This is a genomic window from Halocatena salina, assembly GCF_023115355.1.
Taxonomy (GTDB): Archaea; Halobacteriota; Halobacteria; order Halobacteriales; family Haloarculaceae; genus Halocatena; species Halocatena salina.
The window spans coordinates 1313993-1369191 of record NZ_CP096019.1 but is presented as its reverse complement, the minus strand read 5'-3'; the positions used below and the strand labels follow the sequence as shown (position 1 = coordinate 1369191).

General features: G+C 59.3%; 60 protein-coding genes and 2 tRNA genes (1 of these 62 cut by a window edge). 27 read left to right on the top strand and 35 right to left on the bottom strand.

Annotated elements, in window-relative coordinates; all coding sequences use genetic code 11:
• The 6 genes from MW046_RS07020 to MW046_RS07000 form a co-directional block, all read right to left on the bottom strand.
• A protein-coding gene (locus MW046_RS07020) for an esterase/lipase family protein (protein WP_247992424.1) crosses the window boundary here: on the bottom strand, window positions 1-715 show its 5' portion. 20 nt of this gene lie to the left of the window's left edge; the window shows 715 of its 735 coding nt (coding positions 1-715); the start codon lies at window positions 713-715; the stop codon falls past the left edge of the window.
• Between the two features lie 135 nt (window positions 716-850).
• Window positions 851-990: transfer RNA gene (locus MW046_RS07015), tRNA-Met, on the bottom strand.
• Between the two features lie 55 nt (window positions 991-1045).
• Window positions 1046-1402: a DUF5830 family protein gene (locus MW046_RS07010; protein WP_247992423.1), complete on the bottom strand. Its 357-nt coding sequence runs from the start codon at window positions 1400-1402 to the stop codon at window positions 1046-1048.
• 50 nt (window positions 1403-1452) lie between these two features.
• Window positions 1453-2652, bottom strand: coding sequence for a cytochrome P450 (locus MW046_RS07005; protein ID WP_247992422.1), 1200 nt, complete (start codon window positions 2650-2652; stop codon window positions 1453-1455).
• A gap of 86 nt (window positions 2653-2738) precedes the next feature.
• Complete coding sequence (locus tag MW046_RS19525) at window positions 2739-2852, bottom strand: HVO_2523 family zinc finger protein (protein WP_303645422.1); 114 nt, start codon at window positions 2850-2852, stop codon at window positions 2739-2741.
• Window positions 2853-2938: 86 nt separating this feature from the next.
• On the bottom strand, window positions 2939-6004 hold the full coding sequence (locus tag MW046_RS07000) for an adenosylcobalamin-dependent ribonucleoside-diphosphate reductase (RefSeq protein ID WP_247992421.1): 3066 nt from the start codon (window positions 6002-6004) through the stop codon (window positions 2939-2941).
• A gap of 530 nt (window positions 6005-6534) precedes the next feature.
• Here MW046_RS07000 and MW046_RS06995 point away from each other — a divergent pair.
• Complete coding sequence (locus tag MW046_RS06995) at window positions 6535-6747, top strand: DUF8029 family protein (protein WP_247992420.1); 213 nt, start codon at window positions 6535-6537, stop codon at window positions 6745-6747.
• Window positions 6748-6757: 10 nt separating this feature from the next.
• On the opposite strand, the gene map is transcribed toward MW046_RS06995, so the two are convergent.
• From map to MW046_RS06975, 4 genes are all read right to left on the bottom strand, one after another.
• Entirely contained in the window at window positions 6758-7654 is an 897-nt protein-coding gene (gene map / locus MW046_RS06990) for a type II methionyl aminopeptidase (RefSeq protein ID WP_247992419.1), read from the bottom strand.
• 63 nt (window positions 7655-7717) lie between these two features.
• The gene (locus tag MW046_RS06985; protein WP_247992418.1) at window positions 7718-8953 is read right to left on the bottom strand and encodes an MFS transporter; all 1236 of its coding nucleotides are present in this window, start codon (window positions 8951-8953) and stop codon (window positions 7718-7720) included.
• A gap of 258 nt (window positions 8954-9211) precedes the next feature.
• Window positions 9212-10066 carry an isoaspartyl peptidase/L-asparaginase gene (locus MW046_RS06980; RefSeq protein ID WP_247992417.1) on the bottom strand — a complete coding sequence of 285 codons (855 nt, stop codon included), beginning with the start codon at window positions 10064-10066 and terminating at the stop codon, window positions 9212-9214.
• Window positions 10067-10131: 65 nt separating this feature from the next.
• Window positions 10132-11163 carry a DUF7972 family membrane protein gene (locus MW046_RS06975; RefSeq protein WP_247992416.1) on the bottom strand — a complete coding sequence of 344 codons (1032 nt, stop codon included), beginning with the start codon at window positions 11161-11163 and terminating at the stop codon, window positions 10132-10134.
• Window positions 11164-11289: 126 nt separating this feature from the next.
• Here MW046_RS06975 and MW046_RS06970 point away from each other — a divergent pair, with 126 nt between their 5' ends.
• Both MW046_RS06970 and MW046_RS06965 read left to right on the top strand, forming a co-directional pair.
• Window positions 11290-12195 (top strand): NAD(P)H-binding protein, encoded by a 906-nt coding sequence (locus MW046_RS06970; protein ID WP_247992415.1) that lies wholly within the window; start codon window positions 11290-11292, stop codon window positions 12193-12195.
• Entirely contained in the window at window positions 12195-12920 is a 726-nt protein-coding gene (locus MW046_RS06965; protein ID WP_247992414.1) for a DUF7530 family protein, read from the top strand. Before MW046_RS06970 ends, MW046_RS06965 begins: the two co-directional genes overlap by 1 nt.
• Here the strand turns inward: MW046_RS06965 and MW046_RS06960 are convergent.
• Window positions 12907-13080, bottom strand: coding sequence for a DUF5786 family protein (locus MW046_RS06960; protein ID WP_247992413.1), 174 nt, complete (start codon window positions 13078-13080; stop codon window positions 12907-12909). The two genes, MW046_RS06965 and MW046_RS06960, sit on opposite strands and share 14 nt — an antisense overlap.
• 175 nt (window positions 13081-13255) lie before the next feature.
• On the opposite strand from MW046_RS06960, the gene MW046_RS06955 reads away from it, so the two are divergent.
• The 4 genes from MW046_RS06955 (at window position 13256) to MW046_RS06940 (ending at window position 16679) form a co-directional block, all read left to right on the top strand.
• Window positions 13256-14260, top strand: a complete 1005-nt coding sequence (locus MW046_RS06955; RefSeq protein WP_247992412.1) for a DUF5784 family protein — start codon at window positions 13256-13258, stop codon at window positions 14258-14260.
• Window positions 14261-14350: 90 nt separating this feature from the next.
• Entirely contained in the window at window positions 14351-15262 is a 912-nt protein-coding gene (locus tag MW046_RS06950) for an ABC transporter permease (protein ID WP_247992411.1), read from the top strand.
• Window positions 15259-16011 (top strand): ABC transporter ATP-binding protein, encoded by a 753-nt coding sequence (locus MW046_RS06945; RefSeq protein ID WP_247992410.1) that lies wholly within the window; start codon window positions 15259-15261, stop codon window positions 16009-16011. The genes MW046_RS06950 and MW046_RS06945 overlap by 4 nt, the downstream gene beginning before the upstream one ends.
• Window positions 16008-16679, top strand: coding sequence for a DUF8130 domain-containing protein (locus MW046_RS06940; RefSeq protein ID WP_247992409.1), 672 nt, complete (start codon window positions 16008-16010; stop codon window positions 16677-16679). Before MW046_RS06945 ends, MW046_RS06940 begins: the two co-directional genes overlap by 4 nt.
• 5 nt (window positions 16680-16684) lie before the next feature.
• Here the strand turns inward: MW046_RS06940 and MW046_RS06935 are convergent, their stop codons facing one another.
• A complete protein-coding gene (locus MW046_RS06935) occupies window positions 16685-16972 on the bottom strand; it encodes a DUF5789 family protein (protein WP_247992408.1) in 288 nt (95 codons plus the stop codon).
• 118 nt (window positions 16973-17090) lie between these two features.
• Here MW046_RS06935 and MW046_RS06930 point away from each other — a divergent pair, with 118 nt between their 5' ends.
• The 3 genes from MW046_RS06930 to MW046_RS06920 all read left to right on the top strand — a co-directional run bounded on the left by MW046_RS06930 (window position 17091) and on the right by MW046_RS06920 (window position 19684).
• A complete protein-coding gene (locus tag MW046_RS06930; RefSeq protein WP_247992407.1) occupies window positions 17091-17873 on the top strand; it encodes a PHP domain-containing protein in 783 nt (260 codons plus the stop codon).
• Window positions 17874-17944: 71 nt separating this feature from the next.
• Entirely contained in the window at window positions 17945-19066 is a 1122-nt protein-coding gene (locus MW046_RS06925) for a pyridoxal phosphate-dependent aminotransferase (protein ID WP_247992406.1), read from the top strand.
• A gap of 339 nt (window positions 19067-19405) precedes the next feature.
• Window positions 19406-19684 carry a hypothetical protein gene (locus tag MW046_RS06920; protein WP_247992405.1) on the top strand — a complete coding sequence of 93 codons (279 nt, stop codon included), beginning with the start codon at window positions 19406-19408 and terminating at the stop codon, window positions 19682-19684.
• A gap of 140 nt (window positions 19685-19824) precedes the next feature.
• On the opposite strand, the gene MW046_RS06915 is transcribed toward MW046_RS06920, so the two are convergent.
• Window positions 19825-20076, bottom strand: a complete 252-nt coding sequence (locus MW046_RS06915; protein WP_247992404.1) for a hypothetical protein — start codon at window positions 20074-20076, stop codon at window positions 19825-19827.
• Window positions 20077-20309: 233 nt separating this feature from the next.
• On the opposite strand from MW046_RS06915, the gene MW046_RS06910 reads away from it, so the two are divergent.
• The gene (locus tag MW046_RS06910; protein WP_247992403.1) at window positions 20310-21164 is read left to right on the top strand and encodes a UbiA family prenyltransferase; all 855 of its coding nucleotides are present in this window, start codon (window positions 20310-20312) and stop codon (window positions 21162-21164) included.
• 17 nt (window positions 21165-21181) lie between these two features.
• On the opposite strand, the gene MW046_RS06905 is transcribed toward MW046_RS06910, so the two are convergent.
• On the bottom strand, window positions 21182-22042 hold the full coding sequence (locus MW046_RS06905; protein ID WP_247992402.1) for a polyprenyl synthetase family protein: 861 nt from the start codon (window positions 22040-22042) through the stop codon (window positions 21182-21184).
• Between the two features lie 177 nt (window positions 22043-22219).
• Here MW046_RS06905 and MW046_RS06900 point away from each other — a divergent pair, with 177 nt between their 5' ends.
• Window positions 22220-23224: an ROK family protein gene (locus MW046_RS06900; protein ID WP_247992401.1), complete on the top strand. Its 1005-nt coding sequence runs from the start codon at window positions 22220-22222 to the stop codon at window positions 23222-23224.
• A 6-nt stretch (window positions 23225-23230) separates the two neighbouring features.
• Here MW046_RS06900 and MW046_RS06895 read toward each other — a convergent pair whose 3' ends face one another.
• The 3 genes from MW046_RS06895 to MW046_RS06885 all read right to left on the bottom strand — a co-directional run bounded on the left by MW046_RS06895 (window position 23231) and on the right by MW046_RS06885 (window position 24994).
• Window positions 23231-24265 carry an enolase-like domain-containing protein gene (locus MW046_RS06895; RefSeq protein WP_247992400.1) on the bottom strand — a complete coding sequence of 345 codons (1035 nt, stop codon included), beginning with the start codon at window positions 24263-24265 and terminating at the stop codon, window positions 23231-23233.
• Window positions 24266-24354: 89 nt separating this feature from the next.
• Window positions 24355-24439 (bottom strand) — tRNA-Ser (locus MW046_RS06890).
• Between the two features lie 90 nt (window positions 24440-24529).
• Window positions 24530-24994, bottom strand: coding sequence for a hypothetical protein (locus tag MW046_RS06885; RefSeq protein WP_247992399.1), 465 nt, complete (start codon window positions 24992-24994; stop codon window positions 24530-24532).
• Window positions 24995-25279: 285 nt separating this feature from the next.
• Between MW046_RS06885 and MW046_RS06880 the strand changes: the two genes are divergently transcribed.
• Entirely contained in the window at window positions 25280-27151 is a 1872-nt protein-coding gene (locus MW046_RS06880; RefSeq protein ID WP_247992398.1) for a cation:proton antiporter domain-containing protein, read from the top strand.
• A 36-nt stretch (window positions 27152-27187) separates the two neighbouring features.
• Here MW046_RS06880 and MW046_RS06875 read toward each other — a convergent pair whose 3' ends face one another.
• From MW046_RS06875 to MW046_RS06865, 3 genes are all read right to left on the bottom strand, one after another.
• The gene (locus MW046_RS06875; RefSeq protein ID WP_247992397.1) at window positions 27188-28312 is read right to left on the bottom strand and encodes an ABC transporter substrate-binding protein; all 1125 of its coding nucleotides are present in this window, start codon (window positions 28310-28312) and stop codon (window positions 27188-27190) included.
• 105 nt (window positions 28313-28417) lie between these two features.
• Window positions 28418-29830 carry a helix-turn-helix transcriptional regulator gene (locus tag MW046_RS06870; RefSeq protein WP_247992396.1) on the bottom strand — a complete coding sequence of 471 codons (1413 nt, stop codon included), beginning with the start codon at window positions 29828-29830 and terminating at the stop codon, window positions 28418-28420.
• A 191-nt stretch (window positions 29831-30021) separates the two neighbouring features.
• Window positions 30022-30684 (bottom strand): metallophosphoesterase family protein, encoded by a 663-nt coding sequence (locus MW046_RS06865; RefSeq protein ID WP_247992395.1) that lies wholly within the window; start codon window positions 30682-30684, stop codon window positions 30022-30024.
• Window positions 30685-30768: 84 nt separating this feature from the next.
• On the opposite strand from MW046_RS06865, the gene MW046_RS06860 reads away from it, so the two are divergent.
• The 5 genes from MW046_RS06860 to MW046_RS06840 are packed head-to-tail and all read left to right on the top strand — an operon-like array spanning window position 30769 to window position 35785.
• Window positions 30769-31713 carry a DUF4129 domain-containing protein gene (locus MW046_RS06860; RefSeq protein ID WP_247992394.1) on the top strand — a complete coding sequence of 315 codons (945 nt, stop codon included), beginning with the start codon at window positions 30769-30771 and terminating at the stop codon, window positions 31711-31713.
• On the top strand, window positions 31710-32291 hold the full coding sequence (locus tag MW046_RS06855; RefSeq protein ID WP_247992393.1) for a DUF7269 family protein: 582 nt from the start codon (window positions 31710-31712) through the stop codon (window positions 32289-32291). Before MW046_RS06860 ends, MW046_RS06855 begins: the two co-directional genes overlap by 4 nt.
• Complete coding sequence (locus MW046_RS06850) at window positions 32281-33597, top strand: DUF58 domain-containing protein (protein ID WP_247992392.1); 1317 nt, start codon at window positions 32281-32283, stop codon at window positions 33595-33597. The genes MW046_RS06855 and MW046_RS06850 overlap by 11 nt, the downstream gene beginning before the upstream one ends.
• Complete coding sequence (locus tag MW046_RS06845; RefSeq protein ID WP_247992391.1) at window positions 33594-34091, top strand: DUF7519 family protein; 498 nt, start codon at window positions 33594-33596, stop codon at window positions 34089-34091. Before MW046_RS06850 ends, MW046_RS06845 begins: the two co-directional genes overlap by 4 nt.
• A gap of 50 nt (window positions 34092-34141) precedes the next feature.
• Window positions 34142-35785, top strand: coding sequence for a potassium channel family protein (locus MW046_RS06840; protein ID WP_247992390.1), 1644 nt, complete (start codon window positions 34142-34144; stop codon window positions 35783-35785).
• A 54-nt stretch (window positions 35786-35839) separates the two neighbouring features.
• Here MW046_RS06840 and MW046_RS06835 read toward each other — a convergent pair whose 3' ends face one another.
• Entirely contained in the window at window positions 35840-35986 is a 147-nt protein-coding gene (locus MW046_RS06835; RefSeq protein WP_247992389.1) for a hypothetical protein, read from the bottom strand.
• Between the two features lie 50 nt (window positions 35987-36036).
• On the opposite strand from MW046_RS06835, the gene MW046_RS06830 reads away from it, so the two are divergent.
• Complete coding sequence (locus tag MW046_RS06830) at window positions 36037-36222, top strand: hypothetical protein (protein WP_247992388.1); 186 nt, start codon at window positions 36037-36039, stop codon at window positions 36220-36222.
• Here the strand turns inward: MW046_RS06830 and MW046_RS06825 are convergent.
• Complete coding sequence (locus MW046_RS06825) at window positions 36209-36871, bottom strand: helix-turn-helix domain-containing protein (RefSeq protein ID WP_247992387.1); 663 nt, start codon at window positions 36869-36871, stop codon at window positions 36209-36211. The genes MW046_RS06830 and MW046_RS06825 overlap by 14 nt on opposite strands.
• A 98-nt stretch (window positions 36872-36969) precedes the next feature.
• On the opposite strand from MW046_RS06825, the gene MW046_RS06820 reads away from it, so the two are divergent.
• Both MW046_RS06820 and glmM read left to right on the top strand, forming a co-directional pair.
• Window positions 36970-37884 (top strand): glycosyltransferase family 2 protein, encoded by a 915-nt coding sequence (locus MW046_RS06820; protein WP_368411311.1) that lies wholly within the window; start codon window positions 36970-36972, stop codon window positions 37882-37884.
• A gap of 137 nt (window positions 37885-38021) precedes the next feature.
• A complete protein-coding gene (glmM, locus tag MW046_RS06815) occupies window positions 38022-39386 on the top strand; it encodes a phosphoglucosamine mutase (protein WP_247994738.1) in 1365 nt (454 codons plus the stop codon).
• 28 nt (window positions 39387-39414) lie between these two features.
• Here the strand turns inward: glmM and MW046_RS06810 are convergent, their stop codons facing one another.
• The 3 genes from MW046_RS06810 to MW046_RS06800 all read right to left on the bottom strand — a co-directional run bounded on the left by MW046_RS06810 (window position 39415) and on the right by MW046_RS06800 (window position 41597).
• Window positions 39415-39624 carry a hypothetical protein gene (locus MW046_RS06810; protein ID WP_247992385.1) on the bottom strand — a complete coding sequence of 70 codons (210 nt, stop codon included), beginning with the start codon at window positions 39622-39624 and terminating at the stop codon, window positions 39415-39417.
• A 185-nt stretch (window positions 39625-39809) separates the two neighbouring features.
• Window positions 39810-40712 carry a serine/threonine-protein kinase RIO2 gene (locus tag MW046_RS06805; RefSeq protein ID WP_247992384.1) on the bottom strand — a complete coding sequence of 301 codons (903 nt, stop codon included), beginning with the start codon at window positions 40710-40712 and terminating at the stop codon, window positions 39810-39812.
• Window positions 40713-40847: 135 nt separating this feature from the next.
• Entirely contained in the window at window positions 40848-41597 is a 750-nt protein-coding gene (locus tag MW046_RS06800; protein ID WP_247992383.1) for a hypothetical protein, read from the bottom strand.
• A gap of 222 nt (window positions 41598-41819) precedes the next feature.
• Here MW046_RS06800 and MW046_RS06795 point away from each other — a divergent pair, with 222 nt between their 5' ends.
• Complete coding sequence (locus MW046_RS06795) at window positions 41820-42443, top strand: undecaprenyl-diphosphatase (protein WP_247992382.1); 624 nt, start codon at window positions 41820-41822, stop codon at window positions 42441-42443.
• A gap of 108 nt (window positions 42444-42551) precedes the next feature.
• Here MW046_RS06795 and MW046_RS06790 read toward each other — a convergent pair whose 3' ends face one another.
• Window positions 42552-43646 (bottom strand): DUF373 family protein, encoded by a 1095-nt coding sequence (locus MW046_RS06790; protein ID WP_247992381.1) that lies wholly within the window; start codon window positions 43644-43646, stop codon window positions 42552-42554.
• 130 nt (window positions 43647-43776) lie between these two features.
• Between MW046_RS06790 and MW046_RS06785 the strand changes: the two genes are divergently transcribed.
• Both MW046_RS06785 and MW046_RS06780 read left to right on the top strand, forming a co-directional pair.
• Complete coding sequence (locus MW046_RS06785; protein WP_247992380.1) at window positions 43777-44370, top strand: YbhB/YbcL family Raf kinase inhibitor-like protein; 594 nt, start codon at window positions 43777-43779, stop codon at window positions 44368-44370.
• A 153-nt stretch (window positions 44371-44523) separates the two neighbouring features.
• Window positions 44524-45516: a radical SAM protein gene (locus MW046_RS06780; protein WP_247992379.1), complete on the top strand. Its 993-nt coding sequence runs from the start codon at window positions 44524-44526 to the stop codon at window positions 45514-45516.
• A gap of 18 nt (window positions 45517-45534) precedes the next feature.
• Here the strand turns inward: MW046_RS06780 and MW046_RS06775 are convergent, their stop codons facing one another.
• From MW046_RS06775 to MW046_RS06765, 3 genes are all read right to left on the bottom strand, one after another.
• Window positions 45535-46104, bottom strand: coding sequence for a GNAT family N-acetyltransferase (locus MW046_RS06775; RefSeq protein WP_247992378.1), 570 nt, complete (start codon window positions 46102-46104; stop codon window positions 45535-45537).
• Between the two features lie 290 nt (window positions 46105-46394).
• Complete coding sequence (locus tag MW046_RS06770; protein WP_247992377.1) at window positions 46395-48428, bottom strand: DEAD/DEAH box helicase; 2034 nt, start codon at window positions 48426-48428, stop codon at window positions 46395-46397.
• Window positions 48429-48436: 8 nt separating this feature from the next.
• Window positions 48437-49354, bottom strand: a complete 918-nt coding sequence (locus tag MW046_RS06765) for a complex I NDUFA9 subunit family protein (RefSeq protein WP_247992376.1) — start codon at window positions 49352-49354, stop codon at window positions 48437-48439.
• Window positions 49355-49442: 88 nt separating this feature from the next.
• On the opposite strand from MW046_RS06765, the gene tmk reads away from it, so the two are divergent.
• Window positions 49443-50018, top strand: a complete 576-nt coding sequence (tmk, locus tag MW046_RS06760; protein ID WP_247992375.1) for a dTMP kinase — start codon at window positions 49443-49445, stop codon at window positions 50016-50018.
• Between the two features lie 8 nt (window positions 50019-50026).
• Here tmk and MW046_RS06755 read toward each other — a convergent pair whose 3' ends face one another.
• From MW046_RS06755 to MW046_RS06745, 3 genes are all read right to left on the bottom strand, one after another.
• Window positions 50027-50518, bottom strand: a complete 492-nt coding sequence (locus tag MW046_RS06755; protein ID WP_247992374.1) for a type II toxin-antitoxin system VapC family toxin — start codon at window positions 50516-50518, stop codon at window positions 50027-50029.
• A gap of 3 nt (window positions 50519-50521) precedes the next feature.
• Entirely contained in the window at window positions 50522-50836 is a 315-nt protein-coding gene (locus MW046_RS06750) for a hypothetical protein (RefSeq protein ID WP_247992373.1), read from the bottom strand.
• 289 nt (window positions 50837-51125) lie between these two features.
• Window positions 51126-51569: an ester cyclase gene (locus MW046_RS06745; RefSeq protein WP_247992372.1), complete on the bottom strand. Its 444-nt coding sequence runs from the start codon at window positions 51567-51569 to the stop codon at window positions 51126-51128.
• A 142-nt stretch (window positions 51570-51711) separates the two neighbouring features.
• Between MW046_RS06745 and MW046_RS06740 the strand changes: the two genes are divergently transcribed.
• The gene (locus tag MW046_RS06740) at window positions 51712-52347 is read left to right on the top strand and encodes a helix-turn-helix domain-containing protein (protein WP_247992371.1); all 636 of its coding nucleotides are present in this window, start codon (window positions 51712-51714) and stop codon (window positions 52345-52347) included.
• A 47-nt stretch (window positions 52348-52394) separates the two neighbouring features.
• Here MW046_RS06740 and MW046_RS06735 read toward each other — a convergent pair whose 3' ends face one another.
• Complete coding sequence (locus tag MW046_RS06735; protein WP_247992370.1) at window positions 52395-52712, bottom strand: DUF7991 family protein; 318 nt, start codon at window positions 52710-52712, stop codon at window positions 52395-52397.
• A gap of 102 nt (window positions 52713-52814) precedes the next feature.
• Between MW046_RS06735 and MW046_RS06730 the strand changes: the two genes are divergently transcribed.
• Entirely contained in the window at window positions 52815-53831 is a 1017-nt protein-coding gene (locus MW046_RS06730) for a thiamine pyrophosphate-dependent enzyme (protein WP_247992369.1), read from the top strand.
• 142 nt (window positions 53832-53973) lie between these two features.
• Here the strand turns inward: MW046_RS06730 and MW046_RS06725 are convergent, their stop codons facing one another.
• On the bottom strand, window positions 53974-54129 hold the full coding sequence (locus MW046_RS06725; RefSeq protein ID WP_247992368.1) for a hypothetical protein: 156 nt from the start codon (window positions 54127-54129) through the stop codon (window positions 53974-53976).
• Between the two features lie 138 nt (window positions 54130-54267).
• Window positions 54268-54819: a hypothetical protein gene (locus MW046_RS06720; RefSeq protein ID WP_247992367.1), complete on the bottom strand. Its 552-nt coding sequence runs from the start codon at window positions 54817-54819 to the stop codon at window positions 54268-54270.
• Between the last annotated feature and the right edge of the window lie 380 nt (window positions 54820-55199).

Genomic DNA, 55199 nt, shown 5'->3' with positions numbered 1-55199 from the left:
ACGTTTCGAACACCTCCTCATCCAAGGCGAGCTGGATGTGGCCTTTGTACGGGACGAAGACGTTTTGCGCGGTCGATACTGACTCCCGCTCCGCGTCGGGAAGAGTGGCGTACTCGTCGGGCGTGATCAGTTCGTCAAAGTTCGACCAGAGCGCCGTGTAGTCGACGCTTTCTGTGAGCTGTCCGTCGTTTAGCTCCTGTAGGAAGTCGCTGCCCGGTACCATGTCCCGACCGCCGGGTGTAATGTACGCGAGATACGCGACGTACGTTCCCTGGTGGGGCGTGCCGAGCGTGATGAGTGAATCGACGTACTGGTCGGCCCCCATCTTTTCGATCGCCCACCGGGAATCGAGTCCCCCCATGGAATGAGCGATGATGTCGACGTCGCTGTCGTGACCGGTGCTGATAGACTGGAGTTTTGTTGTTACCTCTTCGGCGTACACCGTCGGTGAATCGACTGTCGTGGCAAGTGTGCCGAGACTCAGTACGTACAACTGATCCTCTGTGTAGCCGATCTCCTGCAATCGGTGCGTGGTGATATCCCACCACGGCGTCTTTCCGGAATCGAGAAAGCCGTGGACCATGAGAACTGGTGAGCGGTCAGTCGTCGGTGTGGCGCTACCGACGGCAGTGATGCTGGCTGCTGTGACACTCGCCGCCCCGATCCCCGTGAGAAACCCCCGTCGAGTGACCGTTCGACTACCCTTCTGATGCATCATGGTATCGTCCCCCAACACAAATGAGGACGATTCACAAATGAGGATGTTGCCGGTTATTTATCGTGCTTCATATCTATTGGATCAACGTCATCGATCGCCAGCTCCAAAAAAAAAACGAAACGCGGGACGTAATGCCCGGGGTGGGCTCCGAACCCACGATCTCCGCATATCCCAGGTACGAGGCCTCGGCACGACCTCAGGGATGCGGGTTGGTACCGCACGGTCTCGTGACCCTATGAGTGCGGCGCTATGTCCAGCTAAGCCACCCGGGCTCACTTGCTCTTATCACACTCCTCCTCTTTAACCTTCTCATGTCGGTCCGCTAGCTCACTCTCGCCCGGTGACTTTTCGGATGCAGGTCGATCCAAAGGGACCGTGGTCCCCGGCGGGAAGCCGCATGAAATGACCTGTCGAAAGGGTTGCACCACACCGTCGACAGGTGAACTCTCCGTCTTTCGTAACCACTTCACTCTGGAACCGGAGGAACTGACCCTCCGTCGGCGTAACTGTGTCTCCATCCCGCTCGATAATGCCCCGTGTCTGGGCAGTTTCGAGGATTTCGCGTGTCGTAGCGGGGTGAGTCGTGATCGTCTCCAGCCGATCGATGGTTTCGGCGAGTGACAGTTCCGCGTGTTCGAGTCGTTCGAGCAGTTGAACGCCGAGTTCGACCGGATCGTCGGTCACACCCCTCCTACTCGCTACGGCGGAATAATGATTTGCGCTCTCGGTGCGTGTCACCGTCCGACTGCACACGGGAGGGCGGTAAGTCCGTGGAAAGTCGGGCGCGGTGTCCGATCGGTCAGATCCGGCTCGATCGTCGAAAACCGATCGAGGAGTTCACCGAGTGCAACGTCGGCCTCGATGCGCGCGAGGGGAGCACCAAGACAGTAGTGAATCCCTCGTCCGAACGCGAGATGTGGATTGGGTTGGCGTTCCGGCCGGAACGCCTCGGGTGCATCGAACATCGTCGGATCCCTGTTCGCAGAGCCGATCCACGGTGTCACTCGCTCGCCCGCCGTGATCCGTCGCCCCCCGAGCTTGACGTCCTCGGTAGCGACACGACGGACCATCTGTACTGGCGACCGGTAACGAAGCACTTCTTCGATCGCCTGCGTGCGATCGATCTCGCCCGAGCGGACCCGCTCGGTCACGTCGTGCTCCTCGAAACACCAAACGGCGTTCGTGATGAGGTTCGTCGTCGTCACGTTACCCGCGATGAGCAAGAGAATACAGAACCCGATCGTTTCCTCTCGGTCGAGCTCTCTGGCCGTCGCTGCGAGGGTGATGAGATCGTCACCACCACCGTTTTCGCGCTCGTCGATCAGCTCAGAAAAGTACGTTTGCATCTCGGTCCACGCATCCTGTCGCTGGGTTTCGTGGGCTTGCTCGGTATCCTCGGCGTCTGGGGTCACGAGCGCGTCTGACCACTCTTTGAACTGTTCGCGGCGGTCGGTGGGGATCCCGAGCAGCTCGGCGATCACCGAGACGGGAAGCGGATCGGCGAGATCAGACACCACGTCGATCCGGCGTTCGTCTTCGAGCTGATCTAACTGCTTGACGGTCAACTCCTCGATCCGCGCTCGATTTTGGCGGATCGTCCCCGGCTGAAACCGTTCGTTGACGAACTCCCGGAGACGCCCGTGATCCGGCGGATCGGCCCTGAGCATCGTTCGAAAGCCCGAATCGTCATCTCCTACCCGAGGCGGCTGGATGTCCGCTGTGGTGAGATCAGATGAGAACGTCTCGTGATCGCGGAGCACACGATCAACCTCCTCATACCGGAAGACGTCCCACGTTTGTCGGCGTTCGTCGTACCGAACGGGATCGTCCTGTCGCATCTCGGCGTACCAATCGAACGGATCGAGCTGACTCTCCCGATCACGAATCGGGACCGGTGGCGCTGTGAGTGGGACCTCCGAATTGGAAGACGACATCCATTGAATGAACGTTCAGTCATTTTGTAGGCTTTTCGGTCGTTCGACTGTGGATATCGGCGAGCAATGACTGTGATGAGGTGGTCTCACCAGAACGTGTCAGAACAGTCGTAGATGACCCCGTGTTGTGAACAGACGTACTTGCAGTGGCGATGAGTCATCGGTCGGTCACAGATCGGACACGGTCGTCCGCCGTTCATAGTTGACGTAGGAGAACTGATAAACAAACGCTTTCGATCGGCGTGTCCGTCGGACCGACGATCGCGCTAGTTCGGCTTAGCGCAGTTCAACACTCCGACCAGCCGCAGTTTTCACAGGTTTTGCAGCCTTCGCTGAAGTACAACGTCATCGACCCACAGTCGGGACATTCCGGGCTTTCCCCGGCATCGATGAGCGATTGGGTGTCGAGGTCGGTCGTCGATCGGTCCTCGGTTTCGGAGGCCGATTCAGCGACTTCCGTTAGATGTTGCTGTTGTGGGTAGGGTTTGCTGATCTCATCGTCGAGATATCGCCGCATTGCCACGCCGATCGCATCGGGAATGGAGTTGATCTGCTCGCCTTTGTCCCATGCCACCTTCGGACTCCTGATTCCCTCAAGATCCTCAGCGATCTCGTTGGGATCGACGCCGGAACGCAGTGCGTAGCTGATGGTTTTGGCCAATCCCTCGGTGAACGACGCCGTAAAGCCACCGGAGTTGCCGATCGTGGCGAACAGCTCGAACGGTTCGCCGTTTTCGTCCTCGTTGATGTTGACGTACATCTTGCCGTAGCCGGTGTCGATGCGCTGGGTCACGCCGTACAGCACGTCCGGCCGTGGCCGTTCGCGTGCGTACGCGCCACCGGCCTGTCCCTTCAACAGCTCCTCGATATCGGTTTCGAGCTTGTCCCGCACATCCTCGTTGTCGAGGAACGCCTCCACATCGCCGAACACCTCCTGAATCTGCTCGACGATCGTCGCTGCGGCTTCGCGCTCGTCGGCGAACTCCGCGTTTTCGGCTCGTGTGGTCAACACCTGCTTCGAGCGCGTTCCATCCCGGTAGTACGTGACGCCCTTGCCGCCGTGGTCATAAATGTACTCGAAGACCTCCCGTGCGTCGGCCATCGTCGAATCGTTCGGGGCGTTCACCGTTTTCGAGATCGACGAATCCACCCCGTCCTGACAGGCACACTGGACGGCAGCGTGCTGTTTGGCGGTGACGTCCGAGGTGACGACGAACAGCTCGCTGATGGCATCGGGTACCGTCGACAGCGAATCGACGCCGTCGAACGTGTTGCTCGCCATCTGTTCGGTCGCTTCAGTCTTGGCGGCGTCGACATCGATGTCGTTGGCCTCCAACACGCGAAGGAAGTAGTCGTCGAACTCCACGAGCATCTCATCACCTTGCACGTCGTCTGAAACGTTCTTGTAGTAGGCGACGTTGTAGATCGGCTCACACCCGCCCGTCGTGTTTCCGACCATGGACGTCGTTCCGGTCGGTGCGATCGTCACCGTGTTGTGGTTCCGGATCGGGAAGCCGTCTGCCCATTCCTCGGCGGACTGGCCCGTCTGGTGTTCGAACCACTCCTGGTATTCGAGCGGATCGGCGTATTTGGAGTCCGACCACTCCTCGAAGCTCCCGCGTTCTTCGGCCAGCTCGTGGGAGGTCTGTTTCGAGTGGTGGTTAATGTGGACCATGAGCTGGCGGGCGACCTCGTTTCCGATGTCTGAACCGTATCGGATGCCGAGCTGGATGTACAGTTGCGCTAACCCCATGATGCCGAGTCCGATCTTGCGCATCTCCCGGACCTTCTCCTCGATCTCTCGAACCGGGAAATCGGACATCGTCACCACGTTCTCCAAAAAGCGCGTGCCCAACTCGATCCGGCGGTCGAACTCCGCCGTGTCGATCGCTTCCTCTAAGAACGCCTCGACCGCCGCTGCTTGGGACTCGTATTCGTCCGCGTGGTTTTCCGACCACACCCGCCAGTCGGGCGCGTTCCGTGCCGCGAGCGTCGAGAGGTTGATGTGCCCGAGATTGCACGCTTCGTACTCTTCGAGCGGTTGTTCACCACACGGGTTTGTTGCTAAAATTTCATGATCTGGGTGCTCGTCCACGTCGAACGAGTGTTCGTTGTTCACCCGTTCGAGGTAGATCACGCCGGGTTCGCCGTTTTCGTGTGCGCCGTCGATGATGCGCTCCCAGATGAGTTCAGCGGGAATCGATAGCTCTTCGCCGATCTCGATGTGCTCGCCGAGATCGTACCGCTCGTACATCTCCTTGGTTTCGGCAGTGGCGATGTGGGGATCGCCTGTGCGGGGATTGGTGAAGGTAAACTCTTCGCCGGCGTACAGCGCTTCCATGAAGCCGTCCGTGACGCCGACGGAGATGTTGAAGTTCGAAAGATGGCCCTCCACGGCGTTGCGGAGGTGTTTGGGCACGCGGCCGTCCTCGTCGATCAGTCCACGAGCCTCTTCGAGCGCTTCCGAGAATGAGGTGTAGGTGTAGTCGTCGGGATCGTTCAAGCGGAGACAGTGGGCCAATGAGACGTCCTTGTTCTTCGAATGGATGAACTCGATCACGTCTGGGTGAGAGACGCGCATGACGCCCATCTGTGCGCCCCGGCGGGTGCCGCCCTGAGCGATCGTTTCACATAGCTGGTCGTACGTTCGCATGAAGGTGATCGGACCCGATGCGATGCCCCCCGTCGATCCAACCGGGTCCCCATACGGTCTGAGCTGCCAGAACGCATATCCGCAACCGCCTCCCGACTGAAAGACTTCTGCAGCGTTCTTTGCTGTTTCATGGATGTTCGTCAGGTCATCATCGGGCGACATCACGAAACAGGCAGAGAGCTGTTGGAGTTCGTCCCCGGCGTTCATGATCGTCGGGGAGTTCGGGATGAAAGCGAGTCGCTCCATCAGCTCACGGAACGTGTCAGCCGTGGATTCGACGTGATCTGCGATTTCGCTCGGGAGTTCTGGAACGACCGTATCGTACGCAAATTTGTTGACGTTATAAACAGAGAGCGGGGTTTCGGCGTCGTCATCGGCCGTCACGCCAGCACCGAACACCTCGGCGGCGAGTTCATCACGGCGGGGATGGTCGGGCTTCAGCTGGTTAGGTTGGACAGTGATCTCGGTTTCTCGTCGTTCGCTTTCGAACACCGCTTCGGCCAGTGCGATGTTCTTTGCGATCCGCTCGAACAGTTCCTCTTGGGTCTCGATGGGCGTACCGTCTGCGTCCTTGCGTAGATAGCGTGCTGGTAAGATGTTGTTGTACGCGTTTTCGGTCATCCGACCTTCGAGTGTATCCTCTTCGGTTCGCTTGATCGGAAGGGTGATCTCCTCCGCAGACTGTTGTGGCTGGCTCATACTGTACACTCCGTGCGGGTTCGTGTGGTGGCCTGTTGGTCTCCGTTTCGAGTCATCGATGAAAGGCGGGTCCGACTGCAAATCATTTCAACGCTACGGCTCGGGTCGCATGTGATAATATGATCACACGTGACTCTCCGGGGTGTGGGCTGCACGTTTGACTTCCTTCGTGCCTGTCCCAATAACGGTTCTTAGACCGGAGTGAAAGTGAACCTTACGTCTACGAACCATGGGTGGGAAAGGGTATTGGAGTGGAAACGATTCGGGGTTTAATAATAATTTTGAAACGATGGATCGACGTTTGAGCGTCTTATTGAGCCCCATCCCAGTATCCGGACGGCAACCTCTACGCGTAGATTTCACTCATTCTCTTATATCATTCTAGATGGATCTAAGCGTTGAGTTCCCACCTGCCGATTAGTGGCGATTGCGCCACGGAGCGTACGCGATTGTGCCCGTCCTGAAAGACGATATCCTCTCCTGTTCACAGATGTGGCATGATTTAACTGGGAGGATGCTGTGCCTCCGTCATGAACGTGGTGTTACCACTTCAGTTACTTACTGTCCCGGACGCTTTCGTAACGATCGCCGTTATCGGCGCCGTGTTGCTCATCGGTCGGTTTCTGTTGAATTTGGCGATCAAGGTGGTCATTATCGTGGCGGTCATCGCCGGAATGCTGTGGCTACTCGGGGCGAGTTCGTTCGTTTCGCTGGCCGCGCCGATGCTCCCACTTTTCGGCTAGCTCACCGCTTTCAGCGTATCCGTGTCGTCACTTCACACCCGTTCTCGGTAACGATGATGGTGTGTTCTTTCTGGCTCACGAGGGTACCTTCTTCCTCTTGAAGGACGGGGTAACCGTGGATCACGTCCGCCCGTTGCAGCCGTCGGAGGGCCATCTCGGCGCGGTCGACGTCGAGCCACCGGGTGGCAAAGGGGAGCGTTTTGAACTGGTCGGTGATCTGTTCGAGTGCCTTTCTGGCACGACGGTTTCTGACCGAGCGTTCGTGATCGAGCGCGAAGATCTCCTCGGTGGCACCCTCGTTGACTTTCCCGCTGCCGTCGGTAGCGAACGGCTCGATGGCGACTACGTCGCCTACTTCGAGTTTGACGCCGGAATCGATGGCGCGATTGGGGATATTCGGCGGAACGTGCTGTTCCCAGTGGCCGAGTCCGTGTCCGGTGAGGTTCACGACGGGATTGAAGCCGTAGCCATCGATCACGTCCTCGATTTCCGCGCCGATCGTCCCGGTGTGGATGCCGGGTTCGATCGTTTCGAGCGCTGCCTTGAGGGCTTGTTCCGAGGCCTCTTTCAGTTCGGCATTGCCCGAGTGATCGATAGTGATCGCCGTATCGGCCAGCCAGCCGTCGATGTGCACGCCGATGTCGAGGTTGACCATCTCCTCGCCGAACGTTGTTTCGTCGTCGATCGAGGGCGTCGCATGAGCGGCTTCATGGTCGACGCTGATGTTGACCGGAAACGCCGGCTCGCCGCCCAGCTCTCGGATCCGTTCTTCGGCCCACTCGGCGACTTCGAGGTGACTCGCGCCGACCTCAACGCGTTCGGCGGCTCCCTCCCGAACCTCTGCGAGGATCCGACCGGCCTCTCGGTGTTTTTCGTACTGTTCGTCGGTGAGGTCGACATCGCTCATGGTTCTTTTCCGGCCGACTGGAGGATATGCGTTGTGTTGTGTGCTTACTCGTGGCTGAGAGAGCTATCGATGGCGATACTCATCAGCGCGTAGCGAGTGTCCGTCACGATCCTTACAGAGTGTGAGCATCCCGATTCCTGAGACGCCAAGGATGACCGCGGCGATCCCGGTGATGAGGAGCGTGGTCGTGTTGCCGACGAACGAGGCCATGCCGACGAACATCGGCGGACCGATGGTCGTCCCGAACTGGAGCACGCTCGTCCGAATACTCATGATGCCGCCACGAAACGAATCGGGCGTGAGTGCGTTCAGTGCTGTATCGGTTATCGGTTCGGAAAACCCCTGTCCGATCCCGAACAAGAAGAGTGCCCCCGCCAGGACGACGAGTGAGTGGGTGAGTGATACGACCGTCATACCGACCCCGTACGTCACAAAGCCGAGGGCGATGAGCCGCGGCGGCGAGAGGTGGTGAAGGAGCCGGGACGATTGGGAGGACGTCAGTCCCATCGTTACTGCTGGAAGGCCGAGCAACAACCCAATCATCCCCGATGAAAGTCCATAAAGATCATCGAGAATGAACGGCACGATCGTGAGCTGTGCTCCATACAGAATGACGAAAATACCGAAAAAAGACACGTACAGTCCGAGCACTCTCCATGTTGGGACAGCTCGTACCGCGTTGATGACGTATGAGAGACCGGATGAGTCCGCGCCGTGTTCGATTTCAGGGAGTATCGCAGAACCGATGACGGCAATGACAATACTGAGTGCGAAGCAGACAAAGGGGACGGTCCACGAGAGCAGGGCTAGGACTCCCCCTAGAGGAGGGAAGCCTGCTGCGCCGACCGCGAGGATAGCCGCGTTCAATCCGATGAGACGGCTCCGACGGTCACCAGAAAACAGGTCGCCGAGCAGCGTCACAGTGAGGCTCATGATGGCGCTGCCAGCGATACCCTGCATGACGCGGAGACCGAGAATCGTCACGAACTCATCAACGAACACGATGAGGACGCCGCTTACGCCGAAGAGAAATAATGACGGAACGAGTACCTGCTTGCGGCCAATGCGGTCGGAGACGAGTCCAACGAACGGTGTTAATACGACTCCGGGCAACGTGAACGCCGAGATGAGGAGACTTGCTTGACTGGCTGAAATGTCCCACGCCGCCTGAATCGTCGGTAGCGCCGGGCTGATGAGTGAGACGCCCATCACGCTGACGAGCGTACTTGCAAAAATAATAAGAACTGTCTTGGATTGCTGGATGTCTGCGAGTGGATTGGTGATGTGTGTGGTGGTCATAGATCTGTGTCTGGCGGAACTCGCGTACTGGTGTCGGGCGTGGCGAATCCAGTACGGCCACGGACCCAACCGAGCTATCGCTCGTGACAGCAGTCTATTAAGACTGACCCATGCCAACGCAGTAGTGTTGCCGACAGAGAGCCGCAAAAGCCGGCCGCATGTCCGTAGAGCCGCCCGCTATCCTGAATTCGATTATGCTACATTTCAACCTTACGAAGCGGGTGCTCCCGATAGGATCTGTACAGCGCTGTTTGTCGGTTACTCGTCGGTGGCGCTCGTCTGCATTGTTTCCGTGTTGAACGCGCGTCCGACCGAGCCATCGGGATCCATGACGATGACCCCCGCTCTGGCGCCGGTGAGATCTTCGAGTTCCTCGATGGCGAGTTCGGCGGCGTCCTGTGGTTCCCGTCCGAGTTCGAGGTGGTCGACTGCGCGCCGGGCGAGCGTCACGCGGACGATCTCCTCGCCTTCGCCGGTCGCGCTCGCCCCACCGGCGTGCGTACAGTAGAACCCGGAGCCGACTTGTGGTACGTCTCCGACGCGTCCGGCGAGCGCACACCACCGTCCACCGGTTGCGGTGCAGGTCGCAACTTGCTCCCCGTCGGTCGCCACCGCTCCGACGGTGTCGGTGCCGTCGAACTGGTCGCGGACGAACGCCAACTGATCGGTGATGGCGTCGTTATCGGGACTGTCGAGATCGGTCCAGTCATCGGTTGTCCGCTCGCTCCGGAGATCACAGTCCGTCTGGATATCGAACGCGTTCGCGAGCGCGACGGCTCGCTCTCCCGCCACGAGCACGTGGGGGGTTTCCTCCATGACGACGCGAGCAGCCTCGCTAGCGTGTTTGACACCGGGCATCGAGCAGACCGCACCCACCTCCCGGTCGCTGCACATTACGCCGGCATCGGTCCGAACGACGCCGTCCGATTGGATCGCTCCGCCGACGCCAGCGTTGAACCGGGGCGATGACTCCAGTCGTTTCACCGTCTCGATGACCGCATCGACAGGCGTTGCGGTGCGTTCTCCGGCTGTAACCGCTCGTTCTAACACCGACTGGCGCTGTTCGGGGTGCTCTACTGCTCCTCCCGCTCCCCCGTGGGCGATAACGTTCATGTTCTTCCGTGAATCGGGGGCATGGATACACTGTCGGTCTCGCTTCACGAGATCCGTTTCGACCGTTACTCTCCGCGTTCCGTCTCGCGGAGGATGAACGGGCCGATCGCGAGCGTCCGCTTTGCGACAGTCAGCAGGCGAAGGAGGTACGAAAGCAACACCGCAAACGGAAGCAGCGACACGACGTACAGCCCCCCAACGAACAGATAGGTGGTGTCGAATCCGGCGATCGCTCCCGGCCCGGACAGCGTTGACGGTTCGTTCACGAAGATCGTGTAGCCGACGAGCATCAGCACAGGCAGCGCGGCGTACAGCATTGCCCGCGAGATGTTGACGACTTCCCACTGGAAATACAACGTCTTGAAATGCTCTCGGGCAGGACCGAAAAACCGCAACGCTTCGATGACGTCTTCGATCGCGTCATCTGCGGCTTCCGAGAGCGTTCTGCTGTAGCGCTCTCGCAGCGATCGGGCTGTGGCGATCTTCCAGGAGTAGTTGTAGTTCAACACGGGCAACAGCGTTTCAAACGAGCCGAACGTTGTCCCTTCTAAATCGTTTCGTACCGCTGTGCTGTGGTCGATGACATCCTCCGTGTACGCCACGATGTCCTCAGTCTCTTCGGCGGTAGCGTCCTCAGTCACTGCTTCGTTGAGCGTTCGCGTCCGCCTTTCGACCAGATCGATGAGTGTCTGGAAAAACCGAGACGGATCGGCAGGCACCGCACCGATCTCGCTCGATTCTTCGATCTTCTCGCGGAATTCGGTAGCGCGGTTCATCCGCTGGCGCTGTTCACCGAGCGGGCCGATCTCCTGTGAGAGTACTAACTGTCCGATCGTGAGCACGAGTGTAACGCTCGTGACCGTTGCGATGATCATCGAGCTAAACGCCGACGACACGGTAGAGCCGGTTGTGAGTTTTCGAGCCACTGTCGGCCCGATCGCGTAGAAGACGAGCAACAACAGATACGACCCCACCAACAACAGTCCCGTCACTACCCATCGATTGCCTGTGATCAGTATCCAGTGCCGTAGCCGGCTGTCACCCACCCGCTCCCGCATCGTCTCTTCTGGTTGGGATAGTTCGTCTACTCTCTCCATGGTTCGTGATTGGGGCGCATTCACCTACTGTTGTTCGACGTCTTAAGTCGGCCTGACGTAGCGACTCGCCGTATCACGGATGGCGAACGCGTCGACATTTATGCGGTGTGAGTGCATGGCTCGAATATGCGCGTGCTAGTCACGGGGGCGACCGGATTCGTCGGCAGCCGTCTGGTGCCCGCGCTGCTCGACGATGGACACGAGGTGGTTGCGCTTGTCCGTGACCGACACCGATACGATCCACCCGTCGGCGTCACAGTCACACAGGGTGATCTGCTCGATGAGAGATACTTCGAGCACGCACTGTCGGACGTCGAGGCGGCGTACTACCTCGTTCATTCGATGCGGGATGGCGGCTCGTTCGCAGAACGCGACCGGAATGCAGCGCGTAACTTCGCCCGGGCGGCGAGTGGGTCTGACATCGACCGTGTCGTTTATCTGAGTGGACTCGGTTCGAACGAAGGCCGGCTGTCGAATCACCTTCGTTCCCGCCGTGAGGTCGAGCGGATCCTCGATACGGGTGCGTACGATCTGACGACGCTTCGGGCCGCGATCGTCATCGGTGACGGCAGCGCCGGGTATGAAATCATCCGACGGCTCGGTGAACGGTATCCCGTTCTGATCGCTCCCAAAGGGATCGACACGCGGTGTCAACCGATCGCTATCGACGATGCCATCGAATACCTCACCGGCGTGCTCTCAGTGCCCGAAACTGCCGACGACACGTTCGAGATCGGTGGGCCGGACGTGCTCACCTATCGGGAGATGTTGATACGGATCGGGCGCGCAACACAGAACCGAGCACCAATGATCGTGACGCTTCCCGTCGATTCGTCCTTGTTCTCCGGACACAGCGTAGCGTTGCTGACCGGCGTATCCCATCGCATCGTCACCCCGCTCCTCGACGGCTTGAACGATCCGGTCGTCGTCACCGATACCCGCATCCAGTCGCTGGTTCCGATCGATCGAACTCCGTTCACGACTGCGCTCGAACGGACGATCCATCCTGACGACACCCGAAACCAGCAGTGATGACGGACGATGAAATCGAATTCGGTGAGACGTGGGTGTATGAGAGCATCGTTGCTGCCCTTCCCGGAATCGATCTGTCGAGACCGGTTGCGATAATCATCCAGCTCGGTCTCTTCGAGGCGGGCGTTGTGCTGTCGGCATGGTACTACGATCTGTGGTCAGCGGTCGTCGCCGGAACGGCAGCGGTTCTCGTTGCTGCGATCGGGAGTATCGAGATGCTTCGGATCTCCACGCTCGTCCGAGGCCAAGCTATTCCCGAAACGTATCGCCGACTCCTGTTCGGATCGAGCGTCGAAGTCGTATTGGGGGTGCTCGCGTTCGTTGCGGTCGTTACCCACCTGTTCGTCTTCGACGATTTCCGTCTCGTCACCCGACTCATCGGTTCTCACCCGCCGGTCGTCGTCGTGTATCTGTTGTTGCTCATCCTCTGGGACGTCTGCTATCGCGTCGGCACCGGATGGTGGACTTCTGTCACAGCGCTGTGGCGGTCGTGGCAGTACTACACCCAGTTCGACGCACGAACCGCTCGCGCCCTCCGACGAGCTGACGTCGAAAACGTTACGTTCGGTGTTCTCCAGCTCTTGTTACTCCCGTTTCTGCCCCGACAACCCGTGCTCGCAGCCGCACTCGTCGCCCACGTCGCTGCTGTTGCTGTCGTCACTGGCGCATCGATTCTCCTTTTGACCCGTCGAATCACGGAGATCGAGGACACTATTTCGATTTGATCTGTTTGAACTGATCGAGGAGTACCTCCGTAGAGTCACCGGAGTCATACGTGAGCGTTCCGCGGTACTCTACCCGCTCATCGTCGAAATCGGCGTCGACAACGCCGTTTTTCGCTTCACGACGTTCGTACTCGTCCTCGTCAAAGGCACCCATTGACATGGTGTGAATAATAGTTATCAATTGAAGCTTATCAATGTAACGGTGGTATAGGTTAAAAATGAAAACTGTTAACTCGGACTGATTGACGAGCATACGGAGTACAGCGAACAATATCCGGAAAACCCAGCAGTTGCGAGAGCGGAATCGATAAACTCGTTGGGGATCAAAAGAAACCGTGGCAGGTCCACTCCGGTTTCGGGTCTCAATGTCCTCGTGGTCGATAGACCGTGTTCGGCGCGATCTTCTCGCGCCGCTCGATTCGACGTTCGGTGCAACGCTTCGTCAATCATCAGTTCCTGGAGCGTTCGAGGGTTGTCGGCTCGACATGGATAACGGTGATTTCGCGTTGTTCGCGTGGCGAACAGCAGCAGGTGCTCCCCACGTCGGATACTGGCTCGGGAACACCGAGACGCCACAAACGCTCTGGCAGACCGACAAAGTGGGGTTTGGAGCCGCTCCGAACGATGTTTCTCGGTGGGCACACGACGAACTCCTCTCCGATCTCCGCGATCAAGAGCCGTGGCTGGCGGACTACCCCCATCTCAGCTGGTTTTTCCTTCCCGTGTTTCATTCGAAGGACGGACAGGAGAGCACGCGTGCGTTCTTCCGGGACCACGCCGCTGGGTTTCCCGATGCAGGGCGCGATGCGGCGCTGGATTTTTATGAAGAGATCCTTCATACGGGAGTTCTCGATCAGTACCGGGAGACGATGGCCGGGAAGGTCGGGACGAGCACCGATGTCGATCTCGTGCGAATGAGCGCCGCGATGAGCGAGTTCACCGCCGCGAAACTTCTCGATGTGTCGGGTCATGCGTTCGTTCCGGAGATCGAACTGAACAGCGGCTACACGCTTGACTTCCGAGTATCCGATGCGGACGTACTCGTCGAAGTCACCCGTCCCCGTCCGCCGACCCGCCGAACCATCGACACGCCCATCGGAGCGCTCAAACAGACCGCTGAAGCCAAAACCGACGACCAGCTTGATGCCCATCACGAGGCGGTGTTGCTCGTTGATTGTTCATCGTTCCGAGACGATCAGTGGAACGCCGTCAAAGGCGAACAGCCCCGTCTCGCCCACACACCAACCGTCGTTTTCCGGGCACGACCGACCGGTTCGATCGAAGGGTACGCCGTCGGTGATCTCCCGATCGATTTGGATCACTCGTTGGCGTGGGTGTGAACTCCAAGAAGGATTCAATGTTTACGAACCTCCAATTCATAGACATCATCGAATAGAAACAATTACAACACACTGTCGTGATGTCGGAATATGCGTTGGTTTCCGCTTGCCCGCAAGGAGTTTCGCGGGATCGTTCGGTACAAGGGAACGTGGTTGTTCACCCTGTTGCTCGTGTACTTCGGCTATCAACCGAGCTACATCGGCTATCGGGGCATCGGTCCCGACATCACCATTGCGTACATACAGAATTTCGCTACGATGTTGCTCCCGCTGGGAGTGTTGTTGCTGAGCTACCGCTCGATCATCAAAGAACGTCGGTCCGGGAGCTTGAAGTTCCCGTTGGGGCTGCCGCTGACACGAACCGACGTGCTGCTCGGAAAGATCGCCGGTCGGACGGCTGGACTGGGCGCTTCGGTGCTCGTGGCGTGTCTCGCACTCGCTAGCTACGGGCTCGTGAGATACGGACTGTTTTCGCCGCTGCGGTTCGTGGCTGTCGTGCTCACGACGCTGGTGTACGTGCTCGTGCTCGTATCGATCGCCGTGGCGATATCGGCGGTCACGCGGCGAGCCATCACTGCGACGGTCGGCGTCTTCGCGGGGCTGTATCTTCCTCTGTTCGTATTTTGGCAAATAATGATCCGTTGGCTGAACGGAATGATCACTGACACCGGTGCCGGCACCGCCACCGCTACCGGTGTCCAAGCGTTCGAGCCGGGTGGCGTGTATTTTCTGTTGCTCCGCCTAGCACCAGGCAACGCCTACACTGTGCTCACGAACTGGCTGTTAGGCGTGGGCAACGCGGCGCGGGGGTACGTCGGCGTGGTACGAACGACCCAAGCTTCCTCTTCCCCTCAGGTGAGCGCGTTTCCGATCGTCGAGACGACACTACAGGATCCACCGCTCTACTTACACGAGGCGGGAGGACTACTCGTCCTAGCCGTGTGGGCGGTCGTCCCGATCGGGCTTGCGTGGCTCCGTTTCACGCGAGGTGATGTCATATGAGCGATAACAGCATCGAACTCCGTGGTCTGACGAAACGCTTTGACAACACCGTTGCCGTCGATGATCTCTCGCTCACGGTGCGAGACGACGAAACGTACGGCTTTCTCGGGCCGAACGGAGCGGGAAAATCCACGACGATCAGTATGCTGCTCGATTACCGACGACCGACCGAGGGAACAGTGCGCGTACTTGGACAGGATCCACACACCGACGGCGCGGAGGTGCGTTCTCGGATCGGTACCCTGCCGGATGGGTACAGCACTTACGACAAGCTGTCCGCCCGTCGTCATCTGCGGTTCGTGATCGACACGAAAGGCGCGGACGACGATCCCGAGGAACTGCTCGAACGGGTCGGGCTTACCGACGTGATCGACGATCCTGCTGGAACGTTCTCACAAGGGATGAAACAACGGCTGGCGCTCGCCATGGCGCTGGTCGGCGACCCGGAGCTGCTCATCCTCGATGAGCCGTTTACGGGACTCGATCCCCACGGCGTCCGAACGGTACGAGACATCGTTCGGGCAGAACGCGAACGAGACACAGCGGTGTTCTTTTCGAGTCATATCCTCGGACAGGTCGAACTCGTCTGTGACCGGATCGGTATCCTCCACAGCGGGCGACTCATCGCGGAAGGAACCCTTGATGAACTCAAAGCTGGAATCGACGCGGACGAGGACGCCTCGATCGAGGACATCTTCGTTGCGTACACGAACGATTCCGTGCGGGCTACGACGGAGGGGATCCGATGAAACGACGCACGCTGTTGGGAGCGATCAGCGCGTCGATGCTCGGGATGGCAGGCTGTCTCGGTCGAGACGAATACACGTTATCGGCCCCCGACATCGAACAGACCGACGATCCGTTGCGGATCGATGCGACCCTCTCCGGGCACGACGTCACGATCGATGGGTCGCCAACGCTGACGCTCACCCTTGAGAACACGGGCGAGACGCCGCTCCAACTCCGCACCACGAACCTGTGGCCGTTCGGGGTACCGGTGTTCAGACGCGCAAACGGTGAGTACGGAGAGATCCTGCTGTTGTCGGATCGGTACGACGAAGCCGAGGGTGTGAACGTCTCCGTCGGCGGTGGGTTCCGGAGCGTACAGCTGCAAAGCAAGCCGATCACGCAGACGCTCCAGCCGGCAACGCCGATCACCCGGGAGTACACCATTCGCGGCGATACGATCACGACCGAAGGAACGTACGAATTGCAGAGAAACAGCATGGGCCGATCCGCTTCCGTCACCCCAACTCGACGGAACAACAGTAGCAACGATTCGCGCCAGAAGCGCATGACGCCCGACGACTGGCAGTATCTATTCAAGTATCGACCCGAGGATGGAGATACGTATTACGCGTATCAGCCGACGGTTTCGATCACCATCTCCACCAAAGGCCTCCTCCCCGATCTGTAGTCGCTTCAAAAGGAGAGCTGATCGTAACCTTGCTCGCCGGGGGCGATGGGATCGCGGTCGGAGTAGTACTTGCGACCGATCGCTTTGTCACTCACCGCGCCGTAGATGGCCAATCGAGCCGCTTCCGCGTCGGGATACGTTTCGTTTCCGACGCGCGAGAGCGCCGTTTCGATCGTCTCGCTCCCGTTGGGCAACGCGAGTTCGAGATCGCCGTACTCCTCGATCAATTCCCGCGTCGTTGCCGGGTAACTATGGGCCTCGAATCGTTCGTCGGCATCGGTGAATAGCCGCATACTACAGATCACTTTCCAAACCATCATAAAAGTTCAGTATGAATTCACCATGTCTCATTAGTCTCATTAAAGACGATTAAGGATGCGTGGTATTGGTTCTGGAGGTAGTAGGATGTGTATGGTCGTCGCCGATCTACACGTACACACGACGAACTCCGATGGAGCGTTGGAACCGGATGCAGTACCGAAGGTAGCTGCTATGGCCGGTGTGAGCGTCGTTGCCATTACCGATCACGACCGCCTCGTCCCATTTCTCAATGCTCCAGTCAAGGAGATCGGCGGGGTGACTGTCATCCACGGGATCGAACTCCGCGTGGAAAGAAACGGGCAACAGATCGATCTGCTCGGGTACGGTGTTCGTCCCACTGAGGCACTCTGTGCGGAGATAGACCGGTTACAGGAAAACCGCATCGAGCGCGCCAACGAGATCGTAGAGCGCATCGAACGCCGAACGGGTGTGACGCTCGATATCGAACTGCAACCCGGCGTGGGTCGGCCACATATTGCGCGCGCAATCGAACAGAGCGCGATCGACTGCGATTACCACGCCGCGTTCGATCGACTCATCGGCGACGACTGTCCCTGTTTCGTCCCGCGGCGCGTTCCGTCGTTCGAACGTGGACATACGCTTCTCAAGGATGCGTGTGGACTGGTGAGTCTCGCCCATCCACTGCGGTACGACGATCAGGACCGAGCGTTGTCGCTGGCAGCTGCGCTCGACGGCGTGGAGTACCATTACGACTACGGCCGCGACGTCGATCTCCAGCCGGTCGAACGGACGATTCGGGAGAACGATCTCGTCGTTACTGGCGGGAGCGACGCTCACGACCGAACGCTCGGACGGGCCGGACTGAGCGAAGCGGAGTACCACAGGTTCCGAACGCGATGCCGTCGTGACTGAAGCACGTTCGACCGTCGTCAGAGGGTGAGTACCACACCACTCATATATCCACGCGGTGCTGGCTACGAGACATGCCACAGTTTTCATCTCGTGTCGAGGCGGTGTCGATCAGCGGCATTCGGGAAGTGTTCGAGGCCGCAGGCGAGGATGCGATCAATCTCGGGATCGGACAACCGGATTTTCCGACGCCCGACCACGTGCGAGACGCCGCCACCGCCGCCATCGAATCGGGGACGGTCGACGGCTACACCTCCAACAAAGGACTCCAGTCGCTCCGGGAAGCGATCGCCGACAAACACGAGCGAGACAACGGGTTCACCGTTGATCCGGGGAACGTGATCGCTACCGCAGGTGGGAGCGAAGCGCTACATCTCGCTTTGGAGGCCCACGTCGATTCCGGTCAGGAGGTCATCATCCCCGATCCAGGGTTCGTTTCCTATGAAGCACTCACCCATCTCGCGGACGGAACGCCCAAGCCGATCGGTCTCCGGGACGATCTGACGATGGATCCGGACGCCGTCGAGGCGGCGATCACCGAGGACACGGCGGCGTTCATCGTCTGTAGTCCGGCGAACCCGACGGGCGCGGTCCAATCGGAGGCGGACATGCGTGCGTTCGCGCGGATCGCCGACGAGCACGACGTGCTCTGTCTTTCCGATGAGGTGTACGAACGGATCGTGTTCGACGGCGACCACCATTCACCGATGGCGTTCACGGAACGGGACAACGTGGTCGTCGTCAATGCCTGCTCGAAAGCGTACTCCATGACCGGCTGGCGGCTCGGCTGGGTCGCTGCCAGCCACGAGCGCACCGAACGGATGTTGCGCGTTCACCAGTACGTCCAAGCATGCGCGAGCGCACCTGCCCAATACGCTGCTCAAGCCGCACTCACCGGACCACAGAACGTGGTCGGTCGGATGGTATCGGCGTTCGAGGAGCGCCGTGACGTGCTGCTCGACGGTCTCGACGACATCGGTCTCGACACGCCAACCCCCCACGGGGCGTTCTACGCGATGCCGACGGTGCCCGACGGCTGGATCGATGCGGTGCTCGCTCGGGACGTGATCGTCGTTCCCGGCGAGGCGTTCGGTGACCGCGGCAACGGTCACGCCCGCATTTCGTATGCCACCGGCGTCGAACGGATCAAAGACGCCCTCGAACGCATGGACGACGCAACCGCCGCCGCTCGGTAATACGCACTCGGTCCGACGAGTACCGTTTCGACGACATCGATAGCTCCGGCTGTCGCCTCCGTCTGCACTGACTGAACAGATCGCATACGATACATTACCACACCATTAGTAATGATTGATTTCTGGTGTTAAATAGTACTACTGAGTGTACTGACCCCAAACTATCATTAAAGATCGGATGAGCATACTAAATCATGGGGGTTCAAGCATTATCATGGGTTTTGTTATCTCTTCTCAATTCTAATCAGTAATCTGAAGTTTTTTGTATCTGGATACTCAATGTCTGATTGAGAGGCGGTCACACCAGTATCGGTGTTGGTCCGCTTGACGTACACCATGATGCCACCACAACCACCTTCGTCGCAGGATCGTCCGATCGATCAACCGCATGTTCCCGACGGGTCGTCGTTGCTCGCGTTGTTCGGGATGGCGCTGGCCATGCCAGTCGTGATGTGGGCGCTGATCGACCCGGTTCGGATCGTCGGAATCGCGGCCGTCGTCTGTGCGGTCGTCGTGTTCGTTCGTGCCGCGCGGCAGTTCCACCGCGCTGACGGAGCGTTCCACGTCCCCGGAACCGGGTTCGATGTGAAGATCACCGTTAGCCACTCGGGCCGATAACGTAATTCGACTACTGTTCTTTCTCCTTTCTCTGAAACCGCAAGCTGCAGTTACAGCAGTTCCGTCGCATCGATCTCGCCGACGGTTTCTTAGTTGCTAATCGTACGAAGCAGCGAGTCCACAGCGACCGTCGGAACGCGTCACGTCGCACGCTGGTAGTGGGTGAACGCCATATAAACAGCGATGCCTGCGATGATACTGATTGCCAATTCGTTATCGGGTGACAAATACGTCAGCATCGCTATCAACCAACCAACTGCTATCGGGAGGATGACGTTGTAGTTGCCATCTTCGATCGAAATGTACATCGAGTGAAGGACGAACAACGCCACCAAACCCAACAGAAAGTAACCGAGAACCAGTGCTCCGATAGTGATCGCAATCGATACCAATATGACACATTTCCCTCGATACGATCCGTACTTCTCTAGTAGCGCCATCATTCACATAATGTCAATTTATAGGACCATATTAACCGTTCGATGGCATAGTAACAACATCGTTGCGAACGGTCGTTGGATCCTCGACTACCGTTTGCTCGATGATTTATATCTTTATATAAATGGTTGGGTTATAAGCATATTCCGCCGGATCGCTTATTGCAAGCGGTGTTCACCCGGTACATATGAGTGTCACACGCCGCGGGAGAGGGACGAGCGCCACACTCCGCGCGCTTGGGTCGCAGGTCCATCCGGTGTTCATGTTGCCGGCGGTGGCGGCCAGCGCGTTCGGGGCGGTGTTGGCCCCTGCGTTAACCCTTGAGATCGTCGTGCTTCATGGGGGGATCGTGTTCTGTGAGCTGTACACTGCCCACGTCAAGGACGGCTACGTGGATTTCTATCTACGGGGTGAAGACGAGAGCCATCCCTTGACCGGTCGGGGCTGTCGGCTCGCACTCCTTGGCGCGTCCACGCTCGTGTTCGTTGGGTTGGGGATGCTCGCCGTCGCCGTCGATCCGATCGCCGCGTTGCTTGCACTTCCCGGATGGCTCATCGCTTATTTCCACGCTCCACAGCTCGACACCCATCCCGTGGGTGCGACTGTCGGTTACCCGCTCGGAATTAGCACCACCATCCTCGGGGGATACTACGCACAGGCAGCGTCACTATCGACGACGCCGATCGTGTACGCGATCGTGTTTCTGGTGGTGTTGTCGGGAGTCAAGATCATCGACGATGCGACCGATTACCAGTACGACCGGTCGATCGAGAAACGAACCGTGGCGGTCGTCGTTGGCCGCGCTCGCGCCCGCCAGCTCGCCACGGGGCTTATGGCAGTCGGGCTTGCGATCGTCGTCATCGGAAGCGTCCTGACACCGATCATTCCACCAAGCAGTATCGTCGCTGTACTCGCGTTCGCCGGGATCGCTGGGATGGCACGCGAGCGAGACGCGGAACTAGCGACCATGATCCTCATCCGCGGTACGTACGTCTTTCTCGCGCTGTTGGTCGCAGCCGTCTGGTTTCAACCCCTTCGTTGATGACGAGCGGGCGATCGTTACTGGTCGCGGACCACGACGAACTCCGCAAGATCGTGGAGATACTCGAGTGCTTGTTGGCTTTGGGGGGTGGTGGTGGTATCCATGTCCGCTGTCGTGAGCGCATCGATGGCCGCCTCAGCCTGTTCGTGCGCGCGCTGGTTGGCCTGCTCGGGAGTCAGGTCAGCGATCTGGACGAGCGACGGTCGTTCCATGGCAGCATCCTGTCCGACGGGTTTCCCCAACGATTCGGCTTTAGCGGTGGCGTCGAGCACGTCGTCGCGGATCTGAAACGCCACTCCCACGCGTTCGGCGTACTGACCGAACGCCTCGACAGTGTATGGATCGGCGTCCGCAGCGATCGCGCCGAGTTCGGCGGCAGCACGGAACAGGGCACCGGTTTTCCGGCGTGCGAGTACCATGTACTCGGACTCCGTCTCGGGACGGTCGACGAGTTCCGACGCTTCGCCCTCGCCGAGTTCGACCATCGCCTCCGCGACGACTCGCATGGCGCTTTCATTCGCCGAAAAGAGGTCGAACGCCTCCCCAAGCAGTCCATCGCTTGCGATAATCGCCGGGCCGTACCCGAACGCACTCCACGCGCTCGCAACGCCCCGACGGAGGTCGGCATCGTCGATAATGTCGTCGATGACCAACGAGGCGTTGTGGACGAGCTCGATGCCGACTGCGAAATCGAGCGCACCGTCGATCGTCCCACCGGCAGCCTCACACGTCAAAACAGTTATGGTTGGGCGAACGCGTTTACCACCCGCCAACGAGACGTGTCGAACTTCCGAACCGAGTGTGTTCGGGGCCACGTCGTCGAGGACCGATTCCAACCGCTGTTCGACGCGGTCTCGCCGGGTCTGCAGATACTCCATCGTTTCACCTAGTTCGTGGGGCGAGGTTTGTAGGTGACGAATGAGACAGTCCGTGTCGCCGACGGTTCAGGATCCCATTGGGCTTCGGTTCGTCCGCGACGAACCTGTACGGATCGATGGGACTCACGTCCGAGTGAATCTATGCAATTAAGTAACGTCAGACCGGCTTCTAAACCGATGGAGTACTATGCGGGCGTCGATCTGGGCGCGACGAACACCAGGGCGGCGGTGGCCGACGCGACCGCAACCGTCATCGGAGCCGCAACCCGTTCAACCCCCCAAGGTCCGACCGGTATCGCTGTGACCGAAACTGTGCTGTCGGTGGTTCGCGACGCCTGTGAGGAAGCAGGGATCGATCCGTCGTCGATCAGTGTCGTCGGCGTCGGATCGATCGGACCACTCGATCTGGCCGCAGGCGTGATCGAAAACCCGGCCAACCTCCCGGACACCATCGATCGAATTCCGCTTTCCGGTCCGCTCAAATCCCTCATCGGTGGTGATCGCGTCGTACTCCGGAACGACGCAGACACTGGACTACTCGGTGAACGATTTTACGGCGAGTACGCTCCGGATGACATGATCTACGTCACGATATCGAGCGGCGTCGGTGCTGGTGTCGCCGTCGACGGCTCGTTGCTGTCCGGTTGGGACGGAAACGCCGGTGAGATCGGTCACATGCTCGTCGATCCCGACGGGATGATGACGTGTGGATGTGGTCGAGACGGCCACTGGGAGGCCTACTGTTCGGGTAACAACATCCCGAAATACGCACAGCAGTTGTACGAACAACACCCGATGGAAACGGACCTTCCGCTTTCTTCCACTGCTGACACCGCTGACGTTCCGTTCGATGCGGCGGAGCTGTTTGCCCACGCGGGAACGGATCCGTTCGCGGATTACGTCATTGAGCGCATCGGTAAGTGGAACGCGGTCGGGATGGCGAATCTCGTACACACCTACGCGCCGTTGGTCATCAACGTCGGCGGTGCGGTGGCGCTCAACAACCCCGAGTTGATCCTCGATCCGATCAACGAACGATTATCCGAGATGGTGCTCACGAACGTGCCCGACGTGCAGTTGACGACGCTCTCCGGTGATGTCGTCGTTCATGGCGCGCTTGCTAGCGCGCTGTTGGCCGACGGTCATACCCGTCCCGATAATCCCGAACAGTTTCGAAAATAAGCGTGACTACGACCAGCCCAGTCCGGTCGGCTGTCGCGGCGGTGAGAGCGGACTCGTCGGCAGCTCCGCAGTCAGTTCAGGATCGTTGTACGCCGTCGGAGCGACGTCATTGGCACCGTGAGGGTAGAACATCGAGGCGAGCGCGTGGACGTGTTCTCGTCCCACGCCGAGTTCGAACTGACCCCCGCCGTACATCTCGATACCGTTAGACTGGCAGTGCTCGATCGTTTCGAGCAACGATTCCAACGATCCGAACCGGGAGGGCTTGATGTTCAGCACGGCGGGTTCGAACGGCAGCGCTTCGATGTCGGTGACGCCGTGGATCGGCGCGTCCCACGAGATTCGCTCGGTGTTGGGAGCGAGCAGTTCCTCGGTGGCGTCGGTGAGTGCCGGATCCTCGACGATCGCCTCGGGGAACCGTTCCAGTACCCGCTCGTACAGTTCGAGATCGGGGGGTTGATCCACCTCGGTTCCCTCATAGTGGCCCTTCAGATCGAGAATGCGAACCCGACCCGTCTCGGCGAGTCGGTCGATGAGGGTGGGTGTCCACTCGCTCGTCGGGTCGAGTTTGAACTCGGTCGAGGGGTACCGTTCGAGCAGCGTCTCGATGCGCTCGAACGTCGGTGGATCACCGAGCCGAGTGCTCACAACGAATCGTACCGGGTCGTACTCCTCTCCAAGCACTGCCGCGAAGTTCGTTCCGTCCTGTTTGAGTGCGAGATCTAGCGCGGCGCTCTCGAACCCCCACCGGCGGTAGGCCTGCTCGGTCGGGTCCGGGGCGAGAGCCAGCGCACCTACTGCTTTCGAAAACGTCCGGTGGGTGTACGATCCCGGTGGCGGCGTCGTGGGCTGATCGACGAACGAATAATGCCGCTCGTTATCGTAGATAACGTCTTCCCCATAGCCGACGGCGTTCTCTCCGTGTAGTTCGATCGTCGTCGTCGTGCGCGTGAAGCCGCTCGATGTTGCGCGCTCGGTGAGTGAAACGTCGTACCTCTCGATCGTTATCGGCAGTTGCGCCAACTGATCGTACAGCGTCATACATTTCACTGGACGGCGGTGAACAAAAAGATTGATCCGCCGTACTTTCCGCTCGGGAATGGTGAAGCGCGTTCGAATGAAAACGGGAGCGCCGGAGGAGAGATTTGAACTCTCGAGTCCGTGAGGACAGCAGATTTCGAATCTGCCGCCTTGGCCAGGCTAGGCTACTCCGGCTCAGTGGCTCATACAACGTCCTCCATTTAGTCGGTTTCGATTTCCGTTCCGGTTCGGTGTTTTGGAGCCCCATCGCGTGGCCGATCAGTTTCAGTTTCGAACGGCGAACGCGCTACCGAGTCCCGCGATGATGGTCCCGAGCGCGACAACGAACGAGAACACGAATAGATCCGGAACGCTGGTCCCACTGGCTTCCACGGCGGTGAGTACAGATGCGATCATGAACTGGACGATGGCACCCACGCCCGTCGTGATCGCTACCAGTGCGTACACTGCCAGCGGTTGGGCATCGGTCTGGTGGTTGCCGATCTGCCGACCAGGAATGATGCCGACGATGGGGGTCGCGAGTGCGATCGGTATGATGGTCGCCATCGCAATGTCTTGGCCGAGTGTTCCGACCGAACCGGAAAGCGTGCTCCCCACGATCCCGAGACCGATTCCTATCGCGGCGAACAACACTAGCGACGATTTCATCTGGCCGATCGCCGCTTCGCTCTGGAGGAACGTACTGACCGCACTGCTGGCTGTGTCCCGTCGGGTAACCCGCGGCTGCATCTCCGTGGTTACAGACTGGTGGGATTCTTCTCCATTCACATGTCTGTTTGTTGAATCATTTGGTTGCGTTGTCGAATGACTATCGTCGCTTCGTTCGGAGTCCGACATCACAAGCAAGGTATTTCGTATGGTGTTATCAAGGCAACGATATCAAACGATACTCGACAAGATTGGTTCCAAACACGATCCGGCGATCGATACATCGATCAATACTTTTTCATTCAACAATACAATCTCTGATGAAGAGAGTGATGTCGGGCACACCAGTACAGGGGGGCGACGACTGTGAGTGAACTCAGTCAGCTAGTCGTCCTCATCATCTCGTTAGGGGTTATTGCTCAGATACTATCTGATCGGTTCCAGGTCCCGAGTGTGCTGTTTCTCATCATCATGGGGATTCTCGTCGGTCCAGAGGGACTCGGGCTGATATCGTTGGAGCTGTTCGGGACGGGACCACTGAACACGATCGTCGGGTTGAGCGTGGCGCTCATCATGTTCGAGGCGGCGTTCCATCTCAAGGTGGAGAAGTTTCGAGAGGCACCCCGAACGACGTTTCGGCTGGTCACCATCGGTGGTGTGATCGCCTTGGTTGGGACAGCCATCTCCGTTCGCGCCTTTTTACAGGCGAGGTGGGAGATCGCGTTTCTGATCGGGGCGTTGCTCGTGGCCACCGGGCCGACCGTGATCACTCCGATCTTACAGACTGTCCGCCTTCACGATCGCGTCGCTGCCGCCCTCGAAACCGAGGGCGTAACGAACGACGTCACCGCGTCGATCCTCGCCGTTGTGGTGTTTCACTTCATCACCACACCGAGTTCTGGCATTACGCACGTGATCGGTTCGTTCATCATGCGTCTCGGGGCCGGATTGCTCGTCGGGCTGGTCGTCGCCGGGATCGTATGGTATCTGCTCGAACACACCCAAATCCCCGCAAACGACACGCCTCAGGCCGCCCGTCTCCTCGCGTTGGCCGGGGCCCTCGTCGCATACACCTCTGCAAACGCGGTTCCGGGGGCGAACGAGGCCGGTATCGCTGCCGCCGTAACAGTGGGTATCGTCCTCGGCAACGCCGACCTCTCCTATGAGGAGGGGATCGAGGCATTCAACGGCGATCTGTCGCTGCTCGTCCTGTCATTCGTCTTCATCACGCTGGGCGCGCTGATCCAGTTCGATTCGTTGTTCGCAACTGGATTTGGGGGACTTGCAGTCGTGATCGCGGTCGTGTTGGTCATCCGCCCGTTGATCGTGGGGCTCTCGACGTACGGAACGCAGATGACCTCAAAAGAACGGATCTGGATGGCGGCAGTCGCTCCACGGGGGATCATTCCGGCCAGCATTGCGACGCTGTTTGCCCTCCAGCTACAGGAACTGGGACAAAACGACGCTGCAACGCTGTTGACTGGAACGGTGTTTCTCGTCATCCTCTTAACTGTCCTGTTCGAAGGCGGATTAGCCCGACACCTCGCGGAATATTTGGATGTGATACCGATGCGTGCAATCATTGTTGGCGGCGGCCGTGTCGGCCGTACGCTCGCTGAACGACTCGAGGACCGTGGTGAAAACGTCGTTATCGTCGAACAGGACCCCGACGTGGTCGAGACGGTAAAACGGATGGGATTTTCTGTTCAGGAAGGCGATGCGACCGATCTCGAAACGCTGCGCGAGGCTGGCGCGGAGCACGCCAAAATCATGGCAGCCGCCACCGGCGACGACGACGTGAATCTGCTGGTCGCACAGCTCGCTCGGACGTCCTTCGACGTCGAGACTGTCATCGCCCGAGCGAACAATCGTTCGAACGTGAACGCCTTCAAAGAACTCGGCGTCCGGACCATCTCCTCTACGCTGTCGGTTGCGTGGGCGATGGACAACGCGATCGAACGACCTGCTCTCACGGAGTGGATGAATGAACTCGAGCGGAGTGGGGATGTTCAAGAGATCGAAATCACGAGCGACGCGATGGCCGGAACGAAGATCGGTTCGCTGGGAGATGATTTCCCGAACGGCTGTATCATCGGTCTTGTCAGCCGAGGAGAGGAGTCTCACGTTCCGACTCCCGATTTCGAATTCGAACGCGGCGACCATCTCACGATCATCGGACGGCAAGACGCCGTCAGGGAGGCGATCGAACTGTTTGATCCGGGTCGGTTCCAGACGTGATGGCCGTTCGTCGCCGTCAATCACGCGTCCGGCGCGTCAGTTGCCGTTAACGATCCCTGCGACCGCTTCGGGATCGAACAGCGTGACGTCGCCGAATGCGTCGGGATACACCTGCTTTGCTGCCCGCTCGGTCACCACGAGGTTCGTGATCGGTCCTTGATACAGCGGGCCGCCACGGAACACCATGTCGTTTTTGACGGCGGTGAGCTTGCTCGCCACGGGATGCTCTTTCAGGAACGAAACCAGCGTCTCGTTGAACTCGGATTCGGTCTGACCTTCGTGCCCGCGGAACAACAACACGTCCGGGTCGACCTTCAAGATCGTCTCCAGATCGACGTGGGTGCGCGATGAGTGGAGGTTTCCGATGTCGGATTCCGCGAGCGCATCGTTGACGCCCAGATCCCGCCACTGCTTGAAGCTCGTTCCCTCGTCCATGACGTACGGTGAGAACTCCGTCGGCTCGTTCCCTCCTGCCCAGAAGATCCCAACGTTCGGACGCTCTGATTCGGGTGGAAGCGAAGATTCGATCGTCTTCTGGAACTCCTCGTGGAGCGTTTTGAACTCCTTGTATCGTTGCTCCTGTTTGAACACCTTCGATAGCTTCTCGAACGCTTCATAGAGGGTGTAATACCGGTAGTCGTGCCATTTGTACCCCCGAGAGAAGATGGTGTTTCCGAAAAAGGGAGCGATGTTCTGATCGATCTGGTTGACGTCGTTTTGGTTCATTCCCTTAAACCGGTTGAGAATGAAGTTCGGATCCATGACGTGTACGTCCGCTTCGATCTGATAGAACACCTCTTTGCTGATGCCGTCGCTGTACAGCTGTGTCATGCCGCTTTTATCCACGGACACCTCCGGGATCGCGTCGTAATACTGAGTGTGATACCGATCGGTGAGCCACACCCCCTCGGGCGGCTTTTGCCCCAACGCGATCCCCATATCCGCCCAACTCCCGTTGTTTGCCAACCACGTTTCCGGAACGCCGTCGACGGTAACCTCACCCATCGGCTTGATCGACACCGAGTACGGATCCTCCGATCCCCCGTTGGATCCGTTATTGGAGCCGGACATGCCCAGACAGCCTGCGAGCAGCGTGCTTGTGGCCGTTGCAGCGATCCCTCCGCGGAGGAACCCGCGACGGGAGATGTTCGAGTTCGTCATCGTTCTTTAGGCTAGCCTAAATACTCAAAACGGCATCGATTTCAGTAGTGACGGTGCGGCAGAACAGACATGCGTATCTTCGGTGTGAACAGCTGCGAAAAACGGTTACTCACCGAGCGTCGAGCCGGCGTGTTTCGGTTCGTCTCCCGGGCGGGTGATGAGGTTCTCGCGCCCGACGCTGATCTTGGTGATCTGCCCTTCGTCTTCCATCTGTGAGAGGAGTCGACTCACCTTCGATTTCGACCATCCGGTTTCAGTGACGATGTCGGACTGATGCATCCGTCCCCCGTGTTCCGTGAGCAGTTGTTGGACGTGGTCCTCGTCGGTGAGCGGTTCCGGCGTGGTGTTCTTCTCGTCGGTTTGGTGGTCTTGGTCGGCAGACAGCGCCGTGTTCTCGTCTGCCGTTGTGTCCCTGCGCCGTCGCCACCAGTACCAGACGCCCCCGATCAACAGTCCGCCCCCGAGGACTGTTGCCGCAGTTTGGAGGGGATTTTCCGTCGGTGCCAACAGGAAGAACTTCTGATCGACCGGGTTCGTTCCGCGTTCGATCTCCGTGGCGTCGTCGACGCCGTCGCCGTCGGTGTCCGGACTCGAGGGATCGGTGCCGTGTTCGTGTACCTCCGGGCCGTCTTTGAGACCGTCGTCATCCGTGTCTGGGTCCGTTGGGCTCGTTTTGTGCTGGTGTACCTCTGCCCCGTCTTCGAGACCGTCGTTGTCGGTGTCTGCATCCAACGGATCCGTACCCAACGAGAGTTCTTTGTCGTCGTCGAGTCCGTCGTCGTCGGAATCTTTCTCGTTCGGGTTCGTCCCGTGCTCGTGTACCTCTTCGTAATCGCTCAGGCTGTCACCGTCAGTGTCGATACTGGTGGGATCTGTCCCGTGTTTGTTCAGCTCGGCCGGATCGGTCAATCCGTCCCCATCCGAGTCGTTCGTGGTCGGATCGGTGCCGTAGTTGTTTTCCTCCACGCCGTCTGATAACCCATCGCCGTCCGTGTCTGATTCGTTCGGGTTCGAACCGACAGCGTACAACTCCTCTCGGTCCGTCAGATCATCACCATCAGTGTCTTTGAGCGTCGGATCGATTCCCTCATCGACTTCCTTTTTGTTTGTAACGCCGTCGTCGTCGTGGTCGCCGTTTTGGCTGAGCACTGTGAGCTGCGTGCTTGACGCGTTGAGTGGCTCATCGGAGGAGTTGTTGGCAAAAACGGTGACCGAGACGGTTTGGGTGCCGGTCGCGTTGTCCGGCCACTCCGACCGTTCGATTTCTACCGTTTCGGAGGTGTTCATGACCGTGACCGGCGTGCACTCGATCTCCCGATCATCTACCCCGGATTCCATGGTGAGACAGGCCTGATATTCTCCAGGATCACCGGATACTGTCGTGGTGATCGTGTGTGGCTCCCAGCCCGCAACGTACGTATCGTTCGAGGCGGTGTCGATGTTCGTCGCTCCCCTGATGGAAGGGTCGTCGACAGTGATGGATGGTGCTCCGGCTACCGGGCCAGCGGCCGTACCCACAAGGAGTACGCACACGATCAGGACCAGGCGTACACGTGATCCGGAGCGTGGGTCCCTCGACATTCTCTTACCAATACCATAACCGACACCCCCCTCACACATAGACCTTTTCTGTTCTATTCACGGGATTCCGCCGACAGAACGCGCAATGAAACGGTTCGAAACGGTCCGAAACGATCCCAAATGGTAGCTTACCGACCGCGTTCGAGACGACTTCCCGTCCACGATGGAAGACCAGCAGCTTCGATCGCTGCTTGGACGCGTTCGATATCGTAGCTCACGCGGTGTTCCTCGACCGTTTGTGCGTCAGGATCGATGACGGCAAAGGCTGCACGCGGGTCTCGATCGCGGGGCTGGCCGACGCTTCCGGGATTCACGACGAGCGTTCCATCGACCATCTCGTGGTGTTGGACGTGCGTATGTCCGAGGATCAATACGTCCTCCGATTCGAGGTGCGGTTCGAGCGCCGGAAACTCCGAGGGCCAGACGTACTGACCACGGTGGGTTGGATGGCTGTGAACGATTCGAACCTGTCCGTCACACAGCGTCGTGGCCGGGACAAGGGACTGAAGCCACTCGCGCTGGTCCGAATCGAGTTGGTCTGCGGCGTACTGTAGTCCTTCGTAGGCCGACTCGTTCGATCGATAGCGCTCGGGCGTTTCGATAGCGCGGTCGTGGTTACCTTGTACGCACGTCATCTCTCCACGCACGATCTCGACACACGCGGCCGGCTGTGGGTTGTATCCGACCACGTCACCCGCACATACGAGTCGATCGACCGGCGGCATCGCTTCCAACACCACATCGAGCGCGACGCGGTTGGCGTGGATGTCGGAGATGACACCGATTCGCATACACACAGTCCGTCCTATCTGTCCTTCAACCTTCCGTAATGATAGGTCGGTGCATCCTTTATGATGGAGTAAATGAGTAATCATGTGAACAGACACCGACTCACACCGATCGTACTCGTGTTGCTCGCGGTGGTGGCGCTCTCGATGTCGGCGTCGACGCTTGATGTCGTGCGGGATGATCCTGGGATGAAGTCGGGCGACGACGCTGGCGTGCGTGGCGACGAGTCGACGTTCGATTCGGGTGGGTCTTCACCGATCGAGACGGGATCGGCAGATCCCGCCCTCATAACGGTGTTGCGCTTGCTGTTCGGTGTAGTGGTCGTTCTCGGGTTCGTGGCTCTCGTGGTGCAGGTGTATCAGGAGGGATGGCGGTCTCTCGTTCCAGTGGCTCTCGTGGCAGTTGGGTGTCTACTCGTCTTGTTCGTGTTGTACCACGCTTTTACTCCCGGTTCCTCTCAGGACTCACAAAACGGGCTGTTCGGGGGTGATCAGTTCTCGGTCCCGAGCGGATCACCGGTGCCCTCGGGTGACGATGCGATCGCGGTATCGGACGTTCCGTCGGCTCTCGACGCTCCTGTGGTGCTGTTGGTGGTGCTCGGTCTCGCGGTCGTGGTGGGACTGTTCGTTCTCGACCGCACGACTGGCGACAGTTTTCCGAACCATTCGGAGCGGGGTACGACAAACGACGTCGGTCGAACCGAAATCCACGCCGTTGGGACGGCTGCCGGACGAGCCGCTGACAGCATCGACGCTGATGAAGCGCTCTCGAACGCGATCTATCGCGCGTGGGGGGAGATGACCACCCATCTCGATCTTCCCCGAGACACCAGTACCCCCGGTGAGTTCGCCAGAGCGGCCACCGCGGCTGGTATGGCGCGTGAAGATGTCGATGAGTTGACCCGGCTGTTCGAAACGACCCGGTACGGCGACCGAGCAGTCACCGATCGGCGTGAACGTCGTGCGCGCGCTGCGCTCAGACGGATCGAACGGACGTATGCGGACGAGCCTACTGAGACGGAGGATCGATGAATCGCGTACTCCTTGGGATGGGCGCGCTCGCCGTTCTCGCTGGTCTCGTCGCCGTCGTCGAGCCGACCGTGCTCTCGATGATCCCCTCGGGATCTTCTGTACTGGTTTCTGTCATCGGAGTGGTGTCGCTAGTGGAAGCTGCCCGTGCCGGGTACAGCCGGTATTCCCGGGCGGTCGATGCACCGTCGCTACCCGAACCGGAACGACGGCTGGTTTCGTCTCGTCCGAAATCGAACGTCGACCTCCGTCCGTCCGTCGGTGGCCGCCGTTATCGGCATGCCGTCGCCGTTGAGCAAGACCGGATCCGCGATCGACTGCGCGAGACGGCAGTCGCGGTACTCGTACGATGTGACGGTGACACACCGGAACGCGCACGCGAGCGGCTTCGGACAGGGGCATGGACCGACGATCCGTCAGCGGCGGCGTTTTTTACTCACGAGAAGCATCGGCCTCCGTTGTCGGAGCGCGTTGGGATGGTAGTAACTGGCACGAATGTGTTCGAGCGACAGGCCCACAGCGCTGTCACCGCTCTCTCAGAGCGGATTACTGCCGACCGCCGGAGGGACGATGGACGCTGAGTACCCGGTCGTCCGGTCGACCCGTCGTTGGCAGGGTGTGAACGCCATTGCGTTGCTGGTGAGCGGTGTCGGTATCCTCGCTAGCCGGCCGGGATTGGTCCTGTCGGGTGTCGTCGCCGTCGTCTTCGCGGTTGCCTCCCGCGTGGACAGCCCACCAGCCGTTGATCTCGATGTCGAACGGCGCGTTTCGGACGCTACTCCTGCTCCCGACGCAAGCGTCACGGTTACGGTAACCGTGACGAACACGGGCGATACGTTGTGTCCGGAGCTTCGAGTCGTCGACGGCGTCCCTCCGGCGATGACGGTCGAAGACGGCTCTCCACGCCACGGCACCGCGCTTCGCCCCGGAAAAACAGCAGCGTTCGAATACACCGTCGGCGCACATCGTGGTGTTCACCGGTTCGAACCGGTGGTAGCGATCGCACGGAACGCGAGTGGAACGATCGAACGCCGGCGCACTGTCGAATCTGACGGCGACGAGACGATCACCTGTCGCCCCCCGCTTTCGCGCCAGGAACCGGTTGCGCTTCCCTTGTACGACAACGCTGCCGGTGGCACGGGACAGGTGGCGACCTCGGCAGGCGGGTCCGGGACCGTCTTTCACTCAGTCAGGGAGTATCGGCACGGTGATCCACCGAACCGTATCGACTGGAACCACACAGCCTACACCGGCGAGCTTACCACTGTCGAGTACCAACGGGAACGCTCTGCTACTGTCGTGCTCCTTATCGATGCGCGCACTGCGGCGTACGTCGCACCGGATCAGAACGACCGGCCAGCCCTCGAACGCTCGATCACGGCTGCGGGTACGGTGTTCGATGGACTGCTCTCTACCGGCAACCGCGTCGGTATCGCGGCCCTCTCACCCACGGAGTGTTGGCTCGCCCCCGCCAGCGGGACGGCTCATCGTGCCCACGCCAGAGAACTGCTCAGCACCCATCCAGCGCTCGCCCCGACGCCACCCGAACAGCCGTTTCTCAAAATGACGAGCCTCCGACGGCTTCGTCACCGACTGCCGACCGGTGCGCAGATCGTGTTCTGCTCTCCGTTGCCCGACAGCTACGCGGCGACCGTCGCTCGCCAGTTACACGCCCACGGTCACCCCACCACAGTCCTCAGTCCCGACCCGACGGAGGTCGACGGTTCCCATCGAGATGCTCCCCCTGATGCGAGCCTTCGATTGGCGGGTATCGAGCGATCGCTACGGTGTGGAACGCTCCGTGACGATGGCATCCGCGTCATCGAGTGGGGAACGGAACCGCTCCGTAAATCGGTACAAACAGCATCACGCAGGTGGTTCAAATGACGACCGCGGTTGATACACGGCCGTCGCAGTTGGGCGTCGGTCTCTCCGGACTGTTCGCTATGGGAGTGGTAATCGCAACGGCGGTCGGCATTTCGTCGCTTCTCCTCTCGCTGCTTGGTGTGTTCGTCCTCCTGATCGGCACTGCCTCCGGGCGGGATCCGGTTACGACACTCGGCGTCGGCGCTCTCGTCGCCGGGGTGGTCGTTGCTGGACTCACAGGAGCCAGCCCCGAGGCGCTGTTGCTCGGAACGGCCTGTCTCGTTCTCTCGTGGGACACTAGCCTTCAGGCGACCGATCTCGGCCGGACGCTCGGTCGGACTGCTGATGCGTCCCGTGCGCTTACCGTCCACACCGCGGTCACGACGCTTACAGCGGCCGTTGTCACGGGCATCGGGTACGCCGTCTTTCGGGTTGCTGACGGCGAATATCCGGTTACAGTGCTCGTGTTGTTACTGTTCGGGGCGGTGATCGTAGGAGCCGCCTACCGAGGCTGATCGAGGACGGCGATCCGAACGGTTTTCAAGAATCATCGAAATGAGCGCATATGGACAGATGGCGGCGTCGTCTCACGTATTATCTGCTCGCGCTCGGAATCATCATGCTCGGTTACGCCATCGTGTACCATTTCGGAATGGTCGTCTACGAGGGAGCGACCGACCGATCGTTTCTCCGTTCGCTCCAGTTCGTCGTCGAGACGTTCACGACGACCGGATACGGGGCCGATGCAGGATGGCAAAGTCCACAGCTTCTCGTCCTCGTCATGATCATGGATATCACTGGCGTCGTGCTCATCTTCATCGCACTCCCGGTATTTGTGGTGCCGCTGTTCGAGGCGGCGTTTTCGATCACCGTTCCGACTGCGATCGAAACGGATATGTCTGATCACGTGATAATTTGTGGGTACACGCCACGCGTAGAGACGTTGATCGCGGAACTGGAGTCGTGGGAGGTCGACTACGTGATCGTCGAACCGGATCGGGACCGGGCAGTAGACGTATACGAGACTGGTCACACCGTCATCCACGCGGATCCCGAATCCGTGCAAGGGTTCGAGCGCGCACGGATCGACATGGCCACTGCGGTCGTCACCGATACCTCCGACGAGCGGGACGTGAGCATTGTGCTGACGGCAAAGGAAGCAGCCGAAGACGTTCGGGTGATCAGTGTCGTGGACGAACCGGAGCGGTCGACGTATCACCGACTCGCTGGTGCTGATACGGTGCTTTCTCCTCGTGAGTTGCTGGGTGAGGGGTTAGCGACGAAACTCACGACCGCTGTGACGACTGACCTCGGAGGGGCAGCCGATCTCGGTGAGGACTTCGAGATCGCGGAGCTGCCGATCCATCGAGGGAGCGATCTGAGCGGCCAGACGCTCATCGAAAGCAGTATCCGCGAGCAGGCGGGCGTCAACGTGATTGGCGCGTGGTTTCACGGTAACTTCGAAACGCCGCCACCCCCTGACACGGAGCTGAAACAGGGGACGATCCTCATGATTGCTGGCCGGTCGTCCCGCATTGAAGCACTCAAAGAACACGCCGTCTCGGACGTGCGGCACTTCGAGCGGGGGAAAACGATCGTCATCGGCTACGGTGAAGTCGGTCACAGCGCGGTTGATAGCCTCGAAGACGCTGGCGTGCCGTGTACGATCATCGACCGCCTTGATCTCCTTGATGTGGACGTCGTTGGCGAGGCGACCGATCCGGACGTGCTGCGTGAGGCAGGCATCGAATCGGCTCATACGGTCGTTCTCGCCCTTCCCGACGACACCATCGCCCAGTTCGTCACGCTCATCATTCGGGACCTGAACCCGTCGATCGAGATCATCGCCCGCGCCGAAGGGTCTGAAACGATAGCGAAGATGTACCGGGCTGGGGCCGAGTACGTTCTCTCGCTGGCGACGGTCAGTGGCCGAATGCTCGCTTCCACGATCCTCGAAAACGAAGAGGTCGTCTCGCTCGACGCACAGATACAGGTAATACGAACCAGTGCTCCACGGCTGTCCGGTCACACCGTCGGTGACGCAGAGGTCCGTTCGCGAACGGGCTGTACCATTCTCGGTGTCGAACGAGAAGGCGACGTGATCACTGACATTCAGCCCGATCTCCGTATCCAGGCGGACGATTGGCTGATCATTGCTGGTACCGACGAGGATACGAATCGGTTCACTGAGCTGCTCTCGGTGGAGTGAATCACCATCGATCGCGTTACCTAAACGCAGGGGCTAAGCCGGTAGACGCCTGTTCTAACCGATGAGTGCGGTAGGCGTGTAATCGTCATTCGACTCGTTGGCGATGTTCTTCCGAATGTATGTCGGACTCTCGAAAGTGGTGCCGTCCGCATCGGCGGCTTGAGCTTCCTTGATGAATCGTTTGCTCGGTTGTGGAACCAAGCCAATCCAACGGCCACTCCTGCAGGAGGACCGATGGTCTGCACTGTGAGGTGAGCCGACCGCGTGCCGATCTGTTGCAGGTGGACGGGGTGACGTTCGTACTGGTCGTGCTTGTGGTAAAGTACCACGGCGGGTCCAAGGAGGTCGGACCGGGCGATATCCACACAGACCTCAGCAAGCGAGCAGCTATCGGAGCCGGAGTCTCACGAGACGGGCGGCAGTTCAGCGATCGGTAATCTCGACGTGGAGCGATGAGAACACGGTCGCCTCGATCTTCCGGAGGTGTTCGCCGACGGTTGTCTCGGAGAGCCCGGTCGCCGTTGCAATCTCGTCGTGGGTCGCCTTGCGGGGCTCTTGGTAGTAGCCGAGGTTCACTGCCGCCCGGAGCACCTCGCGCTGGCGCCCGGTCAACCGAGAGACGACGTGGCGGGGCGCGGGCGTGTACGGACCTGTCCGTTCGATCTCAACCCTGACACCTTCCGGCTGCTCGGAGAGCGCGTCGGCGAAGGCCGCCTCCGTCCCGATGTAGGTCACTCGGAGGCCGCCGTCGTCGGTATGTTCGACCGGCATGTCGATCAAGTAGGACGACTCGCGCCGGCTCTCCATGAGCATCCGAGTCAGGTCGTCCGCCGCATAGCGTGTATAGGAGAAAAATCCGGCAGCGTCGCCGGTGATCGAGAACTCGAAGACCTCGGGGGCCTCCGACAGAACCCGACGGAGCCTCTCGACGTCGCCACGGCCCTCGGCGAACATCGCAACGGTGTCGTCAGCGAGAAGCTCCATGCGGTGAGTGGCTCGGTACTCCAGGCCGAGCTCATTGACCTGCCGGTCAAGCCGGTTGACTCCCCCCTCGTCGGGGTAGGCCACGATGGTGACGTAGCGCATACGTTGGCGACACAGCGCCACCCTAAAGTTGTTGACCATAAGCGTCCATGAATCGCCGGCAGCGCGCTCACTGTCCCCGGCAAGAAAGATCAACTACCATGTCTGACTTGCCGCCGATGAGTGTCCTCCTACCGACGACGAGGTGGACCGACGCATGCGGGGAGCTGGCCACCCAACTCCGGGACAGCGACGAGCTGTTGATCTGCCACGATGATGAGGACGACCCCGTCACCGAGCGAGAAGAGCATCCGGAGGGTATCCGGTTCATCGCCGCCGGTGAGCCGGAGGGCTGTTCGGGGAAGGCCAACGCTATCGCTGCCGGGATGGAGGCCGCGCGCCATGACCGCCTCGTCTGGACGGACGACGACTTCCACCACCCCTCGGACTGGCTTGCGACCTTCAGCGCGGACTATGAGACCCATGGGCCGGTGTCTGAGGTGCCGTACTTCGTCGGGCGGGATCCCCTGTCGATGCTACTCGAACCGCTGTACGCCTCGGCCTGCTCGTTACCTCTCACCCTCGGCAACCAGATCTGGGGCGGCGCGGTCATGTTCGAGCGAGCCGACATCGACGAATCCGCGTTTCTCGATGAACTGCGACGGACCGTCAGCGACGACGGCCTCCTCATGGAGCACCTCCAGGTAACGAACGTCGGCCGAACTCGTATCGTCCCCATCGGGGGAACCATCCACGAGGCGGTCGAGCGCCCGGTCCGGTGGACGCAGATTCTTCGGTGGCACTTCCCCGGTGCCATCGCCGGGACCTTTCTCCTCTCGCTGCTGGTCCTCGCTGGTGCGGTCCTAGCCCCGATCTACGCGGCGGCAGGCCTGACGGTGTTGCACCTCGCCGTCAACGAGGTCCTAGGCGTCCGCCGGTGGACGGCCGTGCTGGCTTTCCCGGCAGTGTTCATGTTCGTTCCGCTCGTTCTGTACGGCCTCGTCCGCCGGACGTTCGTCTGGAGTGGCCGGCGATACCGCTGGCACGGAAAGTTCGATGTGACGGTTATAGAATAAATATGTTTGTAGACAAAAATTGTGCTAGGGAGACAGTTTAGTTTGCTGTGAGAGAACGGCCGGGTAGATCTCTATAGCGGCATACGGTGCACACCCAGTTCAGACCGTTTTTGGTGCTGCCCGAGAAGGGGTAGATGATGAAGGTGTTCGGTTCGAGCGGCGTTCGGGGGGTGGTCAACGAGGACCTGACACCGGCGTTTGTCAGTCGTGTCGCGATGGCTGCCGGGTCGGTGTTTACGGTCATGGGAAACGACCGCGTGGCGTTGGGGCGTGATACCCGGGCGACTGGTGAGATGTTGGTCGACAGCGCCGCCAGCGGGCTGGCCAGCGTCGGCTGTGCGGTCGATGAGCTGGGGGTGCTGCCGACGCCAGCGGTACAAGCCTACGCCGAGCGTGAGGGCGTTCCCGCCCTGATGGTGACGGCGAGCCACAATCCCCCGGAGTACAACGGTGTGAAGCTCATCGGTGCGGACGGGATCGAGCTAGTGCGGGAGACGCTCGAACAGGTCGAGGATCGACTCCTTACCGAGCGATTCAACACCGTTCCTTGGAATCAAACCGGCGACCGCCGTCCCACCGCGGAGGCACCTCGAAACTACGTCGAGGAGGTGCTCGCCGCCGTTGACCGTGATCGTATCGCCGACGCGGGATTGACGATCGCGCTCGATCCTGGGCATGGAGCTGGTTCACTCACGAGTCCACGGCTCTTTCGGGAGCTTGGCTGCTCGGTGGTGACGGTGAACGCCCAGCCGGACGGGCATTTTCCGGGCCGCAATCCCGAACCGATCGAATCGAACCTCGCGGGTCTCAGACGACTCGTGCGAACCACCGACGCCGATCTCGGTGTTGCCCACGACGGCGACGCCGACCGTGCGATCTTCGTCGATGAATGTGGTACCCACATCGAGGGCGACGCGGCGTTCGCTGCACTGGCAGCCGCGGAGTTAGAGCCGGGAGACACGACAGTTTCGGCGGTCAACGTTTCTCAACGGCTCGTCGACGTGGTCGAGGAACGTGATGCGACCCTCGAACTGACGCCGATCGGAAGCACGAACATCGTCACGCGCATCCAACAGCTGATCGCGGAGGGTGGGTCAGTGCCCATCGCTGGCGAGGGTAACGGCGGCGTATTGTTCCCCGACTACCGGCTCTCGCGTGACGGTGCGTACACTGCTGCTCGGTTTTGTGAGCTGCTCGTGGACCGTACGGCGAGCGAAATCGCTGCCGAACACGCGGGATACGAAAACGTCCGGCGCAACATCAGCTACGACACGGAGGTCGAACGCGAACGACTGCTCAGCGCGGTCGAAACGACCGCTCGGAACGCGGATATTCCACTCGATACGACCGACGGTTATCGTCTCGACTACGATGATTCGTGGGTGTTGGTTCGCCCGAGCGGCACCGAGCCGCTCATCAGGATCTACGCCGAAGCACACGACCACGAACGAGCCGAAGAACTCGTCGCGTGGATCCGCGGTGCGCTCCTCGAAGCCGTGTGATATCTCATCGGAAGCACTGTTCTGATCGTCAGCGCGTTGACCTAATGCGACCACTGATTCCCCACTCGGCTTCGAGCAGGTAGCCCCCACCAACGATCACACCGATCGCGGGAACGAGTGGCTCTGGAACCGGCACTCCCGTGTATATCATTCCGATGACCGTGAGAAGCATTGCTATCAGCCCGATTCCAAGTGCGTTGATAAGATTCAGCCATCCGACGATCGTTTCTCTAGCCATGGGTGTACTCTGGGACTGATATCATAAAGGATATTCTATAGATGAATTAACCAGTATGGGTGTCATCATATGAGGCGCTGTGCGACCGAGTACGACAGCAGATGTTGGGTGGTGAATCTCACCGCAAAAGCGACGTTCCTGCCGTCGACAAAACCGAAACCGGATGAAAGCGGTGTATCGGTTGCTTAGTGGTCGGCTATCGATTCGAACGTTCCATCGCGGAAGCTCGCGGTGATAGACGCGATATCGGGCTCTCCGATCTCTCCGGGATGTTTGCGCCGGAAATACCCCAGTAAGTTCTCGATGTCCCGTTCGAGAAACTCCTCAGCGTTCTCGTGGTCGGTTCGCACGGCTTGGGGCCAATCGAACAACATCACTCCCTGTTCGCTCACGGCGACGTTGTACTCGCTCATATCCGCGTGAACGTATCCTTCTGCGTAGGCGTCAGCCAGCTCCGAGAGAACGAGATCGAGCACGCCGACCGCCTGCTCGTCCGGAAGCGCGGCTTGTGACAGCTCCACTCCGTCCAATTTCTCCATCACGATGGCGTGTCGGTTGTGATCGATCGGTCTCGGAACGCTCACTGTCGGATACACCGTTTCGAGCGCGTCGTACTCGCGTTCGGCGGCTTTTCGGGCGGTGTACAACCACGATCGGTGGTTGCGGTCGGCGGTGTACTCGCGTTCGCGCTGGACCTCCCGGAAGTTCGTGTAGCCCTCCCGGTGGAACTTCAACGCCAACGGCTTGTAGGATGTGACTTCGTACACGTCGCTTTCCTTGCCCACGCCGAGTGGCGCGCCGAACCCCTCGATCGTGTCACGCTCGACCAACGTATGCAGTGCGAGCGCGTCGTACCCCTCGAACGTGAGTCGAAACCCCTGGTACTGCATCGTCTTACGCTCGATGAATCCCCGGCGCTCGCAGCGATCCAGCCGGTGGTCGACTTCCTCGCTGTCGAGGCGAGCGTACTCCGTGAGCGTCCCTCGGTCGACCCACTCGCTGAACCGCATCCCGTGCTCGACGCCTGAGAGCAGATAAAAATCCGCGGACTCCAACTCCCGTAACTCCCCGGCGACGTTCCGTACCATGCCAACGCTACCGCGCCACCGCGTAAAAACTCCTCGCGTCACCGAATAAACCGTATGTCGGTATAGGTAACCGTCTGGATTCGTTGCCAGGGGTTCGGAGGAGGCGATACGCTTTCAGCAGACTGTTCGATCGACTCACAGTTCCTCCCACGACGCTCGTGCTACCTCCCGAGGATTCTTGATCAGCTTTGCAACTGTTTTTCGTTTGACTGCTTCGGGATCCACAACTAGCTCTGTTATGAATGGGACGATATCGTATTTCAACAACTGCGCTGTCTTGATGAGCACCCAACCAGCCGCACTGACGAATAGTAGGAATACCACTCCTCCAAGCAATGCATGCAATATAGATCTAAGTACATTATTATTTGACGCGTGATAGAGGAGGTTGCTCAAGACCATCAGAATGAACGCACTCACTCCCAGTTTCATCAACCCGCTCGCACGCTTGTCCCAGCATCCCGGTTCAAATCGGTTCGTGAGTTCGTCTTCCGTTTGTCGTCGAATCTCCGCGACTGTTCGCAGATCGATTCGGTCACGTCTTCTAGTATCTCCTCGTGGATCACTGTCTTCCTCAATATGGGTGCGGGCTTCTTCGATCACGTCCTCCCGATCGATGTCAGACTGTTCTCGGAGACGTTCTACGACGATGGTAGTGTCCGCAAGTGCTGCTCGCAGTTCCTCCTCGGAGACATCATCGAGTAGTAACGCAAACTGTCGGTCCGGATAATCGGAAAGGAGCTGAAAATCAAAAAGCCCTGATCGAACCCGCTTCCGGATGCGTTGCTGGTCTCGATGTGTCTTCTCTTCATTGAGATCACCAAACTCGTTTCGAATCCGCTGGCGCTGTGTCTTTGTGAGTAGCGATGCCGATTTGCCAACCATACACCGCTATCACTTATCAAGTATTATATTTTTGATGGTTGTGGATGCGGAGACAGTTCTGTATCGCGCTATCGCACTGTTAGAGATCGTATCGGACAGATACACCGACGAATTCGCAGCGATCGTATCGAGACAGAATACCAGTGTACCACTATACATTGACGGTATTCGGTACAAACGATCTGCTACGTTTAATAGGGACTGTCGAACAGCCAACACTGCATGACAGTACTCTCAACCGTGAGTCTTCTACTACCGTATGAGGAGATCTTCACGAGCCACCTCGGACATCCACTCCTTAACGACGTGATGATCTTTGCAGCCGAAAACATCGTCTACTTAATTCCGTTGGTACTCCTTTATCTCTGGTTCACTTCAGGGTCGGAACGAACTCAAAGTTCGCTTAGCCTTGGCTCGCGTCCGGGAAAAACGAAATCAGTGTTCATTTTCGTCACGATCGTCGTGGGTCTCGCACTTTCCTACATCATCGGGCAGCTCTACAGTCACCCTGCGCCGTATATGGCCGGATACGAGACGCTGCTCGTAGAAGCCCCTGAAAACTCGTTCCCGAGCCAACACACGACAGTCATGTTCGCATTCGCGTGGCCGCTATTCTATCTCCAGGATCGATGGCAGGGGTCCGTTGCGCTAGTGCTCGCTTCACTGGTCGGCGTCAGTCGAGTGTACATCGGCGTCCACTACCCGATCGACATCGTCGGTGCCATCGGTGTGTCACTGCTGGGTTTCATCCTGATGTACGCCGGTAGAGGCGTCGTGATCGACTTCGCTCGTCGTTGTATCCGAATCGAGGATCGGTTTCGGACTGCGCTGTCGCAGGCGTTCTGACCCCGACAAATGTCTTCAATTCCGGTCAGCCGATGGCGAGTCGAATCGATCGGAGTGATCGTAGCGGCGAGCAGCACGCGCTGTTACAGTCGTGTTCACCCGTGACACTCAAGGCGAGGTGTCTCGCCGATCGGTCGCGTTCGGGTCGGAGGCAAAGCGCGATTCGGCGATGGCGAAGGCAAGCGTGCTGAACACGCCGAGTAATGTGCTCGCCGTGAGAACGATCGCCAGCGTCGAAAGCGAGACGGTTTCGAGCACGAACGCGCTCACGCTGTAGAGGACGGCCGCGATGGCAAGCACGTAAAACGGTGCGTTGAGGTGCCGCCAGCGGAACCGTTCGCGGAGATATTCGTCGGTGACGTGGCCGAGGCTCGCCGTAATACCGGCAGCGGCGAGCCAATGGACCGACCCGTACACGAGCGCGGCCCCCGTCGGGAGCACTCCGATCCCGTTGGGTTGTTTCGACAGCGTTTCCACCCCGTTCACGCCACCGATCACGATCAGGGCGGCCGCGACGACGTACGTTACGAGCGTCACCCGACCGGTGTACAGTCCCGTTCGAACGCGTTCGACTGCCGCATCAAGCGTCTGATCGAGACCTAATCCGCGAACGAGCAGATACCCACCGAACAGTCCGCTTAGCGCGCCGAACGTCGCGCTCGGGAGCTGAAAGAATTTCATGAGCTCCATGAGTGGATAGACGAGCAACAGTATCCCGAGCGGAACTAGAATGGTGCCCCGCGTCTCAGGATCGGCAAGCACCTGTTTGATGGTGTAATACATCGATTCGAGGTCCTGTGCTTGCCTGACGACGACGCGACGGACGCTGTCGATCGGGACTCGCGAGCGGATGACCGGGATGACGCTCTCGTCTTGTGCGCCGTCGGTAACGACGATCGCATGAACGTCTTCACCCGTCGACAGGGACGCCAGAACGGTGTCGATCTCCTCTCCGACGGCTCGATTGGCAGCGACGTCACTCCCGTTCGTACCGGTGACGGCCGCAACCTCGATCGTCTCGTCGTCGATGTCCTCGGAGAGATGGATGCCTTCGAACAACACGTTGACATCTGAGTCCTCAGGATCGGCGGTGGCGAGCGCGACAGCTGCTTCCTCGACGGATTCGCGTCCGATGACCGGCGTCTGCTGCCCGGTCTTACGTCCGAGATCGTCGTCAAGGTCGACACAGAGGACCACCAGCATCACGTAACGCTACGAATGCCTAGGGTAACTAATTTAACGGCGTTCGTTTCTCCGAGCAGTAAACGGATCACGGCGCGACGTCAGTGCCGACAACGGGGGGTATATGCATCTACCGAACGGATACCGTCCCATGCGAACGAGGCGTCAGGTGCTCGGCACGGTTGTAACTATGACAGTGCTCACCGGCTGTTCGAGCGCAACGGACGAGGATCTCTCTGCGGGGCTGTTTGCTCCCACGTTCTCGGACGGATCGATTCCCGAGCAGCACACCTGTGACGGAAGTGATAGCTCCCCCGAGATAGAGATCTCGGAGGTTTCTCGCGAGACGGCGTCCTTTGCGCTCGTGATGGCTGATGCCGACGCTCCCGGCCCGGAGCCGTACGTTCACTGGCTCATCTGGAACATCCCGCCGGACACAGCCTCACTCCCGAACGGAATCCCACAGCGACCGACGGTCTCGCTTTCCGAGCGCAGTACTGATCCCGGGTTTCCGGACCACGGGACGAACGGTCCGATCGTCCAAGGCACCAACAGCGCAAACGAGGTGGGATACACGGGCCCCTGCCCACCAAGCGAGGACGGGCCACACACCTACGAATTCACGTTGTATTCGCTCACATCGATGCTCGACGTCGAACCGGGGGCAACGTGGACGGATCTCGAAACGGCTATGCAAAACCAGCGCCGGGGATCGGTCACGCTCACGGCGACGTACGAACGATAATCCCGAAACGTTCTCCTCCTTGTCTTCGACAGTGTCGAACGCCAGATTCAGGGTCACTGGAGCGATATCCTCGGACTTACACGGTGTGCCGGACGCCCCACCGAGCCGAAAGAACACACGACTTTTCCCCTTCGACGGAATACCACACAACGAATGATCTCGAAGGGCTGTGAACAGTGTGCCGAGGGGGGCAAGATGGTGTTATTCGTCTACGGCTACTGTGATCAGCGCGACTGTTTTTACTGTCCGCTCGGCGAGAACCGTAAGAACGTTACGGACGTGTACGCGAACGAGCGCCTCGTTGAGTCCGAGGAGGACGTGCTTCAGGAGGCAAAGCGCATGGATGCACTGGGTACCTCGATCACCGGCGGCGAGCCACAGGAAGCAATGGACCGAACCTGTCGGTATCTTTCGCTGTTAAAAGAGGAGTTCGGCGAGGATCACCACACGCATCTGTACACGGGGATCACCGGCGGTCGGGAGAACATGCGCCGACTCGCCGATGCCGGATTGGATGAAATCCGATTTCATCCCCCCCTCGAACTGTGGGGTGATCTCCACGGCACCGAGTGGGAGGAGATCCTGTACACCGCCCGTGAAGAAGGGCTTACGCCGGCGTTCGAGATACCGGGGATTCGAGCCGAACCGGAGTTTCTGGAGTTCCTTGATGAGGGTGCGGCCGAATTCTGTAACGTAAACGAGTTCGAGATGAGCGACGGTAACGCCCAGCGGATGAAAGAACAGGGTTTCGAACTCCGGGAAGGACACATGAGCGCCGTTGAGGGCAGTCACGACGTTCTCGACGTGATGGGCGACCACGAACGGGTGTATTTCTGTACCAGTGTGTTCAAAGACGCTGCCCAACACCGCAACCGGTTGAAACGGATAGCACGCAACGTCCGCCGGCCGTTCGACGAGGTGACCGACGATGGTACGCTCGTCTACGGCAAAACGTGGCTGTCCGAATCGGAACTCCAAACGCTCGGCGTACCAGAGGAGTTCTACACCGTGAAATCCGAGCACGTCGAACTCGCGTGGTGGCTGCTCGAAGAACTGATCGAAGAGGGTGACGCCGGTCGCGGCGAAGTCATCGAACAGTATCCCACAGTGAACGGCACCGTCGTGGAACGGACGCCGTTGGCGTGAGTGATTTTTGATCGAACCCTACTGACTGAGCACCGCTTGCGGGCCGTCCCACTCCGCAGCGAGCAAGCCATACCGTTCTAGGTCGATGTATTCGCCATCGACGAATCCCAGATCTCGGCTCGTGCCTTCATGGACGAAGCCGAGCCGCTCACACAGTGAAATCGATGCTTCGTTTGGACTGTTTGGCGCTGCCGAAATCCGGTGTAGCCCCATCTGTTGAAAGCCATAGTCGATGAGATATGCGCTGGCTTCTGTCGCATAGCCGTTTCCCCATACTTGAGGCATGAACCAGACACCGAGATTGGCAAACCCGCGTGCGTTGTTAACGGGGTACAGTTGCACTGACCCGATCGGCTCGCCCGCAGATGCACCGTCACGGGGAACGACAAGGAGCGTCACACCGTCCTCGTCGCTATCGATCGACTCGAACAGCTCGCGGTACTGTTCGCCGTTGATCGGCGTTCGAAACGCCTCGATGTGGTGACGTACGGCCGGGTGATTGACGCCTCGTTGCAGGAATTCGATGTCTTCTTCCTCGACTGTTTGTAACTCAATGCGGTCGCATTCGATGAACGTCGGTCCTGACATGGATACAGCTACTGCTATTGCGTATTCGGTTACTCTTCTTTACCGACCCACCTCTTCTATGCAACCAACCGACAATCAATTAGAAATGTTCAAGCGAGGTCATCGGACAACTCTTGTCTGCTATTACAGTGTATTTGCGATAAATATTTTGTAATTAACACATGCTTACCGGTACTGATATGGATTCTCGATGTATCGTCAGTGGCCTGTTCGAAGGCCGTACATGTGGACACACACTCATACGGCGACACTCTCGTGGTTTAGGGTTGCAAGAGGAGAGACACGAGCGTTCACCCATCCGACTCGAGCAGTTCGATATCGGCGACAATATCGTCAGGATCGTCGCCCGAGCGGATGCCGTTGAGCATCACGAACGCCTGTTTCGGGTCGAGGAAGTGGCGACACACCACTCGTCCGAGATTCGTCGGGTTCGTGCCGTCGATGAAGTCGTACTCGATGAGTTTACCCAGCGCGTGTTTCGTAGGCACATCGCCGATCATGCGGTCGTTGAGTCGCTTCGCGTTCGGTCCCCCGACGACGATGTTGGCGAGCGTCTCCTCGATGGCCGACGATTCGTCGTACCCTGTATAAACCGATTCCATCTCGCCTTTGAGGAGTTTGAACGCCGTTTCGTCTTCGGTCATCTCCATGGAATTGTGGTAGACGCCGTCGGGTTCGACGAGGAGATAGACGGTGCCCTCATCGTGGAAATCGGGACGGCCAGCGCGCCCGAGCATCTGGCTAAACTCCTGCACAGAGAGCCACTCGATGCCCATGGCGAGTGAATCAAACAGGACCTGCGAGGCCGGGAAGTCGACACCAGCAGCGAGCGCAGCCGTCGTCACGACGGCCGCAAGCTCCTGGTCGCCGAATTTTCGTTCGACCGTTTTCCGGCGTTTGTAATCCAACCCGGCGTGATACGGCGCGCTGGGATACTCCAACGATCGACTGATCGAGTGACACCGACGCCGTGAGTTGGTGAAGATGATGGTTTGTCCCCGATAGCCCTTCGAGGATTTCGTGTCGAATGCCCGTTTGACGAGCTTGTTTTCGATCCGTGATTTCTCGTGGGCCTCGGCGAAGGTGACGTGGCGCTCGATCGGCACCGGCCGCTCTTCGAACTCGATGAGCGTCGCTTCCAATGAGCCAGCGAGCTGTTTGGGATTGCCGACGGTCGCGGAGAGATACACCCACTGGGTATCGGTCTCTGCTCGCTCACACCGGTGTTTCAGCCGAGAGATGAGTCCGTCGAGCCGATGCCCCCGGTCGGTTTCCCCGAGCGTGTGGACTTCATCGATGACGACGGTGCCGATGTTACCGAGATCTTTGCCCGTTCGGAGCGCGTGATCGATCCCCTCGTAGGTGCCGACGATCACGTCAGCGTCGGGATGGAACGTGGCACCGGTGTCCCGGACCCGACTGGCACCGACGCGGATCGTCACGTCCACGAGGTCGCCGTACGTCTCCGTGAACTGCTCGTGTTTCTGGTTGGCCAACGCGACCAGCGGCACGAGAAAGAGCATCTTGCCGTCCCCCGAGAGGACCCGATCGATCCCGGCAAGCTCTCCGATCAGCGTCTTCCCGGTCGCCGTCGCGCTCACGACGAGCTGATCACGCCCCGACAGGACGCCGTTTCTGACCGCGAGGCTCTGAACCGGCAGGAGCTGCTCGAACTGCTCAGTAACTAACGCCGAGAGATCCGGGTGCAGATCGAGCGATTCGGTCGGAACGGGATCGACCGCCTCTACAGTGGCGCTGATCTCATCGAACTTGGTGAGGTCGGGATCCAATCGTCCTTGCAAGAGGTTCACGATCCGATCGAGATCGCCGGTTTCGACCAGCAGTTCTTCGAGGCGCTCGCGTGCTCCCGACTGGAGGCTTCGGTAGTTGAGTTCGCCTTCGAGTTCGCGTTTCGCACAGTCGAGACAGACGTGTTCGCTGTCGGTTTCGATCGCCGTGTCGCTCGTCAGCGGCGAGTAGCGACCGGCGTTCGCACACCGTCGACACGTCCGGACGACTTTTCCCTGTAGCTGGTACCCCCCGAGCATCGACTGGAGACGATCCCGCCCCTCTCGTGTTGTCTGTTCAGAGATCCGAATACGCGAGGCACGCCGGGCGATGTCGACGAACTCTTCGGGCCGCCGGAGATCCTCCTCCGAATCCTTTTGGACGCGAAATCGGGCGGGACGCGGACCGGCGTCCGTGACCTTCAGTTCGAGGATCGCCTGAAAAAGCCGCTCTCCGTTGCGGTTGACGACGACAGTGAAGTCGTCGGATCGCTCGTGGAGAAACAGGGTATCGACTGCCGAAGCCTGCTGTGACACGCCCCAACTTATCCGACGGGAGTATTTGACTCTCCCGGAGTCGAGAGACCGAGATACGATTCGAGCGTTCGCAGCTCGTCGGGCGCAACACCGAACGCCTCGATCGCGTTGTCATCAGTGACGTTGTCCATTTTCAACGACGTGGCCTGATCGGCACCCATCGGCGCACCCGGGATCGGATCGACGAGCGAGAGCCCGACCGTGACGAGCGCCATCGGGATCGGAACGATCGTCACCGAGTGCCCGTTCGATCGAGCGATGAGCTCCGTCACGTCCGCGAGCGACAGCACCTCCGGCCCACCGAGTTCGTACGTTGCGCCGGCGTGGTCGTCGTTCTCGACTGCATCGGCGAGCATGTCGGCGAGATCACCAACCCAGATCGGCTGAAACCGTGTCGTTCCCCCACCCGGGAGTGCGGTCACGACGGGCGTCGTGAGCATCTCCGTGAACGAGACGAACTCCCCGCCCTCCCCGAACACGATCGACGGCCGGATGACGACGGACTCCGTATCAGCGTTGCGGACGGCGATCTCGGCCTGTCCTTTCGATTCGATGTACGCCGTCTCCCCGTGTGGATCCGCACCGAGCGCGCTCATTTGGACGATCTTCTCGACATCGTGTTCCCCAGCAGCCGCCACAACGTTCTCGGTGCCGCCCAAGTGGACTTTGAAGTGCTGTTCACTGCCACCGCTGGGCTTGAACAGTGGCGATAGAGCGACCAGATTCACCACACAGTCTATCCCCTCGAAAGCAGAAGTGATCGAATCGTATGCTGTAACGTCCCCTACTGCGGTTTCGACGCCGTCTGGAAGTGTCGACTCGCTAGGCGTGCGAGAAAGCACTGTCACGTTGTGGTCTCGATCGCTCAGCGTCTCAGCCAGCTTCGTGCCGATAAATCCGCTCCCGCCCACGAGGAGTACGTTCATGGGATTCTGTTCAGTGGAGTGGTCTGTAAATCTACTGCCCGAAGCCATGGATCACGACAGCTTATTATCTCGCCTGCGAACCCAGCGTATGCTCATCACGATCGAAGGGATCGACGGAAGCGGGAAAACGACGGTGTGGGAGGCCCTGCACGACAGCGTCGACGCCGTGTTCACCAAAGAACCGACCGATTCGTGGTACGGCGACTGTGTTCGGACGTCGCTTTCCGACGACGCTGCCGATCCGCTCGCCGAGCTGTTTCTGTACACGGCCGACCACGCCGACCACCTTGCGCGCGTGATCCGCCCGGCGCTCGATCGTGGTGACCTCGTCATCTCCGATCGCTACGCCGATTCTCGGTACGCCTACCAAGGAGCCAGCTTGGCAGGTGTCGTCCCCCGACCGATGGAGTACGTCCGGGGGATCCATCAACCGTTTACGCGCCCGCCCGACGCGACGATCTATCTCGATCTCTCCCCACAAACGGGTGCCCAACGCGCCGGCGCGAGCGACAAGTTCGAACAAGCCGACCACCTCGCCGCCGTCCAAGCGAACTACGAACGGCTCATCGATCACGAACCTGAGCGGTTCGTCCGCATCGACGCCAACCGATCGCCCGAGGCGGTCATCGACAGCGTCGAACGAACGATCGAACAGTTGGTATGATATCGCTGTCAGTCTCGGTAGGGAAGCGTCGTCACGTCGAAACAGTCATAATGGCGGTCGTACGTGACGATGTAATCGATCTCTCTGTCGGCCATCTGCTGGGCGACGACGAAATCCGTGAGTGATGCGTTCAGATCAGTCCATTCCGTGAACCTGTTCACTGCCTCCTCGAAAACCTCCCTCGAAACATATTCGAACCGATAGAGACGACTCTCATCGAGCGTCGTCAGGAACGTCGATGCCATCTGGACGGACGCTCGTTTTTTGAGCCGGGTGGCAGCTTCATCGACGATGTGCTCGTTCACGATGAGGTGTCTGTACGGGAGATCACCATCACGGATGAACGACATAAACGCCCGTGAGACTGGGTGCATCTCATCTTGGGGATCGAACAACGCATAGAGGAACTTCGGGCCGACGATCACCTGATGTCGGACTCGACCGGGTCTGAAATGTTCAGCAGTGATCGTTCCGATCGGCGTCTGTATCGGTTCAGCCATCGATCACGTCTGGTGGTCCGAGGGATTTTCTGCCAGCGTGAACGAAACGTCGTTCCCACTCCACTCCGCTACAACGTCCGATTCCTGTCGAGCGTCCGTCCCTGCCGTCGACAGAAGATCGTCCGTATCGATCTCCTCCAGCACGGTAAACGCCCGATCCATGGGATTTGGAGATCGTTGCTGTTCAACCCATCTAACCAGTGCTTCATGACTGGCTTCCTTGACAGTCATCCCGCGCTCAGCGGCGATTTCCCGGAACGACTCGTATTCGTCCTCGCTCAGCTCGGTTTGTACGTGTTTGCGATCGGTTTGGCTCATGCTTCGTCTCGCCCCTTATCGTCGATAGCGGTTCATGAGATATAAAATGTCTACATGACATAGTACATGCTACTCGTTTGCAGACGAGTTGGTGTCACATACTCAATGGGACGGAGCGGTTCGTCCACGTCGACCCCGATCAGTCGCCCGAAGCGATTATCGACAGTGTCGAATGATGAACAACGCGCTCAGATCAGTCCATTCCGTGAACCTGTTCACTGCCTCCTCGAAAACCTCCCTCGAAACATATTCGAACCGATAGAGACGACTCTCACCGGATTGGATCGGGTTACGTCGGTGGGAATTCGATGACCCCGAGTTGGTGTAGTAAGCTAAGGCTGTCCGGCAAGAACCACCGTTCGGCGATCATGCCGTCCTCGATACGCACGAAGAACATCTGTTGTACCTCGATCTCCTGACCGGTCGGTTCGATGCCCCAGAGTTTCCCCTCGTGTGTTCCTCGACTCGTGATGTACATGGCGACTGTGTCTCTTTCCGCGACGACGTCTTCGACGGTCTGTGAGATGTCGGGAAAGGCGGTGAGAAACGCTTCGTAGGACTCTCGGATTGCCGGACGACCCTGCTGATCACCGAAGGCATTGTGTTCGACGGCGTCTTCGGCGTACAACTCATCGAGGAGGTCGAGGTCGCCTTCCGCAAAGACCTCTTCCGGGATACGACGGGCAAGTGCCTTGTTTTGCGCCCGTTCGGACGGTGTTACTCCGTCCGTCATCGATACCGTTCCCCTTTGGGTGCAGCATGGCAGTCTGTCTGATTCATTGCAACCACGCACGGTAGTACGCCGGAGATCATCGTGAGGCTGTGTGGGAACACGTTCCTCTCTTTAAGTAAATTTGGACCGAAGAGACGACGATATGCCGCACATTCAGATCCAACTCGACGGAACAGCAGTGGACGGCTGGTTAGCCACGATTTCGACTGACTTTCCCGATGCTGAGTTCAGACTGCTGGCGACCCAGCTACGGGACGACGGCGCGTTCGTGATTCTCGAAGTCGTCACGCCGAAAGGTGATGCGCTCGCTCACCGATTCGAGAACACTCCCGAAGTAGATTCAGTCGAGGTCCACTACACTGACGAACAGCTAGTGTTGCTCCAGTTCCGGACTTCAGCAACGAAATCGTACGATCCGCTCCGCGAGTCGAACAACGTGTCTCTGTATCCCACCATCCTTCGGGACGGATGGTTTTCGGTGGAGCTGGCGGCATCACACGAACGGCTATCGGAGTACACCGACGAGCTAGTAGCGGCTGACATTCCGTATCAGGTGTTATCGCTGACCCAAGCGTACGATTCGAGTGAGTTGCTCACGAATCGCCAATGGCACATTATCACCGAGGCAGTCGAGCGCGGTTACTACGATACGCCACGTGACTGTACGGTGACTGAACTCGCAGAGTCATTGGACATTCACAAATCGGCGGCGAGCAGGCTGCTTCATCGCGCCGAAAGCCGGATCGTCACGGGGTTCGTCACGGGAACGGCACGGTGATCGTACAGTTCGATACTGGTTTTGTAGTAGCCAAATGATTGCTTCTGTCACTGGTATTTGTCTGGGAGAGTCACTTCATCGGGAGCGGGCATCCAGAAGTAATCGAACGTGAGACCGAGCGCGAACGGCGCCAGAACGAGGAGGACAACGACGACGAACGGACTCCCCAAATCGAAACCGAACCCGGCAGCACTCATCACCTGTGTGAGAATGACGAGCACGGGTGGGATGAGCACGACCTCGAACACCACCGGTCCCCATTTCGTGTTGAGTCGGACGCGGAAAAATCGGGTTATGAGTGCCGTGGCGGTGGCATTGACGAAGAGCATGACGAGCAGTTGGACGCTGTCAGCGACCGAAACCATACGCACGCTTGGGTGTCAGCCCTCTTTGTCGTGTCGAAGCCCCGTCGGTTGATTCGGTCGCCGGTCCGCAACGTCTTTCAGAGTCACCATCGACTCGTTTGCATGCACCGGGTGATCGCCGAAAACGACGTGGCTGACACGTCGTTCGACGCCGAGGAGATGCAGACGATACTGCAGCAGATGGTTCGTGCACGGACGTTCGACGAACGGGCGGTATCACTCCAGCGGCGGGGCTGGATGAGTGGCTATCCGCCGTTCAAAGGGCAGGAGGCTTCACAGGTCGGTGGAGCGTACGCGCTTCAGGAGACGGATTGGCTCGTGCCGACGTACCGATCGAACGCGATGCAGCTCGCCCGTGGCGTTCCGCCCAGCGATATCCTTCGATTCCGGCGGGGTTACCCCGAGTATCATTCGGACCACGAGCGTCCCGTCTTTCCTCAAGCGGTTCCGATCGCCACCCAGACGCTCCATGCCGTCGGCATCGGGATGGCCATCGACTACGACGATTCGGACCAAGCGCGCGTGCTGTGTTATCTTGGGGATGGAGCGACGAGCGAAGGCGATTTCCACGAGGCGCTCAACTTCGCTGGCGTGTTCGACGCTCCAGTCGTCTTCTTCTGTGAGAACAACCACTGGGCGATCAGCCTGCCACGGGACCGTCAGACGGCAGCCCCGACCATCGCGGCCAAAGCCGACGCCTACGGGATCGAGGGAACACGGGTTGACGGCAACGATCCGCTCGCGGTCGCGGAGACGGTTGAGCGCGCGCTCAACCGCGCCGCCACCGACGAGCCGGTGCTGGTCGAGAGCCTCACGTACCGACAGGGACCCCACACTACTAGCGACGATCCCGAGCGCTACCGCGACGACGTCGATCTCCCTGAGTGGCGCACTGCCGACCCGATCGAACGGTTCGAGGGGTATCTCTTGGACAACGGCGTCATCGAGGACGGATTCGTCGACGACGTCGAACAGCAGACCCGCGAACAGATCAGCTCGGCCGTCGACACGATCGAAGAGACCGAAACGGAGTCTCCCGAAGACGTATTCGATTCCGTCTATGCGGACCTCCCGCCGCGCCTCCAGCAGCAACGAACCCACTTTTTTCCGCTCGGGTGAGCGAAGCTCACCCTCCCGCAAAAAACCTGGACTAAAAAAAGCCGCGAGCAAAGCTCGCGGTGATTGACCTGCCCGCCACCGCCTCCGCGACTGCAACCGTCACCGCAACGCTCCGCTTCCGCGACCGCCGACTCTGTTGTTTTCAGTCGTCAGCGTGGAGGGCTGGCGGTTCACCGACGACGCGTGCGACCTCGGGATACTGCTGGCGCAAGCCATCGAGGTCGCCGCGCTGTCTTTCGCAGCCACCTTTTTTGCGCTCGGGTGGCCTTCGGCCACCACTCCCGCAAAAAATCTGCATTGCAAGAGCTTCGCTCTTGCAGGCTCCCACTCGCTTCGCTCGCGGGAAGACCAAAAAAGGCCGCTCGCTACCGCTCGCGGTGACGACACCTGCGTCTCCCGCCTCTGCCCCGCCTCCGCACCGCCGATTCTGTTATTCTCAATCGTCAGCGTGGACGACGGGCGGCTCGCCAACGACGCGTGCTACGTCGGGGTAACAGGCCCGTAGTCCATCGAGATCCCCACGCTGGCGATAGTGACAGTATTCCGCCAGCGTTGCGACCAGCGCGGCGGGTGCACTCCCCGCTTCGGACTGTTCGGTTACCTCGGCTGGCTCTCGATCGCTTTCGGGTGTGTACACCGACTGGACGACGGTGCCGTCACGCTGTTCGTGATACCGCACGCGGCCGCCGTTCTCGAACCAGCCGGCAACGACCAACTCCTTTGCCGCGTCGTAGCGCGTGACGTTCGCAATGCCGGGCAAATCGTCGTAGTCCAGCTGTGACTGGCCAAGCCCGGCCGTCGCTAGTATCTCCTCGATCTGCGTCGCATGGGGACAGCCCGTACTCCGACAGGGCCGACACCACGTTCCTGTCCCGACATCCACGATGTGGTACAGCTCCGCTTTCGAGATCGTTGCTCGATTCTCGACCGTCGAGAGGTTCACTGACTCGCCCAGCCGATCCCAGAACTGAAACACCGGCAGCGTCATCGGCGGCCCTCCAGCAGTGGACAGCCAACACGATGTACGTACCGCGACCGAACCGGTCGGCCACACCGGGGACATCGCTGTCGCTGGTCACGTTTCTGATACGATTCGACACCGTTACATGTCTCTGTTGCGTTCCCAATCATGGGTTTCTCTGTCGTGAGAACCCCAGCGTCGGGTGCTATGTCCACCCGGCGCGTTCAACATGAACGCACACGCCCCGCGGCGCACACCGGCGTTCTCGTTTATCGTTGCCTCCGCCATCACATATAAAGGTACTGATGCAATGAATAATATCGTGTAGATCCGACACCACTTTCTTAGTGAGTACTCTTCGAACGGAACGTTACAATCAATTCACCTTCAATTAGAGCATATGATGA

What these genes read in the sequence shown, in the direction of transcription:
- MW046_RS06785 (WP_247992380.1), top strand. Translation starts at nt 43,777, where the DNA reads ATGCGAACGAGGCGTCAGGTGCTCGGCACGGTTGTAACTATGACAGTG.
- MW046_RS06960 (WP_247992413.1), bottom strand. Translation starts at nt 13,080, where the DNA reads ATGTCAATGGGTGCCTTTGACGAGGACGAGTACGAACGTCGTGAAGCG.
- MW046_RS06825 (WP_247992387.1), bottom strand. Translation starts at nt 36,871, where the DNA reads ATGCGCTACGTCACCATCGTGGCCTACCCCGACGAGGGGGGAGTCAAC.
- MW046_RS06840 (WP_247992390.1), top strand. Translation starts at nt 34,142, where the DNA reads ATGGACAGATGGCGGCGTCGTCTCACGTATTATCTGCTCGCGCTCGGA.
- MW046_RS06810 (WP_247992385.1), bottom strand. Translation starts at nt 39,624, where the DNA reads ATGGCTAGAGAAACGATCGTCGGATGGCTGAATCTTATCAACGCACTT.
- MW046_RS06800 (WP_247992383.1), bottom strand. Translation starts at nt 41,597, where the DNA reads ATGGTTGGCAAATCGGCATCGCTACTCACAAAGACACAGCGCCAGCGG.
- MW046_RS06765 (WP_247992376.1), bottom strand. Translation starts at nt 49,354, where the DNA reads ATGAACGTACTCCTCGTGGGCGGGAGCGGATTTATCGGCACGAAGCTG.
- MW046_RS06795 (WP_247992382.1), top strand. Translation starts at nt 41,820, where the DNA reads ATGACAGTACTCTCAACCGTGAGTCTTCTACTACCGTATGAGGAGATC.
- MW046_RS06850 (WP_247992392.1), top strand. Translation starts at nt 32,281, where the DNA reads ATGGACGCTGAGTACCCGGTCGTCCGGTCGACCCGTCGTTGGCAGGGT.
- MW046_RS06820 (WP_368411311.1), top strand. Translation starts at nt 36,970, where the DNA reads ATGTCTGACTTGCCGCCGATGAGTGTCCTCCTACCGACGACGAGGTGG.
- MW046_RS06805 (WP_247992384.1), bottom strand. Translation starts at nt 40,712, where the DNA reads ATGGTACGGAACGTCGCCGGGGAGTTACGGGAGTTGGAGTCCGCGGAT.
- MW046_RS06895 (WP_247992400.1), bottom strand. Translation starts at nt 24,265, where the DNA reads ATGACGCTGTACGATCAGTTGGCGCAACTGCCGATAACGATCGAGAGG.
- glmM (WP_247994738.1), top strand. Translation starts at nt 38,022, where the DNA reads ATGAAGGTGTTCGGTTCGAGCGGCGTTCGGGGGGTGGTCAACGAGGAC.
- MW046_RS06970 (WP_247992415.1), top strand. Translation starts at nt 11,290, where the DNA reads ATGCGCGTGCTAGTCACGGGGGCGACCGGATTCGTCGGCAGCCGTCTG.
- MW046_RS06945 (WP_247992410.1), top strand. Translation starts at nt 15,259, where the DNA reads ATGAGCGATAACAGCATCGAACTCCGTGGTCTGACGAAACGCTTTGAC.
- MW046_RS06920 (WP_247992405.1), top strand. Translation starts at nt 19,406, where the DNA reads ATGCCACCACAACCACCTTCGTCGCAGGATCGTCCGATCGATCAACCG.
- MW046_RS19525 (WP_303645422.1), bottom strand. Translation starts at nt 2,852, where the DNA reads ATGAACGGCGGACGACCGTGTCCGATCTGTGACCGACCGATGACTCAT.
- MW046_RS06875 (WP_247992397.1), bottom strand. Translation starts at nt 28,312, where the DNA reads ATGACGAACTCGAACATCTCCCGTCGCGGGTTCCTCCGCGGAGGGATC.
- MW046_RS06925 (WP_247992406.1), top strand. Translation starts at nt 17,945, where the DNA reads ATGCCACAGTTTTCATCTCGTGTCGAGGCGGTGTCGATCAGCGGCATT.
- MW046_RS06775 (WP_247992378.1), bottom strand. Translation starts at nt 46,104, where the DNA reads ATGTCAGGACCGACGTTCATCGAATGCGACCGCATTGAGTTACAAACA.
- MW046_RS07005 (WP_247992422.1), bottom strand. Translation starts at nt 2,652, where the DNA reads ATGTCGTCTTCCAATTCGGAGGTCCCACTCACAGCGCCACCGGTCCCG.
- MW046_RS06735 (WP_247992370.1), bottom strand. Translation starts at nt 52,712, where the DNA reads ATGGTTTCGGTCGCTGACAGCGTCCAACTGCTCGTCATGCTCTTCGTC.
- MW046_RS06720 (WP_247992367.1), bottom strand. Translation starts at nt 54,819, where the DNA reads ATGACGCTGCCGGTGTTTCAGTTCTGGGATCGGCTGGGCGAGTCAGTG.
- MW046_RS06980 (WP_247992417.1), bottom strand. Translation starts at nt 10,066, where the DNA reads ATGAACGTTATCGCCCACGGGGGAGCGGGAGGAGCAGTAGAGCACCCC.
- MW046_RS06730 (WP_247992369.1), top strand. Translation starts at nt 52,815, where the DNA reads ATGCACCGGGTGATCGCCGAAAACGACGTGGCTGACACGTCGTTCGAC.
- MW046_RS06995 (WP_247992420.1), top strand. Translation starts at nt 6,535, where the DNA reads ATGAACGTGGTGTTACCACTTCAGTTACTTACTGTCCCGGACGCTTTC.
- MW046_RS06780 (WP_247992379.1), top strand. Translation starts at nt 44,524, where the DNA reads ATGATCTCGAAGGGCTGTGAACAGTGTGCCGAGGGGGGCAAGATGGTG.
- MW046_RS06985 (WP_247992418.1), bottom strand. Translation starts at nt 8,953, where the DNA reads ATGACCACCACACACATCACCAATCCACTCGCAGACATCCAGCAATCC.
- MW046_RS06885 (WP_247992399.1), bottom strand. Translation starts at nt 24,994, where the DNA reads ATGCAGCCGCGGGTTACCCGACGGGACACAGCCAGCAGTGCGGTCAGT.
- MW046_RS06725 (WP_247992368.1), bottom strand. Translation starts at nt 54,129, where the DNA reads ATGCAGATTTTTTGCGGGAGTGGTGGCCGAAGGCCACCCGAGCGCAAA.
- tmk (WP_247992375.1), top strand. Translation starts at nt 49,443, where the DNA reads ATGCTCATCACGATCGAAGGGATCGACGGAAGCGGGAAAACGACGGTG.
- MW046_RS06755 (WP_247992374.1), bottom strand. Translation starts at nt 50,518, where the DNA reads ATGGCTGAACCGATACAGACGCCGATCGGAACGATCACTGCTGAACAT.
- MW046_RS06790 (WP_247992381.1), bottom strand. Translation starts at nt 43,646, where the DNA reads ATGCTGGTGGTCCTCTGTGTCGACCTTGACGACGATCTCGGACGTAAG.
- MW046_RS06965 (WP_247992414.1), top strand. Translation starts at nt 12,195, where the DNA reads ATGACGGACGATGAAATCGAATTCGGTGAGACGTGGGTGTATGAGAGC.
- MW046_RS06865 (WP_247992395.1), bottom strand. Translation starts at nt 30,684, where the DNA reads ATGCGAATCGGTGTCATCTCCGACATCCACGCCAACCGCGTCGCGCTC.
- MW046_RS06975 (WP_247992416.1), bottom strand. Translation starts at nt 11,163, where the DNA reads ATGGAGAGAGTAGACGAACTATCCCAACCAGAAGAGACGATGCGGGAG.
- MW046_RS06940 (WP_247992409.1), top strand. Translation starts at nt 16,008, where the DNA reads ATGAAACGACGCACGCTGTTGGGAGCGATCAGCGCGTCGATGCTCGGG.
- MW046_RS06740 (WP_247992371.1), top strand. Translation starts at nt 51,712, where the DNA reads ATGCCGCACATTCAGATCCAACTCGACGGAACAGCAGTGGACGGCTGG.
- MW046_RS06910 (WP_247992403.1), top strand. Translation starts at nt 20,310, where the DNA reads ATGAGTGTCACACGCCGCGGGAGAGGGACGAGCGCCACACTCCGCGCG.
- map (WP_247992419.1), bottom strand. Translation starts at nt 7,654, where the DNA reads ATGAGCGATGTCGACCTCACCGACGAACAGTACGAAAAACACCGAGAG.
- MW046_RS07000 (WP_247992421.1), bottom strand. Translation starts at nt 6,004, where the DNA reads ATGAGCCAGCCACAACAGTCTGCGGAGGAGATCACCCTTCCGATCAAG.
- MW046_RS06900 (WP_247992401.1), top strand. Translation starts at nt 22,220, where the DNA reads ATGGAGTACTATGCGGGCGTCGATCTGGGCGCGACGAACACCAGGGCG.
- MW046_RS06950 (WP_247992411.1), top strand. Translation starts at nt 14,351, where the DNA reads ATGCGTTGGTTTCCGCTTGCCCGCAAGGAGTTTCGCGGGATCGTTCGG.
- MW046_RS06930 (WP_247992407.1), top strand. Translation starts at nt 17,091, where the DNA reads ATGGTCGTCGCCGATCTACACGTACACACGACGAACTCCGATGGAGCG.
- MW046_RS06855 (WP_247992393.1), top strand. Translation starts at nt 31,710, where the DNA reads ATGAATCGCGTACTCCTTGGGATGGGCGCGCTCGCCGTTCTCGCTGGT.
- MW046_RS06745 (WP_247992372.1), bottom strand. Translation starts at nt 51,569, where the DNA reads ATGACGGACGGAGTAACACCGTCCGAACGGGCGCAAAACAAGGCACTT.
- MW046_RS06845 (WP_247992391.1), top strand. Translation starts at nt 33,594, where the DNA reads ATGACGACCGCGGTTGATACACGGCCGTCGCAGTTGGGCGTCGGTCTC.
- MW046_RS06750 (WP_247992373.1), bottom strand. Translation starts at nt 50,836, where the DNA reads ATGAGCCAAACCGATCGCAAACACGTACAAACCGAGCTGAGCGAGGAC.
- MW046_RS06905 (WP_247992402.1), bottom strand. Translation starts at nt 22,042, where the DNA reads ATGGAGTATCTGCAGACCCGGCGAGACCGCGTCGAACAGCGGTTGGAA.
- MW046_RS06935 (WP_247992408.1), bottom strand. Translation starts at nt 16,972, where the DNA reads ATGCGGCTATTCACCGATGCCGACGAACGATTCGAGGCCCATAGTTAC.